The sequence below is a fragment of the Nocardiopsis halophila DSM 44494 genome (assembly GCF_000341245.1).
Taxonomy (GTDB): Bacteria; Actinomycetota; Actinomycetes; order Streptosporangiales; family Streptosporangiaceae; genus Nocardiopsis_A; species Nocardiopsis_A halophila.
Map to the genome: position 1 here is coordinate 1 of NZ_ANAD01000022.1, position 47,933 is coordinate 47,933.

The 47,933-nt window shown below is 75.0% G+C and carries 38 protein-coding genes and 5 tRNA genes; 13 read left to right on the top strand and 30 right to left on the bottom strand.

Annotated features, from left to right (window positions below; all coding sequences use genetic code 11):
* A partial coding sequence (locus D450_RS0102525) for a helix-turn-helix domain-containing GNAT family N-acetyltransferase (protein ID WP_017537109.1) occupies positions 1 to 771 on the top strand: 771 nt, incomplete at its 5' end.
* A gap of 162 nt (positions 772 to 933) precedes the next feature.
* Here D450_RS0102525 and D450_RS0102530 read toward each other — a convergent pair.
* From D450_RS0102530 to D450_RS0102555, 6 genes are all read right to left on the bottom strand, one after another.
* Positions 934 to 1,006, bottom strand: a tRNA-Lys gene (locus D450_RS0102530).
* 158 nt (positions 1,007 to 1,164) lie between these two features.
* A complete protein-coding gene (locus tag D450_RS0102535) occupies positions 1,165 to 4,188 on the bottom strand; it encodes an AfsR/SARP family transcriptional regulator (RefSeq protein ID WP_017537110.1) in 3,024 nt (1,007 codons plus the stop codon).
* Between the two features lie 995 nt (positions 4,189 to 5,183).
* A tRNA-Lys gene (locus D450_RS0102540) sits at positions 5,184 to 5,256 on the bottom strand.
* Between the two features lie 156 nt (positions 5,257 to 5,412).
* Positions 5,413 to 5,598, bottom strand: a complete 186-nt coding sequence (locus D450_RS0102545) for a hypothetical protein (protein WP_017537111.1) — start codon at positions 5,596 to 5,598, stop codon at positions 5,413 to 5,415.
* A gap of 70 nt (positions 5,599 to 5,668) precedes the next feature.
* Positions 5,669 to 6,643: an N-acetylglucosamine kinase gene (locus D450_RS0102550; protein ID WP_241483029.1), complete on the bottom strand. Its 975-nt coding sequence runs from the start codon at positions 6,641 to 6,643 to the stop codon at positions 5,669 to 5,671.
* A 404-nt stretch (positions 6,644 to 7,047) separates the two neighbouring features.
* A complete protein-coding gene (locus tag D450_RS0102555; RefSeq protein ID WP_017537113.1) occupies positions 7,048 to 8,757 on the bottom strand; it encodes an AfsR/SARP family transcriptional regulator in 1,710 nt (569 codons plus the stop codon).
* 219 nt (positions 8,758 to 8,976) lie between these two features.
* On the opposite strand from D450_RS0102555, the gene D450_RS0102560 reads away from it, so the two are divergent.
* The gene (locus D450_RS0102560; RefSeq protein ID WP_017537114.1) at positions 8,977 to 9,957 is read left to right on the top strand and encodes a MurR/RpiR family transcriptional regulator; all 981 of its coding nucleotides are present in this window, start codon (positions 8,977 to 8,979) and stop codon (positions 9,955 to 9,957) included.
* A 21-nt stretch (positions 9,958 to 9,978) separates the two neighbouring features.
* Here D450_RS0102560 and D450_RS0102565 read toward each other — a convergent pair whose 3' ends face one another.
* Complete coding sequence (locus D450_RS0102565; RefSeq protein ID WP_017537115.1) at positions 9,979 to 11,559, bottom strand: DUF885 family protein; 1,581 nt, start codon at positions 11,557 to 11,559, stop codon at positions 9,979 to 9,981.
* 59 nt (positions 11,560 to 11,618) lie between these two features.
* Here D450_RS0102565 and D450_RS0102570 point away from each other — a divergent pair, with 59 nt between their 5' ends.
* A complete protein-coding gene (locus D450_RS0102570; RefSeq protein ID WP_017537116.1) occupies positions 11,619 to 12,308 on the top strand; it encodes a SanA/YdcF family protein in 690 nt (229 codons plus the stop codon).
* 12 nt (positions 12,309 to 12,320) lie between these two features.
* On the opposite strand, the gene D450_RS0102575 is transcribed toward D450_RS0102570, so the two are convergent.
* The 3 genes from D450_RS0102575 to D450_RS34105 form a co-directional block, all read right to left on the bottom strand.
* Positions 12,321 to 13,775, bottom strand: coding sequence for a hypothetical protein (locus tag D450_RS0102575; protein WP_017537117.1), 1,455 nt, complete (start codon positions 13,773 to 13,775; stop codon positions 12,321 to 12,323).
* A gap of 9 nt (positions 13,776 to 13,784) precedes the next feature.
* Complete coding sequence (locus tag D450_RS0102580) at positions 13,785 to 14,471, bottom strand: SanA/YdcF family protein (protein WP_017537118.1); 687 nt, start codon at positions 14,469 to 14,471, stop codon at positions 13,785 to 13,787.
* A gap of 988 nt (positions 14,472 to 15,459) precedes the next feature.
* Positions 15,460 to 17,754 carry an NB-ARC domain-containing protein gene (locus D450_RS34105; RefSeq protein WP_026128344.1) on the bottom strand — a complete coding sequence of 765 codons (2,295 nt, stop codon included), beginning with the start codon at positions 17,752 to 17,754 and terminating at the stop codon, positions 15,460 to 15,462.
* A gap of 326 nt (positions 17,755 to 18,080) precedes the next feature.
* Between D450_RS34105 and D450_RS0102595 the strand changes: the two genes are divergently transcribed.
* Positions 18,081 to 19,436 (top strand): YjiH family protein, encoded by a 1,356-nt coding sequence (locus D450_RS0102595; protein WP_017537120.1) that lies wholly within the window; start codon positions 18,081 to 18,083, stop codon positions 19,434 to 19,436.
* 166 nt (positions 19,437 to 19,602) lie between these two features.
* Positions 19,603 to 21,726 carry a UvrD-helicase domain-containing protein gene (locus D450_RS0102600; protein WP_017537121.1) on the top strand — a complete coding sequence of 708 codons (2,124 nt, stop codon included), beginning with the start codon at positions 19,603 to 19,605 and terminating at the stop codon, positions 21,724 to 21,726.
* Positions 21,727 to 22,097: 371 nt separating this feature from the next.
* Here the strand turns inward: D450_RS0102600 and D450_RS0102605 are convergent, their stop codons facing one another.
* The gene (locus tag D450_RS0102605; protein WP_017537122.1) at positions 22,098 to 23,015 is read right to left on the bottom strand and encodes a type IV toxin-antitoxin system AbiEi family antitoxin domain-containing protein; all 918 of its coding nucleotides are present in this window, start codon (positions 23,013 to 23,015) and stop codon (positions 22,098 to 22,100) included.
* 378 nt (positions 23,016 to 23,393) lie between these two features.
* Between D450_RS0102605 and D450_RS0102610 the strand changes: the two genes are divergently transcribed.
* Positions 23,394 to 24,266, top strand: a complete 873-nt coding sequence (locus D450_RS0102610) for an EI24 domain-containing protein (RefSeq protein ID WP_017537123.1) — start codon at positions 23,394 to 23,396, stop codon at positions 24,264 to 24,266.
* Positions 24,267 to 24,551: 285 nt separating this feature from the next.
* Here the strand turns inward: D450_RS0102610 and D450_RS0102615 are convergent, their stop codons facing one another.
* The 4 genes from D450_RS0102615 to D450_RS0102630 all read right to left on the bottom strand — a co-directional run bounded on the left by D450_RS0102615 (position 24,552) and on the right by D450_RS0102630 (position 28,936).
* A complete protein-coding gene (locus D450_RS0102615; protein WP_017537124.1) occupies positions 24,552 to 25,691 on the bottom strand; it encodes a D-alanine--D-alanine ligase family protein in 1,140 nt (379 codons plus the stop codon).
* Positions 25,692 to 25,801: 110 nt separating this feature from the next.
* Positions 25,802 to 27,019, bottom strand: coding sequence for a trans-sulfuration enzyme family protein (locus D450_RS0102620; protein ID WP_017537125.1), 1,218 nt, complete (start codon positions 27,017 to 27,019; stop codon positions 25,802 to 25,804).
* 10 nt (positions 27,020 to 27,029) lie between these two features.
* Positions 27,030 to 28,040, bottom strand: coding sequence for an NAD(P)H-dependent glycerol-3-phosphate dehydrogenase (locus D450_RS0102625; RefSeq protein ID WP_017537126.1), 1,011 nt, complete (start codon positions 28,038 to 28,040; stop codon positions 27,030 to 27,032).
* Between the two features lie 119 nt (positions 28,041 to 28,159).
* Positions 28,160 to 28,936, bottom strand: a complete 777-nt coding sequence (locus D450_RS0102630; protein ID WP_017537127.1) for a lysophospholipid acyltransferase family protein — start codon at positions 28,934 to 28,936, stop codon at positions 28,160 to 28,162.
* A gap of 253 nt (positions 28,937 to 29,189) precedes the next feature.
* Here D450_RS0102630 and cofC point away from each other — a divergent pair, with 253 nt between their 5' ends.
* Complete coding sequence (gene cofC, locus D450_RS0102635; protein ID WP_017537128.1) at positions 29,190 to 29,822, top strand: 2-phospho-L-lactate guanylyltransferase; 633 nt, start codon at positions 29,190 to 29,192, stop codon at positions 29,820 to 29,822.
* A 78-nt stretch (positions 29,823 to 29,900) separates the two neighbouring features.
* On the opposite strand, the gene D450_RS0102640 is transcribed toward cofC, so the two are convergent.
* From D450_RS0102640 to leuC, 4 genes are all read right to left on the bottom strand, one after another.
* The gene (locus tag D450_RS0102640) at positions 29,901 to 30,182 is read right to left on the bottom strand and encodes an HU family DNA-binding protein (RefSeq protein ID WP_017537129.1); all 282 of its coding nucleotides are present in this window, start codon (positions 30,180 to 30,182) and stop codon (positions 29,901 to 29,903) included.
* Positions 30,183 to 30,261: 79 nt separating this feature from the next.
* Positions 30,262 to 30,555, bottom strand: a complete 294-nt coding sequence (locus tag D450_RS35705; protein ID WP_017537130.1) for an SCO5555 family protein — start codon at positions 30,553 to 30,555, stop codon at positions 30,262 to 30,264.
* Positions 30,534 to 31,124 (bottom strand): 3-isopropylmalate dehydratase small subunit, encoded by a 591-nt coding sequence (gene leuD, locus D450_RS0102650; protein WP_017537131.1) that lies wholly within the window; start codon positions 31,122 to 31,124, stop codon positions 30,534 to 30,536. The genes D450_RS35705 and leuD overlap by 22 nt, the downstream gene beginning before the upstream one ends.
* Positions 31,125 to 31,173: 49 nt before the next feature.
* Positions 31,174 to 32,571 (bottom strand): 3-isopropylmalate dehydratase large subunit, encoded by a 1,398-nt coding sequence (gene leuC / locus D450_RS0102655; RefSeq protein ID WP_017557184.1) that lies wholly within the window; start codon positions 32,569 to 32,571, stop codon positions 31,174 to 31,176.
* A gap of 192 nt (positions 32,572 to 32,763) precedes the next feature.
* On the opposite strand from leuC, the gene D450_RS0102660 reads away from it, so the two are divergent.
* The gene (locus tag D450_RS0102660) at positions 32,764 to 33,447 is read left to right on the top strand and encodes an IclR family transcriptional regulator (RefSeq protein ID WP_017537133.1); all 684 of its coding nucleotides are present in this window, start codon (positions 32,764 to 32,766) and stop codon (positions 33,445 to 33,447) included.
* Between the two features lie 105 nt (positions 33,448 to 33,552).
* Positions 33,553 to 34,134 carry a Uma2 family endonuclease gene (locus tag D450_RS0102665; protein ID WP_017537134.1) on the top strand — a complete coding sequence of 194 codons (582 nt, stop codon included), beginning with the start codon at positions 33,553 to 33,555 and terminating at the stop codon, positions 34,132 to 34,134.
* Between the two features lie 9 nt (positions 34,135 to 34,143).
* On the opposite strand, the gene D450_RS0102670 is transcribed toward D450_RS0102665, so the two are convergent.
* Complete coding sequence (locus D450_RS0102670; protein ID WP_017537135.1) at positions 34,144 to 35,325, bottom strand: PQQ-dependent sugar dehydrogenase; 1,182 nt, start codon at positions 35,323 to 35,325, stop codon at positions 34,144 to 34,146.
* Between the two features lie 82 nt (positions 35,326 to 35,407).
* Here D450_RS0102670 and D450_RS0102675 point away from each other — a divergent pair, with 82 nt between their 5' ends.
* The 4 genes from D450_RS0102675 (at position 35,408) to D450_RS0102690 (ending at position 39,948) form a co-directional block, all read left to right on the top strand.
* On the top strand, positions 35,408 to 37,186 hold the full coding sequence (locus D450_RS0102675) for an SDR family oxidoreductase (RefSeq protein ID WP_241483030.1): 1,779 nt from the start codon (positions 35,408 to 35,410) through the stop codon (positions 37,184 to 37,186).
* A 22-nt stretch (positions 37,187 to 37,208) separates the two neighbouring features.
* A complete protein-coding gene (locus D450_RS0102680) occupies positions 37,209 to 38,135 on the top strand; it encodes a metal-dependent hydrolase (protein ID WP_017537137.1) in 927 nt (308 codons plus the stop codon).
* Positions 38,132 to 39,265, top strand: a complete 1,134-nt coding sequence (locus D450_RS0102685) for a PDR/VanB family oxidoreductase (RefSeq protein ID WP_017537138.1) — start codon at positions 38,132 to 38,134, stop codon at positions 39,263 to 39,265. The genes D450_RS0102680 and D450_RS0102685 overlap by 4 nt, the downstream gene beginning before the upstream one ends.
* 71 nt (positions 39,266 to 39,336) lie before the next feature.
* The gene (locus D450_RS0102690; protein WP_017557178.1) at positions 39,337 to 39,948 is read left to right on the top strand and encodes a TetR/AcrR family transcriptional regulator; all 612 of its coding nucleotides are present in this window, start codon (positions 39,337 to 39,339) and stop codon (positions 39,946 to 39,948) included.
* 28 nt (positions 39,949 to 39,976) lie between these two features.
* On the opposite strand, the gene D450_RS0102695 is transcribed toward D450_RS0102690, so the two are convergent.
* From D450_RS0102695 to D450_RS0102740, 10 genes are all read right to left on the bottom strand, one after another.
* On the bottom strand, positions 39,977 to 40,426 hold the full coding sequence (locus tag D450_RS0102695; RefSeq protein ID WP_017537140.1) for a carboxymuconolactone decarboxylase family protein: 450 nt from the start codon (positions 40,424 to 40,426) through the stop codon (positions 39,977 to 39,979).
* 179 nt (positions 40,427 to 40,605) lie between these two features.
* Positions 40,606 to 40,681: transfer RNA gene (locus tag D450_RS0102700), tRNA-Glu, on the bottom strand.
* Positions 40,682 to 40,778: 97 nt separating this feature from the next.
* Positions 40,779 to 40,851, bottom strand: a tRNA-Glu gene (locus D450_RS0102705).
* Between the two features lie 47 nt (positions 40,852 to 40,898).
* Positions 40,899 to 40,973 (bottom strand) — tRNA-Gln (locus D450_RS0102710).
* 152 nt (positions 40,974 to 41,125) lie between these two features.
* Entirely contained in the window at positions 41,126 to 42,592 is a 1,467-nt protein-coding gene (gene gltX, locus D450_RS0102715) for a glutamate--tRNA ligase (protein WP_083932531.1), read from the bottom strand.
* A gap of 97 nt (positions 42,593 to 42,689) precedes the next feature.
* Positions 42,690 to 44,027, bottom strand: a complete 1,338-nt coding sequence (locus D450_RS0102720; protein WP_017537142.1) for an ABC transporter substrate-binding protein — start codon at positions 44,025 to 44,027, stop codon at positions 42,690 to 42,692.
* Positions 44,024 to 45,136, bottom strand: a complete 1,113-nt coding sequence (locus tag D450_RS0102725) for a branched-chain amino acid ABC transporter permease (RefSeq protein ID WP_017537143.1) — start codon at positions 45,134 to 45,136, stop codon at positions 44,024 to 44,026. Before D450_RS0102725 ends, D450_RS0102720 begins: the two co-directional genes overlap by 4 nt.
* 2 nt (positions 45,137 to 45,138) lie before the next feature.
* A complete protein-coding gene (locus tag D450_RS0102730; protein ID WP_017537144.1) occupies positions 45,139 to 45,990 on the bottom strand; it encodes a branched-chain amino acid ABC transporter permease in 852 nt (283 codons plus the stop codon).
* A gap of 11 nt (positions 45,991 to 46,001) precedes the next feature.
* Positions 46,002 to 46,805, bottom strand: coding sequence for an ABC transporter ATP-binding protein (locus tag D450_RS0102735; RefSeq protein WP_017537145.1), 804 nt, complete (start codon positions 46,803 to 46,805; stop codon positions 46,002 to 46,004).
* Positions 46,795 to 47,640, bottom strand: coding sequence for an ABC transporter ATP-binding protein (locus D450_RS0102740; RefSeq protein WP_017537146.1), 846 nt, complete (start codon positions 47,638 to 47,640; stop codon positions 46,795 to 46,797). The genes D450_RS0102735 and D450_RS0102740 overlap by 11 nt, the downstream gene beginning before the upstream one ends.
* Positions 47,641 to 47,933 lie beyond the last annotated feature (293 nt).

Consider the following 47,933-nt stretch of genomic DNA (forward strand, 5'->3'; position numbering starts at 1 on the left):
CGGGTGCGCCTCCTGCACACCGTGGCGGCCTGGCCGGGCGCGGCCGGGGTCGGCGAACTCGCGGCGGCCCTGGGCATCGGGCAGCCCACCGTCTCGCACCACCTGCGCAAGCTCGCCGAGGTCGGGTTCGTCGTCCTGGCCAAGGAGGGCACCTCCACCCGGGTGCACATCAACCCCGCCTGCTGCACCGGCCTGCCGCACGCGGCCGACGCGGTCATGGGACTGCTCGCCTCGCGCCCCTGCTGCCCCACCGACCTGCCCGCCGACGTATCGGTGCGCGCCATGGAGCCGGAGGACACCGAGGACGTCCGGCGGATCTACGCCGAGGGCATCGCCACCGGCGACGCGACCTTCGAGACCGAGGTGCCCTCCGCCGAGGAATTGGGAACGAAGTGGCTCGACGGCCACCGCTGGGTCGCCGAGCGGGACGGCCGGGTGGCCGGCTGGGCCGCCGCCGCGCCGGCCTCACCGCGGGCCGCCTACTCGGGCGTGGCCGAGACGTCGGTCTACGTGGCCGAGGACGCCCGCGGGCAGGGCGTGGGCAAGGCGCTCATCCACCGCCAGGTCACCGGGGCCGACACCGACGAAGGGCTGTGGACCCTGCAGACGTCGGTCTTCCCGGAGAACAAGGCGAGCCTGGCCCTGCACCACTCGGCCGGGTTCCGCACCGTCGGCATCCGCGAACGCATCGCCCGCCTGGACGGGCGCTGGCGCGACACGGTCCTGCTGGAACGCCGCTGCAACAGGGGATGCGCGCCCGAGCCAGCGTGACCGGTGTTCCCCGTTCCTGCACCACCCGCCCCCTTGGACCTGCGCCCAGAGCCGAACTCGTTTGAGCAGGGGGCGGCATCGGAGCGCGCCGGGAGCCCACAACACGACGAAACCCCAGGCCCGAACCCGCGTTAATGCGGTTCTGACCTGGGGTCTCTGCTGTGCGCCATCAGGGACTCGAACCCCAAACCCACTGATTAAGAGTCAGTTGCTCTGCCGATTGAGCTAATGGCGCCCGCCGCGTCCGGCTGCCCTGGGGCTTCCTGTCGGCGACGGGTTCAACTTTACCGGACTCTCCGGGGTGGCCGGACCATCCCCGCTGCCTACTGGGTCACAGTGCCCGTGGGGTCGCCGCCGCCGGTCACAGTGCGTCCTGGTCGCCACGCGTTCCGCTCACAGGGCGTCCTGGGCCGGGCTTTGGAGGGCCTGGGCCTCGGTGCGGGTCCGGTCCGCGGCGGCCGGGCGGCCGTCGGCCTCGTAGGCGCGGGCCAGGGCCTCCAGCGCGCCCGCCAGGAACGAGGACCACCCCCGCGTCCGCCACAGGCGCACCGACTCCTCCAGCGCGGCGACCGCCTCGGCCGTGCAGCCCGCCACCAGATGGGCCTCGCCCGCCACCGAGAGGGAGTCCGCGAGGTGGTGGTTCATCCCGTGGCGCCTGCTCAGCGCGACCGCCGTCTCCGCCGTCGGCAGCGCCTCGGGGTCCTCGAGGGCGGTGTACAGCCGCGCCAGGTACATCAGGGAGAACACCTCGGCGTACCGGTCCCCCATCGCCCGCGCCATGTCCAGCGCGCGCACCAGGTGGTAGCGGCCGGTCTCCACCCGGCCGGACAGCGCCTGGGCCGCCCCGAGGAACTGCATCGCCGTCGCCTCGAACCGCGAGTTCCCCAGCAGCCGGGCCAGCTCCAGCGCCCTCTCCAGGTGCGCGACCGCGTCCTCCAGGCGCCCCTCTTCGTGGGCCGCGACGGCCATCACGTGGTAGGCGCGCGCCCGGCCGCCGAGGTAGTCGGCCTCCTCGGCGATCCGCAGCGCCTCCCGCGCCGATTCGTGCGCCGCGCGCGCCTCGCCCCGCGAGACCAGCCCCCAGGTGGCCATCACCCGGGCGTCGGCGACCCCGCGCGGCTCGCCCAGCTCGGTGAACATCTCCAGCACGCTCTGGGCCTCGGACCGCATCCCCGACATCGCCTCGCCGGGCCCCTGCGGTGTCGCCCACGTCGTCAGGTCGGCCAGCCCGCGCCGCAGCACGGCCTCGCCGAGCCGGTCGCCGGCCGCCCGGCAGGCCGCGATCGCGCTCTCGTGGGTGCGCCGCCAGTCGTCGAACCGCCCCCGGACGTCGAAGTACTTCTCCAGGCACCCCGCCAGGTCCCAGGCGGCCTCGTGCATGCCCAGCGCCCCGGCCTGCTGCACCGCCGCCGCCATGGACTGCCACTCGGCGTCGAACCACAGCATGGGCTCGGCCAGCGCCTCGGAGGCCTCCGCCGCCGGGAGCGGCCACCGGACCGCCTGCCCGTGCAGGGTGGCGTAACAGGGCCCCGGGATGTACTCGGTGGCCTGCTCGGCCAACCACAGCCACCCGCCGAAGGCCCGCCTGAGCGCCGCCCTCCGCTCCTCTTCGGGCTCGTCGGACTCGCCCAGCTCGCGCGCGTACAACCGGATCAGGTCGTGCATCCGGTAGCGCAGGCCGCCGCAGGGGGTCTCGGTGATGGTGAGCAGCCGGGCGTCGACGAGCTGTTCGATGTACTCCTGCGCCTGGTCGGTGGACACGTCCATCAGCGCGGCCACCGCCCATTCGGGGAAGTCCGGGACCTCCAGGGCCCCCAGCAGCCGGAAGGCGCGCTTGGCCCCCTCCCCCAGCGCGCGGTGGCTCAGCGCGAAGCTCGCCCGCACGGCCCTGTCCCCCGAGGCGAGCTCGTCGAGGCGGCGGCGCTCGTCCTCCAGCAGGCGCACCATGCGCGCCAGCCGCCACTGGGGGCGCCCGGCCAGCCGTGCCCCGGCGATGCGCACCGCGAGCGGTGCGTGGCCGCACAGCCGCACGATCCGCTCGGCGGCGGCGGGCTCGCGCTCGACCCGCTCCTTCCCGGCGATCCTGCCCAGCAGCTCGACCGCGTGCTCGGGGGTGAACACCTCCAGGTCCACCAGGAGCGCGCCCTCCAGGCCGGTCAGCCGGGGCCGGCCGGTGACGAGGACGGTCGCCCCGGGGGCGCCCGGCAGGAGCGGCCGCACCTGGGCCTCGCTCGCGGCCCCGTCGAGCACCAGCAGCACCCTGCGCCCCGCCACCATGCTGCGGAACAGGGCGGACCGCGCGTCGAGGGAGTCGGGCACGCCCGCCCCGTCGACGCCCAGGGCGTGCAGCAGGAAGGAGAGGGCCTGCGCCGGGGCCAGCGGCTCGGCCTCGGCACCGCGCAGGTCCACGTAGAGCCGCCCGTCGGGGTGCTCGTCGGCGAGCGCGTGCGCGGCGTGCAGGGCCAGGGCCGTCTTTCCGACGCCGCCCATCCCGGAGACCGCGACCACCGGGACCGGGCCGCCCCCGGCCAGGTGGGCGTGGATCCGCTCCAGCGCGCGCTCGCGGCCGGTGAAGTCGGGCAGGTCGGCCGGGAGCTGCGCGGGCACCGGAAGCGGGACGGAGGCGACGGGCGTGGCGGAAGTGCCGGGCCGCGGCGCCCCCTCGGCCTCCGGGGCGGCCAGCGCCGGGTCGTCGCGCAGCACGGCCTGCTCCAGGTCGCGCAGCTCGCGGCCGGGCTCGGTGCCCAGTTCCTCGACCAGCAGCCCGCGCCCGGTGCGGTAGACCTCCAGCGCATCGGCCGACCGCCCCGACCGGTGCAGCGCCAGCATGAGCCGGGCGCGCAGGCGCTCGCGGAACGGGTGCTCGTTGACCAGGGCGGTGAGCTCGGCGACGACCTCGGCGTGGCGGCCCCGGTCGAGCTCGGCGTCCATCAGCTCCTCGGTGCAGGTCCAGCGCAGCTCGTTGAGGCGCGCGGCCTCGTCGCGCACCACGGGCAGGGAGTCGAGGCCGGAGAAGGCGGGGCCCTTCCACAGGCCCAGCGCCTCGCGGAGGAGGGCGGCGGCCCGTGCGGGGTCGCCCTGCTCGCGCGCGCGGCGCCCCTGGCCGACCAGGCCGTCGAAGCGCTCGGCGTCGGTGTCGCCCTCCGAGCGCTCGATGCTGTAGCCGCCGGGCCCGCGCGCGACCGAGGCCGTCCCGCCCAGCGCCTGCCGGAGGTGGTGCACGTAGACCTGGAGGCTCTTCTGGGCGGAGCGCGGCGGGTCGTCCTCCCACAGGATGTCGATGAGCCGTTCGTCGGCCACCGGCGCTCCCCGGGCGCACAGCAGCGCCGAGGCGACCCCGGCGAGCTTGGGCGACAGGCGCACCTCACGCCCGTCGCCGTCGCGGACCTGAAGCGGTCCCAGGATGGAGAACCGCATGCGCTCCCTTCCCCGGCGGGCCCCGCGCCCGCCGTCGGCTCCCGCGTCCAGGGTGGCGCGGGAGATCCAACCGTAGTCCAACCGGACCACAGCCGCCGGAGGGAAGGATGGGCCGTGGATCAAGCGGCACCACCGCACGCGAGGCGGCGAGGGTGCGTTCCCCGCCCGACCAGGACGGCAGCCGGCGCCTCGGGCGCCGGCTGGGGAGGGCGGAGAGAGGTCCGGCGGCCGCTCGCGCCGGCAACGGCGAAGAGCGGCCGCCGCCCCTTGCTTCCCGTACAGCCCGTACAGCGGCCATCGACGACGGCGCGGTCATCGCCACGGGGGCGCGGCCCGCGCCGCGCGGCGACGCCCCTTTCCGGACCGCCCGCCGGTCGGTCTGGCAGGGGGCGTTCCCTGCGGTCCGAACACCGGGCCTCAACCTCCCCTTCCCCGGTCCGCCCGGCGGCCGACCGGCGTTCTCAGCGCAGGAGCGGAGCGGGGAACGCGACGGTTGCGCGCCACCTCGTACACCGAGGCCCCTGCCCTGCTTCAACGGGACTCCAGACTGGGGATTTCTCCTACCGGGCCCGACTGCCGCTTACCGCTGTCCCCCGTTGCTTCTCAGCCGACAGCGCCACCCGTACCGCGCTGGAGCTCTTAGGCAATCCCAGGGTTCCGGCGCTTCGCGGCCGATCGATCGGCACCCCCGTTGATCTCGGGAAAGTCGGGGTAATACTCGCCGGAATTACCCCGAGTTTCCCGAGATCAACGGCAAGGAGGGGCGCGCACCGGGGCGGGGGCTCCGACGGCCATAGCTCCGAGTGGTCAAGCCGATTTCGACTCTGCCGACGCCGAACCGGATCTGACCGGCGGAGAGGAGACGGACGGCCGACACCTGCAGGACACTTCGCTGCCGCCCCCGGGCGGGCGACGTGCCCGGGCCGGGAGCCCCCACACGACGAAACCCCAGGCTCGGACCGGGGTGAAAGCCGGTCTGACCTGGGGTTCTTCTGTGCGCCATCCAGGACTCGAACCTGGAACCCACTGATTAAGAGTCAGTTGCTCTGCCAATTGAGCTAATGGCGCGTGCCGGATTCCGCCTGGTCGGCTCCGTCCGACGTCGTTAAGGTTAGCAGCCTCCCGGACCGGGCGCGAACCGGTTGTTCCGGGCGGTTCGGCGTCCCCACCCCGCGCGGTGCGGAGGTGGGGCTCACTGCGCCTCGTGCGGTCCGTCCGCGGCGGTCAGCTCCACGCCACCACCACGCCGACGATGATGGCGATCGCGACGACCGCCCCCACGCCCGCCAGGACGTAGGGGGTGACGGGCCGACGCGGTGCGGCCTGCGGTTCGTTGTTGTCGGAAACGAACTTCTGGAACATGACGGTCGAGCCCGCGGGATCGACGTTCTCTTCGTTCTTCTGGGACATGCGGACGACACTAGCGACTCCCGGGGCCCGCGCGCGCCCTGTGCGGACGTGAATTCGGCCGGTTCTCCCGTCATCCGCCGCCCGAAATGAGGCGGGCGTGCGCTTCGGGGGGCGCACCGGCGGCGCGAAGGGCCAGGCCGGCTGCGCCGAGCACCCCCTCGGCCGCCGTGAGGGGCCCGGTTCCGAACCGCTCGCGGACCCCCGCCCGCACACGATCGGCGATCTGTCCGCCCGCCATCAGCGCCCCGGAGACGACGACCGGCGCCGCTGCGCCGGGGGCCAGGACGGTGTCCAGGGCCGCGAGGAGCCGGGCGGCCGCCTCGTCGCAGATCCGGACCGACCGGGCGTCGCCCTCCGCCGCCGCCCCGGTCACCTCCGGCGCCAGGCCGCCCAGCTCGGCCGGGGGACGCGCGTAGACGGTCCGGATGAACTCCTGGGGGTCCCCCGGGACGATGCCCAAAGCGGCGGCCATGCGGTCGGAAAGGACGGTCGGTCGTCCCCTGCCGTCGATCCCGGCGAGGGCCGCGCGCAGCCCCTCCAGGGCGATCCACACCGCCGACCCTTCGTCCCCCAGCAGCCACCCGTACCCGTCGCACCGGCGCCGGACGCTCCCGTCGGCCACGTAGGCCGCCACCGCCCCCGTACCGGCGATGACGACGGCCCCCTCGGGCTCGTGGGTCCCCGCGGCGAACGCCACCGCGATGTCGTCGGTCACGCGCGGCCGCCCCGGAAGGCCGACGGCCCGCCAGGCCCGCCCCGCCGTCTCCGCCGCGCGCGCGTGGCCGGCCGCCGACGCGCCCGCCACGCCGAAGACCGCGGCGGCCACCTCGTCGGCCCCAGCGCCCAGCACCGCACGCGCCCCGGTGACCGCCTGGCGGAGGGCCTCTTCGAAGGCTGCCGCGGGGTCGGCGCTGGAGAACTGGTTGCCGCCGCCCGCGCGCCCCCGGGCGACCACCCTCCCGCCCAGGTCGGCGACCACGCACCGGGTCGACGTTCCGCCCGCGTCGGTACCGATCACCACACCGCCCACGCCATCGCGTCCCATGAGGGCACCCTAGATCGCCCCACCGCGCACGCCCCTCGGCCGCTTCCGGCCATTCCGGGCGCGTCCGAACCTCGTCGGGCGATTCCCGGCGCTCCTGAACGGTCCTGAACGGTTCGAGCGGTGCGCTTCCGGGGCGCTGACGCCCCTGAAGGCCGGACTGAAAGCGGACCGCCAGTGCGCTGAAAGCGGCCTCGTGCACATTGGAGAGCATCGGGGCGGACACGGCCGGCGCTTCCCCGCGGCCGCGCCCTCTCCGATGGGGAAAGCGGGCCGGACACGGGGAGGGGTCCCGCTCCCGCGAGCCGGAGGACGGACGGCTCGCGGGGGAAGCGGCGCTCCATGGGGAAGGGCGTCGAGCCCGGCGGGGTGCACGGGGACGATCGCCCCGCCGGGCCCTCCCCCGTCTACTCGCGACCGCCGATGAGGAATCGCGGATCGCCGCCGAGCGCGGCGGCCATCCGCACCGCGGGGGCGTCCTCATCGCGGTCCTCCACCCGGGCCGCCAGCTCCGCGGGGGCGGCGCCCGGGTGGGTGGACAGCCACGCCGCCGCCATGCTGAGCGGCAGCGGCAGGCGCCCGGCAGCGCCGACCAGGCGCCGGACCCCCTCGGGGTCGGCCCCGGCACGCTCCACGCCGATACGGGCGGCCAGCAGCGCCACGGCCTCCTCCTCGGAGAGCGCTCCGACCTCCACCGCTTGCACACCGTCCCGGATGATCAGGTCCGCCAGCCAGTACCTGCTGGTGACGATCACCACCCCGGGCGGGGAGCCGGGCAGCAGGGGGCGCACCTGACCGGCGCTGCGGGCGTTGTCCAGCAGCATCAGGACCCGCCGTCCGGCCAGCGCCGAGCGCAGCAGCGCCGCGCGCTCCTCCGGCGCGTCGGGGTAGGGCTCGGGGACGCCCAGTGCGCGCAGGAAGCGCGCCGCGACCTCGCCCGGCCCCGGGCGAGCGTCCTCGTCCCCTTTCAGATCGGCATAGAGCCTCCCGTCGGGGAACCCCTCCACTCCGGCGGCCCATCGCAGTGCCAGGGCGGTGCACCCGGCGCCGTACGGGCCGCTGATCAGCGCGCGGGCCGCGCCGTCGCGCCGCCCGAGCAGACGGTCCAGCCTTCCCAGCTCGGCCTCGCGCCCGACGAAACCGGGGTGCGGCGCGGGGAGTTGCGCCGGAACCGGCCGGGGCCGCCGCGGAAGAGGCGCGCCCTGGCGGCGGGACGCTCCGGCCGGCGCCTTGGCCTGGGTGCCGGCAGCTCCCGTGGTGTCCCCGGTGCCCCCGGTGTTCCCGGTGTCGTCCGTGCCGCCCCTGTTCTCCGTTCCCACGGTGCGCTGGCGCGGCACTGCGGGGCCGGCCTCCGCCTCGGAGAGGTCGCCCCTGAGGATCCCCTCGAACGTCCGTTGCAGCCCGTGCCCCGGGTCCAGACCGAAGCGCTCGACCAGCGCGCGCCGCGCCCGGCCGAAGGCCGCGAGCGCGTCCCCCTGCCGCCCCGACCGGTACAGCGCCACCATGTGCTGGCGCACCAGCTCCTCCCGTTCGGGGAAGCGCGGAACCAGCCGGTTGAAGGCCTGCAGGAGCGCACCGTGCCTCCCCAGGCGCAGCCCCAGGGCGCCCCAGTGCTCTGCGGCCTGAAGAAGTTCGTCCTCCAGGTGCCGGGCGTCGCCCTCATGAATGGCCGCGCTGACCACGTCCTCCAGGACCGGGCCCCGCCACAGCGCCAGCGCGTCGCGCAACTGCTCATAGGCGCGCAGGGCGTCCCCCACCTGCTCGGCCCGGTCGGCGCCCGCGCGCAGCGCCCGCAGGCGCAGTAGGTCCAGCCGGTCGGCCGGCAGCTCCATCCGGTAGCCGCCGTCGACGCCGGTGACCAGGATCCGCGCGCCGGACTCCTCGCCCAGGGCCGCCCGCAGACGGGCCACGTGCACCTGCAGCGAGCCCTTGCGCGCGTCCGGGGCGGCACCGGTCCCCCAGAGGGCGGTGACGATGTCGGCGATCGGGACGGTCCTGCCGCACCGCAGGAGCAGCAGCGCCAAAAGGGCGCGGCGCTTGGTGCCGCGGAGCTCCACGGGCCTGTCCCCGTCCGTGAGGCTCAGCGGTCCGAGGACGCCGAACTCGTACTGTGCCACCTGTTCCTCTGCGGAGGTCCCGCCCCTCCCACCGCTCGCGCCGCTCCGGGCGTTGTGGGATCCGTCTATGCCCTCTACAGTGCCGGGCGGCGACCGCGGCGCGCAATCCGTCCCGCCACCCGTCCTCGTTCACGGCGGTTCCCCGCCGCCTCCCGCCGCGCCGGCGCCGCACCGCCCCCGAGATTGACTCCGACCTGAGACGGCACGAGACTTCCTGCGATGGCGAACTCGGCGAACCCCCCGGACAGCGGCGCGCGCGACGGCGCGCCGGCCCCCGGCACCGTGCTCCGGGTGCGGGCGCTGCTGCCCTCCCTGCCACCGGCCGAGCAGCGGGTGGCCCGGCGCATCATCGACGACCCCGAGGGCGTGGCCGCCTCCTCCATCACCCAGCTGGCCCGGGACTGCTCCACCTCCGAGGCGACCGTGATCCGCTTCTGCCGGACCATCGACCTGTCGGGCTACCGCGAGCTGCGGCTGGCCCTGGCCTCCGAGGCGGGGCAGGCGCGCGGCGCAGGGATGAGCGGGCGCGCGCCGGTGGGCGACATCGACCCCGACGACACCCTGGTCACCGTGGTGCAGAAGATCGCCTACACCGACGCGCGCGCGGTGGAGGAGACCGGGGCCCAGCTGGACGCCGATGTGCTGCAGGCGGTCGTGGCGGCCATGGACGCGGCCCGCAGGATCGACATCTACGGGGTGGGCGCCAGCGCCTTCGTCGGCGCCGACCTGCAGCAGAAGCTGCACCGCATCGGCCTGGCCTCGTTCGCCTGGTCGGACAGCCATGTGATGCTGACCAGCGCCGCGGTGCTGCGCCCGGGCGACGTTGCGGTCGGCGTCTCGCACAGCGGCGCCACCATCGAGACGGTCAACGCCCTGGCCGAGGCGCGCGGGCGCGGGGCGGCCACGGTGGCCGTCACCAACTTCCCGCGCAGCCCCATCTGCTCCTACGCCGACCACGTGCTGACCACGGCCGCCCGGGAGACCACCTTCCGCTCCGGGGCGACCGCCAGTCGGCTCGCCCAGCTCACCGTCGTGGACTGCCTGTTCGTCGGCCTGGCCCAGCTGCGCTACGCCGACAGCCGCTCGGCCCTGGAGACGACCTACGACGCGGTGCGGGGCCTGCGCGTGGGCGAGAAGGGCCGCCGGAACCCCGGCGGCCCCTCCGGCACAACGTCTTCCGGCTCGGACACCTCCGCCTGAGCCGACCCTTGAGCGAGGCGGTCAGCCCCGTTCGAGGGCGGTCCCCATCAGCCCCAGGGGCGGCGCCCCCAGGTCGAGCAGGGCAGCGTGGAAGCGCTGCAGGGTGAAGCCCTCCGCCCACCGCTCGCGGGCGCGCTCGCGCAGCGCCTGGATCTCCAGCTTGCCCCAGGTGTAGCGGCCGTACGTGGGGTCGAAGACCGCCCTCCGCGCCTCGGAGAGGGCGGCGGGGCCGGCCAGCGGCGTGTCGGAGGCGAAGCGGCGCGCCGCGTCCTGGACCGTCATCTCCCCGGTGTGCACACCGATCGCCACGGCCAGGCGGGTGACGCGGATGAGCGCCTCCACCCACACACCGGTCTCGAAGTGCGCCGCGGTGAACCTTTCCCGGCCCTCCGCATCCCCGAGCGCGCGCTCCTCGGCGATGCGTTCCTGCGCATAGGGCCCGAAGCCCTCCTCCACGCACAGCTCCTCGGCGTAGTGCGCCCATCCCTCGATGAACGCGGTGGAGAAGAAACTCCTGCGGACCGGTCCGGGCGCACGCCGCAGGGCGCGGCCGTGCGAGTGGTGGCCGGGGGCGACCTCGTGCACGCAGACCGCGGGCAGGGTGGTGGCGCTGAACATCTCCAGCCACTCCTCCCGGTCCTGCTCCGGCCACGCCGGGTCGGGCGGGGTGATGTAGTAGTGCGAGTCCCCGTCGTCCTCGGCCGGGCCCGGCCAGGCCATCATCGCCGTCGACCAGCGCCGCGACTCCGGCGCCGCCGAGACCCGCACCCTGCCGTCGTGGTGGGGGGCCAGGCCGCGCTCCCGGGTGAAGTCCACCGCCAGCCGCGTCCAGGTGCGCGCCTCCTCCAGCACGCCCTCAGGGCCGGGGTGGTCGCGCACCAACTCCCGCACGGTCTCCAGCGGGGGCCGGCCGGGGGCGATGCGGGAGACGGAATCGGCCAGGCGCTCCATGAGGCGGTCGCGTTCGGCGTCGGCGCGCTCGGCCAGGCGGCCCAGGTCCACCTCGACCCCGTCGCACGCGCCCATGAGGCGGGCCAGCGCCGGCCCGCCCAGGGTGGCGTCGGGGTCGCCGTCCCGCGCGGCCTCCTCCAGGTGGGCGACGAGGGCGGCGTGCGCGTCGAGCGCGGGCCGGCGCACCCCCTCGGGGGCGTCGGCGGGGACCCCCTCGGCGAGCCCGCGCGCAGCGGGCAGGAGCGCCTCGGCGATCGGGGCGTTCAGCCGGTCGAGGGTCTCCACGGCCCTGTCCGCCGCGTCCGGCCAGGCCTTGAGCTGGTCCAGGCGCGCCCGGCGCCGCTCCTCCTCGGGTGCGTACCCGCGGTCGTATCCGGCCAGGTCGAGCTCGCCGAGGTGGACCAGGGGGTTGGAGCGGTGGACCTCCAGCTCCCCGTAGAGGCAGCGCAGCGCCTCCTCGGCCACCCGGGCATGGGCCTCGTCGTGCGGGTCCTCCAGCGCCTCTCCTCCGAGCCGGGCCAGGCCCGCACGCACCCCCTCCCCGGACATGTCGCCGGTCGTCCCGTCGTACTCGTGGCGCCCCGCCCCCTCGCGCATCTCAGGGGTCTGGAGGTCGGCGATCGCACGCAGCCGTGCCGGAAGTTCGTCCATGGGGCGCGAGCCTACTCCGGGCGGGGAACCCGCGCCCGGGCCCGGGCGTCGCACCGGGCATGGGTCGATTCCGCGGGCCGGGCCCGCTCCTCGGAAACCGGCGCCGGGCCTGGGCGGCCGCGGCCGCCGCCCTCTGCGCCGTGCTGCTCCCCCTGCCCTTCACGTGGTTCCACCTGTCCTCCTCCGGACTGCGCGCCGCCGCCGACGAGGTCCCCGAACGACCGGTCGCCCTGGTGCTCGGGGCCGGGCTCGACGAAGACGGCAGGCCCCGGACGATGCTGTCGCGGCGCCTGGACATCGCGGCCGAGCTGTACCACTCGTCGAAGGTGGACGCGGTCCTGGTGAGCGGCGACAACAGTCGCGAGGAGTACAACGAGACCGACGCGATGGCCGACTACCTGGCGGCCGTAGGCGTGCCGCGGGACAAGGTCGCCGCGGACTACGCCGGGTTCAGCACCTGGGACTCGTGCGCGCGGGCGCACCGGGTGTTCGGGGTCGAGGCGGCCACCGTGGTGACCCAGGAGTTCCACCTGCCGCGCGCGCTGGGGCTGTGCCGGGCGGCCGGCATCGACGCCGTGGGCGTGGGCGACCCCAGCGGGGACCGGAAGCCCTCCGACACGGCCTACGGCTACGTTCGGGAGCTCCCGGCCGGCTACAAGGCGGCCGCCCAGGCCCTCTTCCGTCCCGACCCGGTCTTCCCGGGGCCGCCCGAGACGGACGTGGAGGAGGCGCTGGCCGCGCCCCGTTGAGGCGGCGGCCCGTCAGCCCCCGAAGAGGCGGCCCAGCAGGCTCTTGGGGCGCTCCTCGGCGGCCTGTCCGGACGCGGCCTCAGGGGCGGCGTCTCCGTCCCGGGCCTCCGGGGCGTCCTCCTCGTCGTCGTCCACGCCGACGTAGTCGCGGAAGGCGTCCCGGTCAGCCGGCAGGGACCAGGCCTGGACCGTGTCCCCGAGGCCCTGCTCCTCCCAGTCCGCCTCCGGCAGCTCGGCCACGGACCACAGCACCCGCAGCAGCCGGTCGGGCTCGCCTCCCCCGTCATCGGTGAGCGCCTTCTCCATGGCCTCGGCGGCGTCGGCCGGCCCGCTGCGCGGGCCCAGCACCGACTCCAGGGCGTCGCCGACGACCGCCGCGACGGACGGCCCGGCCTTGGCCAGGGCCTCGGGCAGGATCCGCGCCCGCAGCTCCGCTGCGGCGTCGCCGCAGCGGCCCAGCGCCAGATAGGCCAGCACCACCGGCTCGACCACGCCGGGGTGCGGCCAGGCGTCGTCGAAGAGTGCGGTGAAGCCCACCCGGGTCCCGCCCAGCTCGCCGAGCTTGTCCAGCGCCTGGACCGGGGCCCGCTCGCCGTGGATCAGGGCCAGCGCGCACGCGGCGGCGAACGCCCGGTAGAGGTTGCCGGCCTCCATCTCCTCCACCAGGGCCACGGTGGCGGTGGCGTCGGAGGGGTCGCCCAGCATCCCCAGGGCGAACAGCTCCGCGGCCAGCGGGCGGCGCCACTCCTCCTGCATGCGCACCCCGGTCCCGGACTGGCGGGCCTCCCGCCGGGCCTGGTCGACCATGCGGGTGCGGATCCGGGAGACCGTTCCCTCGGCTGCCTCGGGCAGGAAGGCCAGGATGGACACCGCCCACTCGGCGGTCGAGTTCATCCCCCGGCGGTTCTCCCGGCCCTCCAGGAGCCCGGTGAGCGCCTCGGCCCGCTCGGCGACCGCCGCGCGGGTGTCCAGCTCGGCCTTGAGCAGCCCGGCCCCGCCTTCCAGGCCCAGCACCCCGAAACGCGCGGACATGCGCCGGTAGGCCTGCTCGTCGGGGGCCTCGGCGCTCCACTGGCGGTACTGCTCGCGCGCCTCCTCAGGGGCGGCGGCCACCGCCCAGGCGACCTCGTCGCGCCACAGGTCGGTGTCCCAGAAGCGGGGGACGACCGCCAGCGGCACGGGAACCACGAGCTCGAACAGCAGGCTCAGCGCCTCACCCGGCGCGGCCGTGTCCGGGTGGCAGGCGATGTCGGCGAGGAAGCCCGCCGCCTCAGGGGCGGCGAGGTACCCGGGCCCGGGGTGGCGCAGGATGTCGTAGAGCGCGGTGACCGCGTCCATGGAGTCCGTACCGCCCCCGGCGATGGTCTGCAGCAGGCCGGGGATCTCGTCCCCCCGCTGCGGCGCCAGCCGCACCCAGTCGACGTCGTGCACTCCCTGAAGCGGCGCCCGGCCGGTGTTCGCGTCCATGGGAGCCGATTATCCCCGTCCGCCGACCTCCGGCGCGACCCGGTGCCCCTCCGCGGCCAGGAGCGCGTCCCGCACGTCGTCCCGCGGCGAGCAGGTGCGGAACGGGGCGGGGCGGGACAGGGCGTCGCTCAGCGCGCGGGCGTTGGCACCGATCTCGCGCACATGGCCCAGCGCGGTGGCGCGCGGGCGCGCCCGCCAACTGTCGTCTCCCACGCCCACGGCGTCGATACCGGCCGCCGCGGCCAGCGCGAGCGCGCGCGGCAGGTGGAACCCCTGGGTGACCACGGTGGCGGAGTTGATCCCGTAGACGTCACGGGCACGCACGAAGCTGTCCCAGGTGCGGAAGCCGTAGGGGTCGGCGGCGATGCAGGCCGCGGGAACGCCCGCGGCCACCAGGTAGGCGCTCATCCCGTCGGTCTCGCACCCGGACGCCTCGCGGTTGTCGCCTGAGACCAGGACGGCGCGCACCCGACCCGTCCGGTGCAGCAGCGCGGCCAGGTCGAGCCGCCGCGCCAGCAGCAGGGAGGGCCCATGCGGCTTCATCCCCGCCCCGAGCACCAGGGCCACCGGCCGGACGGGCACGTCCTCGGGGCCGAACCGGCGCCCCAGCGCCGACGCGTGCGCCCAGGCGGTGGGCCCAAGGGCCGCTGCCGCCGCGCTCCCGGCGGCCAGTGCCGCCCGCTTCGCTGCTCCCACATGGCGACCCTACCGGGGCCGGGCTCAGTGGATGGGCCACAGCCGCGCGATCTCGGGATACTTGGCGGCGATCCGGTCGCGGAACTCCACGGCCTCGGCCCGCAGCTCCCGCCACCCGTGCTCGTCCGCCCGTCGCACCGCCGCCTCCAGTTCGTCGGCCACCCGCCGCAGCTCGGCGCCGTCCACCCACATGATGCGGGCGCACAGGATGAGCACGGCGGTCTCCCCCGCGCTGTTGCCCCGCTCGCGGTAGAGCCGCAGCGCCTGCCGGGCGTGCCGGTGGGCGTCATGCAGCGCGCCGGCCAGCGGCTGGGGGGCGGGGCGCNCGTGGTAGAGGTCCTCGGCGGCGATGTGGTGGGTGCGCGCCTCCCAGCGGAGGTCGCCCGGCTCCCCCGAGCGCTGGCCCGCCTGGCTGAGCGCGCCGAACCCGGCGGCCGCGGCCGCGAAGGCGCGCTCGGCGTCGGGGAACGCACCGGCGCGCACGAGCACCCGCCCCAGGGTCAGGCGCGCGCGCTGCACGCCCCACTCGTCGCCCATGCGCTCCATGAGCACGATCGACTCGCGCACCAGGGCCATGCGCCCGCGCGCGGACCAGGCCCGCCGCAGCCGCCGCGCGGTGCGGCGCAGCACCGCCGGGTCGGCCTCCGCGCGCGCGGCGCGGACCGCGTTCTCGTCGCCGAGCAGTTCGGCGAGCCGGGCGGTGATCCGGTCGCGGCGGCCCCGCGCGTCCTGGACCGCGCCGCCGAGCACCGCTGCGGCGCCGTCGCCGCGCACATCACGCTGGGCCCCGGCGTCGAACCGCGCCCGCCTGCCGACCCGGGCCACCTCCTTGAGCAGCGACTCGACCGTGCGCCACTGAGCGCGCAGCGCCTTCTCGTCCAGGCCGCCCAGGACGCGCAGGCACTGGGCGGCGTACCAGAGCCGCTGTTCGGCGCGGAAGCGCGCGCACAGCTCGCTGAGCTCGTACCAGGCCCGCAGCTGGTGGCCTTCATCGGCGTGGACCTCGGAGAGCATGACCCGGGCCAGGTCGCTCTGGCCGGTGTCGCCCTCCTCGGCGAAGAGGTCGCACGCCCACCGCAGCAGGTCCGAGGCGGGGCCCAGGCTGCCGATGTCGGCGTTGAGCTCGGCGAGGTTGTACAGCGTCCGCGCGCGCCACCAGCGCTCCCCGTGCCGGGCCATCACCGCCTCGGCGCGCTCCAGCTCCTCCTTGGCGCCGTCCAGCTCGCCCCAGCGCTGGAGGCAGACCCCGCGCGCGCGGCGGGCGCGGGCCAGCCAGCGCTCGTCCACACCCTTCTGCTCGAAGGCGTAGAGCGCGCGCTCGGCGTAGACGACGCCGGGCCTGTACTGCCCGCGCGCGCCGGACAGCTCCGAGGCGTCCAGCAGGGCCATGCCCAGGGCGTGCAGGTCGCCGTGCCCGTAGGCCAGCGCGAGCTGGGCCTCGACCGCCTGGTCCCACTCCTCCCAGTGGGCGCGCAGGGCCTGGCACATCACCGCGAAGGCGCGCGCCAGCCGCCAGCCGAGCCGGGCGTGGCCGGCGTCGGCGGCCCGCCCCNCGCTCCCGGTCCAGCCAGGCCGGCGGGTGCTCCGGGCCGGCCAGCCCCAGGCCCCCGTCGTCCCCGGGGCCGGGGTCGGCGCCGGCGATCGGCGGCCGGGGGAAGCCCGCGTCGACCCGGTGCTGGTCGGCGGCGGCGCGCTCGACCATCCAGGTGTAGGCGGCCACCAGCCTCCGCCCGGCCTCCCGGGCCGCCTCGGGCGACCACTCCCGGCGCGCCTCCTCGGGGTCCACGCCCAGTTCGGCCGGGCCGAGCGTGCGCATGGTGTCGTGCACCAGCTGGTGCATCCGGTACCGGTGCACCCCGTCGTCGGCGCGCCCGATCGGCTCGATCAGGGACAGCCCCACCAGCTCGGCCAGGACCTCGGCGGCTCGGGCCCGGTCGGCGTCCAGCAGCGCGGCGGCACCGTAGTCGGCGACCTCCCGCATGCCCGTGGCGGCCATGCGGTGCAGCAGGCGGGCGGCCTCGGTGCCGCAGAGCCGGAACACCCCCAGGAAGGAGGCCGGGAACCCGGTCGGACCCAGCAGCGGGGTGCCATCGGTGCTGCGCAGCTTGTCCAGCAGCTCCTCGGTGTCCTCGCCGCTGTGCGAGGCCAGGCGGGTGCCGCACATCTTCAGGGCCAGCGGCAGGCCGTGGCAGTGGGAGGCGATGGTGCGGCGCAGCGCGCGCTCGTGCTCGCGCTCCCGGGCGTCCGAGGGCAGGGGGACCTGGCGGTCGAGGAGTTCGGCGCCCTCGTCCTGGGTCAGCCCTTCCAGGTGCTCTTCGACATAGGAGAACCCGACGTCGTGGAAGGGGCGGCGGGAGGTGACGACCACGGCGCTGTAAGGGCTGTTCGGCAGCAGCGCCGCGACCTGTGCAGGGTCCTGGGCGTTCTCCAGCACCAGGAGCAGGCGCCGCCCGGCGGTGCGGCTGCGCCAGGCCTCCTCCAGGTGGCGGCGGGGGCCGCGGGGGCTGTCGCCGGAGGCGCCGAGCAGCTCCTCCAACAGGTCCGGGACCGTGCGCGGGCGCGAGGAGGCGGCGGCCGCGGCGAACTCGGCCGCCCGCTCGGCCGCCGGGTCCCCCTCGTCGGGCCCGGACCGCCCGGGCAGCCGGCGCAGGCGCCGCGGGAGCACGTCGCGCAGGCGCATGCGGGCCGCCGCGCCGCCGGGCGGCTCCTCGCCCTCCTCCTCGTCGGGGCTGGTGCCGGTGGTCAGGTCCACCCACCGGGAGCCGTCGGGGAAGCGGTCCTGCACGTCCCGGGCGATCCGGTTGGCCAGCTGGCTCTTTCCGGTCCCGGGGGCGCCGGTGACCACCACGACCAGCGGCGGGGTGTGCCGGCCGGGGAGCAGCCACGGGCGCAGGCGCGCGGCCAGGCCGCGCCGGCCGGGCCGGGGGAAGCCCCGGAACAGGCGCCGGAGCCGCCGCCGCTGCTCGCCGTAGCCGGTGAAGTGGGGCTCGGGGTGCAGCAGGTTGTCGCCGCGCCCCTCCCGCCAGAAGGGCTGTGCGCCCCGCCCCGCCGAGGTGCGCCGCACGTCCCGCACGATGAAGGGGAGCTGGGCCAGGGCGCCGATGACCACCAGGCCCCAGATCGCCTCGTTGGGCAGCCAGTCGAGCAGGTCGGGGGCGTTCTGCAGGACCGTGGCCGCGATGGACAGGCAGCCCCACGCCGCCCATCCGGCGGCGTGCGCGCTCAGGCGGCGCCGGGAGACCGGCCCGGCGGCGGGCGGCTGGGGGGTGGGCCGCTCGGTCATCTGCTCCTCATTCCCGGCCTCGGGGGCAACGCCCTGATGCTCTCAGACCGCCTGCTGCGCACCGGGTCCCGCATCCGCCCCGGGGCGCCGGACGCTCGCGGGGGTCACCGTTTCGGATGCGCCGGGCCGCGACCGGGTTCGCGCACGGCCCGCTCCGACCCGCCGCGCCACATCCTGTCTGGTATTTGGGACACCCGTGACCGCATCAGAGCAGGTCAGCGGAGGTGTGTCCGCCCGGCGGCGGCGGAGGGGGCCCAGAGGGCCGGGGCGGCGCGTGTGACCTGGCGAACAATGGGCCGCGTCACACCCGTCGCGGAGGTCTCCCCATGTCAGACGCCCCCCGGTCCGCGGCCCCGGCCGCGGCGCCTCCCCGCACCGCCGCCGTCCGGTTCGCCGCGGCCACCCTCACCGGGCTGTTCTTCTTCCTGCTGCCGCTGCGCGTGGGCGGCGCCTGGACCATCCCCTTCGACCTGCTGGTGAGCGCGATCCGGGACGGCGCGCCGACCCTGGTGCGCTTCACGGTGCTGGCCCTGATCACCATCTCGGCCCTGCTCACCCTGGGCGCGGCGGCGCAGCGCGCACTGGGGCGCACCTGGCCGGTCGACCTGTCCCCCTTCGCCACCGGGTGGGTCTTCACCGCCATCCGCCTCGCCGGGGCGGCCGTGGCGGTGATGGTCGTCTCCGGCACGGGGCCGGCCGCCCTGCTCGACGAAGGCGTGGGGCCGATGATCTTCGACAGCGTCGTGGTGGCGGTCGCGGTGATCGTGCCCATCGGGGCGGTCTTCGTGACGCTTCTGGTCTCCTACGGCGGCCTGGAGTTCATCGGCACGCTCGCCCGCCCGGTGATGCGCCCGCTGTTCCGGGTGCCGGGGCGCGGCGCCCTGGACGCCCTGGCCTCGTTCGTGGGCTCCTACTCCATCGGGCTGTACGTGACCAACCGGATGTACCTGGAGGGGCGCTACAGCGCGCGGGAGTCGGCGACCATCGCCACCTGCTTCAGCAGTGTCAGCCTGGGCTTCTTCGCCGTGGTGGCCGCCACCCTGGACCTGATGCCCTACTTCCCGCTGATCGTGGGCTCGGTGCTGGGGCTGTCGGTGGTCCTGGCGGCGGTCCTGGTGCGCATCCCGCCGCTGTCGCGCAAACCCGACACCTACGCGGCCGAGCCCCGGCCCGAGCCCGAGCCCGAAGGCCCCCTGGTGCGCACGGCGGTGCGGCGGGCCGTGGAGCGCGCGGGCGCCTCCCGCGGGGTGGCCCGCGAGTGCGCGACCGGGTTCGCCGAAGGGGTGCGCCTGGCACTGGTGATCCTGCCGACGATCCTGGCGGTGGGCACCGCCGCGGTCCTGGCCGCCCAGCACACCCCCGTCTTCGACTGGCTCGGCCGTCCCCTGGAGCCGGTGATCGCCCTGCTGGGCATCCCCGACGCCGACGTCGTGGCCCCGGCTTCCCTGGTGGGGCTCAGCGAGATGTTCCTGCCCGCGCTGTTCGCGACCGGGGCGGCCGTGGAGGCCAAGTTCTTCGTGGCGGTGCTGTCGCTGACCCAGCTGCTGTTCTTCTCGGCGACCATCCCGCTGCTGCTGGAGCTGGACGTGCCCGTCCGGCTGCGCGACTGCCTGGCCCTGTTCGTCCTGCGCACGACCCTGTCGATCCCGCTGATCGCGCTGATCGTGCACCTGGTGTTCTGAGGGGACCACCATCCGGTCGGCCCGCGGACGGCCGGCGGACGGCCGGCGGACGGCCGCCCGGTCTTGGCCGCTTCGGGCCACTCGGGCGGTTTGTCCGAGGCCTCCGCGAGAATCGGGCATGTAAGGCGAGACGCAAGTGGCTTGCGCGCCGGATGTGAGGAGGCCCATGCCCCAGCTGGCCATCGATGCGACGTGTCTGCCCCAGTACGACAAGCTCGACCGGCCCACGCGCGAACGGCTGCGCGCCGCCACCCGCATGTTCAGAGAGCTCCCCCTGGACGCCCTGCTCGCCCACCCCGACCTGCGCATCCGCTCGCTCCCCGCCGGACAGGACCCCCGCATCCGCACCTTCCGGATCAGCGACTCCTGGACCGGGGTGATGCTCGCCCCCGAGTCCGGCGAGACGTTCCTGCTGGTCCACCTGCTGCCCCGGGACACCGCCGAGGGCTGGGCCCGGGACCAGCGGCACGACGTCAACGGCGTCATGGGCACCCTGGAGCGGCGGGACGCGACCGCGCTGGAGAAGACCGTCCCCGAGGAGCCCGCCCCCGAGGAGCCGGCCGGCCCCTTCGACGCCGTCTCCGACGGCGACCTGGAGCGGCTGGGCGTGGACCCCGAGATCCGCCGCTTCGTCCGCAGCCTCGGCTCGGCCCGGGAACTGGCGGCCTGGCGCCCCGCGCTGCCCCAGGACCAGTTCGAGGTGCTGTCCGCCCTGGCCGAGGGGCACCCGGTGCGCCGGGTGCAGGAGGAGGTGGTGGCCCCGCGCCGCCCGCGTGTGGGGGCGGTCGCCACCGACGACTACGACGCCGCCATCCGCAACACCCGTGAGCGGGTCATCGTGGTCGGCGACGACCAGGAGATCGAGGACGTGCTCGCCGGGGAGTTCAACGCCTGGCGCGTCTTCCTCCACCCCAAGCAGCGCGACCTGGCCTACCGGCCGCGCTTCGGGGGCCCGGCCAAGGTCACCGGCGGTCCCGGCACCGGCAAGACCGTCGTCGCCCTGCACCGGGTCAAGCACCTGGCCGAACACCTGCCGCTGGACGGGCGCATCCTGCTCACCAGCTTCACCAACGCCCTGGTGGACTCGCTCAAGGGCAACCTGGCGCTGCTGCTGGATCCGCCGCTGCTGGACGACGTGGACGTGGTGACCATCGACAAGCTCGCCCTGGACGTGGTCCGCCGGGCCCACCCGGACATGCGGCTGCGCACCGACACCCGGGGCGTGTTCGCCAACATCGCCCGCCAGCACGGGCTGGCCTACCCGCCGGACTTCCTGTACTCGGAGTACCGGCACGTGGTGATGGCCCAGCAGATCACCACCCTGGAGGGCTACCTCGACCCCGATGCGCGGCGCGGCCGCAGCACGCCCCTGGCCGCCGACCAGCGGCGCGCGGTCTGGCACGCCATCAGCGAGGCCCGCGCGCTGATGCGCACCGGGCGCGCGCTGCCGGCCGAGGAGATGCACGCCGAGGCCGCCCGCCTCCTGGCCGAGCGGCCGGAGGCGCCCTACACCAGCGTCGTGGTCGACGAGGCGCAGGACCTGCACCCGATGCAGTGGCGCACGCTGCGGGCCGCCGCCGCGGAGGGGCCGGACGACCTGTTCATCGCGGGGGACAACCGCCAGCGCATCTACGACAACACGGTCTCCTTCAAGCGGCTGGGCATCAACGTGGTGGGCCGCTCCTACCCGCTGCGCGTCAACTACCGCACCACCCGGCAGATCCTGGACTGGGCGGGCGGCATCGTCGCCGGGCGCACCACCGAGGAGCTGGGCGGCTCGGCCCCCGAGCCGGAGGGGGCCGACCGGTGCGTGCTCAGCGGCCCCGAGCCCCGGCGGCACGGCGCCGCCGACGAGCCCGCCGAGCTGGACGCCCTGGCCGAGCAGGTGCGCGGCTGGCTGGCCGAGGGCATCGCCCCGGCGGACGTGTGCGTGACCGCCCGCACCAACCGGCAGCGCGACGCGGTCGCCGCCCATCTGCGGGCCCGCTCGCTGCCGGCGGCGGCGTTCAACCCGCGCGAGCAGGCGGTCACCGACGCGGCCGGGTCGGTGCGGGTGGCCACCATGCACGGGGTCAAGGGCCTGGAGTTCCGGGCGGTGGCGGTCACCGGAGCCACCGCGGCGGCACTGCCGCTGCTGGACCACGTGACCCCGGCCGAACAGGACGAGAACCAGCACCGGGCGGACCTGGAGGCGCAGCGGTCGCTGCTGTACGTGGCCTGCACACGGGCCCGCGAACGCCTCTACGTCTCCTGGCACGGCACCCCCAGCCCGTTCCTGCCCGAGACATGAGCACCGGGGGACCTCGCCGGTCCGGTCCGGTCCGCACTGGTCCGGTCCGCGCCGCACCGGTCGTGTCCACTGGAGCGGCGCCTTCGCCCGAGGCCCGGGCCGATACGGTGCGCCGACGGTCACCGTAGAAGCCGGCGGCGCGGGCGGCTCCCACTCACCCGCCGCGGCCGGGTGCAGGGTCGCCGGGGTGCCGGGGAAGGGCGGCGACGAAGAGGCGCGGTGGTTCCCCGGTGCTGCCGGTCGGCCGCCCGGCCTCTCTCGGTCCGGGAACAGCGGCAACGACGGCACAACCGGTGGGCCCTCGCCGGGGGGTTCGTGCGTCTCCGTGCGTCCACCCGATGCACCGGCCGGGCGCCCGGTCCGACGCGGGATCAGGGGGCCTGGGAGCGGGCTTCGCGGACCATTTCGGCGATCTGGTCGGGGTGGCGCAGGTCGCTCCACGTGAAGCGGAGCAGCACCAGGCGGCCCGGGGCCGTCGCCATGCGGTTGTGCCGTCTGCGGTCGGCGAAGAGCGCGTCCGGCAGCGAGTGCGGCCCGGCGCCGTCGGCCTCGGCCGCCACACCCCACTCCGGCCAGGCCAGGTCGGCGCGGCCGGCCAGCTCCCCCTCCGCGGTGAACACCGGGTACTGCAGCTCCTGCGGGGCCAGGCCGCGGTCGGCCAGCACCAGCCGCAGCCGGGTCTCGAAGGTGCTCTCGGCCCGCCCGTCGGCCTGCCCCCACCACGGGCGGCTGCGCGGCGCGCCGAGCCTGCCCGCGTTGGCGGCGGCCAGCTCCTCCAGCTCGCCCGGGTCGACCAGCCCCAGGTTGAGCGCCGAGTCCAGCACGCTGACGGCGGTGAAGCGGTCGGTCACCAGCACCGTGTCCCGGAGGGTGCGGGCCGGGGTGGTCAGGCGCAGGCCCCGGCGCACCGTGGTCTCGCCCGGCGGCACGTCCCAGCCGTACCGGCGCACGCCCGCCGAGGCCCCGCCGCCCCGCCCCGGTGCGCTGACGTGCACGTGCTCGTACCCGGGACCGGGCAGGGGCCCCTGGACGCCCCAGAGCCGGGCGGCGGTGGGCCCGACCGCCACCGCCCGGGGCCCCAGCGACAGCTGCACGGCCTTGACCCGGGCGGCCAGCGGCAGCGGCCCCGGCTCCACCCGGTAGACGTTGGGCCGGACCCGGGCCCAGCGCCGGGACCGCACGAGCCGGTCGATCGCCCGGTCCGCCAGCCCGCAGCCGCGGGCCTGGTCGCGGGAGACGACCCCGTGCTGGGAAGCGGCCAGGGAGGTGAGGGCTGCGAAATCGTCCATGCCCCTCATGGGACAGCGGCGGCGCACCCGCCCGCCAGTGGGCCGCCTCCGCCTGTGGACGGTTTCCTCCCCCTCACCGGGATCCTCCGTGCCCTCGGGCACAGGCCTGGGCTCCGGTGATCCGGGGGCTCCCCGAGCGGGCGACCGCGGCGCAGGGCCCAGGCGGGCCGGCGACCGCCGGATTCACAGCGGCTCGGGCCCGTTCCCTCCCCGGACCAAGGGCCGCGGCTTCCTTGAGGGGAGCAAGGTGATCCGCTCCGCAGACGGCCCGACGGGTGCCGTCGTCCCTGGCGGGCGGCCATGGCGGAGCGATGCCGGGCGGCCCCGCCCGGCATCGCGGGATCCGGCGGCCGCCGCCACTCGGTAGGCTCACCGACCATGATCTCCGCCGTTCGCGACGTCTTCTCCGGGGCAGGGCTCCTGCTTCGCGGGGCCGGCATGGTTCTGAGCCGGCCCAAGCTGTTCTTCCTGGGCGCCATCCCCCCGCTGTTCACCTCGCTGCTGTTCCTCGGCGCGCTCATCGCGCTGCTGCTCAACATCGGCGACCTGGCCGCCTGGGCCACCCCCTTCGCCGACGACTGGTCCGAGGGCTGGCGGACGACCGTCCAGGTCACCGCGGGGGTGCTGATGGTGGGCGGCGCCGTGCTGGTCATGGTGGTCGGCTTCACCGGCCTGACCCTGGCCCTGGGCGCGCCCCTGTACGACCTGATCGCCGAGGACGTGGAGGAGCGCCTGGGCGGCGCTCCGGAGGTCGACGAGTCGCTGGCCGGGTCCATCGCGCGGTCGGTCCGCCAGTCGCTGGTCCTGGTGCTGGTCTCGGCGCTGTTCGCCGTGCCGATGCTGATCGCCGGGTTCGTCCCGGTCGTCGGGCAGACGGTGGTGCCGGTGGTCTCGGCCCTGGTCGGCGGGTTCCTGCTCGGCATGGAGCTGGTGGGCGCCGCCTTCGACCGGCGCGGGATGCGCCGCCTGGGCGACCGCCGCCGCGCGCTGTGGTCCCGCAAGGCGCTGTCCCTGGGCTTCGCGGTGCCCGCCTACCTGCTGCTGGCTGTGCCGTTCGTGGCCGTGCTGGTGTTCCCCGCCGCGACCGCCGGCGGCACCCTGCTGGCCCGCCGGGTCCTCCCCGCCGTGCCGCCGGGCGCCCCGCAGGTCCCGCCCGGCCCGGCCGCGCCCGCCGCACCGCCGGTTCCTCCCGGACCCCCGCACGGCCACCCGCCGGCGCCGCCCCAGGGGTTCACGCCGCCGGGCCGCTAGAGACGGGGCCGGAGAGTCCGGTGCGCGGCCGGTGGTGGCCGTAGCGGCCCGAAAGGGCCGGTCCACCGGCGTGCCGCTCGACCCCGGATATGCCCGGTCGAAGGCAGGGGCGTACCGGGGTGGGCCTTCTGAGGGAACCGGCGTTGACCTCGCAGTCCACAGTCGCAGTCCGCTCCGGAGCCGGAAGGCCCCCTTGCTTGTGCGACCGCCGCTTCAAACGCGCGGGCCGATACCACCGCCCTGGCGGATGGCGTCCGCTGGAGTGGCGCGGCCGCGGAACGCGCCTCAGCGCAGGCCGGCCGGGCGGTCCAGGGCCGTGGTGATGAGGCGGTCCACCAGCGCCGCGTAGTCCACGCCGGTGGCCGCCCACATCTGCGGGAACGCCGAGCTGGGGGTGAACCCCGGCATCGTGTTGAGCTCGTTGACGTAGACCTCGCCGTCGTCGCCGTAGAAGAAGTCCACCCGCGCCAGCCCTTCGCACCCCATGGCCTCGAAGGTGCGCACGGCCAGGGCGCGGATGCGCTCGATGACCTCCTCCGGCAGGTCCGCCGGGATGGTCAGGCTGCTGCTGGAGAGGTACTTGGCCTCGAAGTCGTAGAAGTCGAACCCGTCGGCCACGTGGATCTCGGCCGGCAGGGACGCCTCGGGAGCGGCCCCGCCGACGCCCTGCAGGACGCCGCACTCGACCTCGCGCCCGGACAGGGCCGCCTCCACGATCACCTTGGGGTCGTGCTCGCGCGCGGTCTCGATGGCGGCCACGACCGCGTCGGTGTCGGAGCCGTCCGGCACCTTGGTGATACCGACGCTGCTCCCGGCGCGCGCGGGCTTGACGAACAGCACCTCGCCCAGCTTGGCGATGTCGTCCAGCACCCGCTTGCGCTCGGTCCGCCACTCGCGGTCGGTCACCGGCACGTAGGCCCCGGTGGCGATGCCGTGCCCGGTGAGCATGGCCTTCATGAAGACCTTGTCCATCGAGGCGGCGCTGGCGAACACGCCCGCGCCCACGTAGCGCGCGCCCATCATCTCGAACAGGCCCTGGATGGTGCCGTCCTCGCCGTAGGGGCCGTGCAGCAGCGGCAGCACCACGTCGACCTCCCCCAGGCGCCGCGGGACCGCGTCGGGCTCCAGCACCGCCAGGCCGGACCCGGAGTCGAACGGCAGCGCCAGGGCCTGCCCGCCGCCCGCGCCCTCCACGGTCGGCAGGCGGTCGCCGTCGATCGCCAGGCGGTCGGGGTCACCGGAGGCCAGAACCCACTCGCCGGTACGGGTGATGCCCACCGGCACCACTTCATAGCGGTCGGTGTCGATCACCGACAGGACGCTGCCCGCCGTGACGCAGCTGATCTCGTGCTCGGAACTGCGCCCGCCGAAGACCACGGCGACGCGGACCCTGCCCTGCTCGGTCGTTCTGCGCTGCTCGGCCATACTGCCCGACCCAATCTCGCCTCGTAGAGATCCGGGCGCCGCGGCGGCGCTCCGGTACTGTCCGATCGGCCCCGTCCCCCGGTGACCGCATACCCGCCCAGGCCCGTCCGTCACGCCCCGCCGCAGGCGTCGAGCGCCGCGAGTGCGTCACGGACCAGGTCCCGCGGGTCCTCCAGGCCGATGGAGAAGCGTACCGCGCTCGCCGCGATGCCCGCCCTCTCCAGCTCGGCGTCGCTCAGCTGGCGGTGCGTGGTGGAGGCGGCGTGCCCGGCCAGGGTGTGCGTTCCTCCCAGCGAGGCGGCCACGTCGGCCAGCTCCAGCGCGTCGGCGAAGGCCATGCCCTCCTTGCGGCCGCCGTGCAGGGCGACGTTCACCACCGCGCCGCAGCGGCCTGCGTCGAAGAGCGCGCGGGCGAGCCCGTGACCGGGGTGCCCGGGGAGCGAGGGGTGGTCGACCCGGGCGACCGCGGGGTGGGCGGCCACCGCGGCGGCGAACTCGGCGGCGGTGGCGCACTGGCGTTCCATGCGCAGCGGCAGCGTCTCCAGCCCCCGGTGGAGCAGGTAGGCCTCGTCGGGCGCCAGGGTGGGGCCCAGGTCGATGCGGGCCGCGCGCACCCGGGCGATCGGCCCGGCGAACCCGACGGCGGCGCCGCCGGTGGCGTCGCTGTGCCCGCCGATGTACTTGGTGGCCGAGTGCAGGACCAGGTCGGCGCCGTGCTCCAAGGGGCGGCACACCGCCGGAGAGGCGAAGGTGGAGTCCACCACCAGCAGGGCGCCGCCGTCGTGGGCCGCGCGCGCGAGGGCCGGCAGGTCGGCCACGAGCATGCCGGGGTTGGACAGGGTCTCGGTGAACACCAGCGCCGTCTCCGGTCGCATCGCGGCGCGCACCTGGTCGATGTCGCCGGCGTCCACGAAGTCGGTCTCCACCCCGAAGCGGCGCAGCAGCCCGTCGAGGAGCGAGTAGGTGTTGCCGTACAGCGCGCGCGAGGCGACCACGTGCGACCCGGCCGAGGTGAGCGCCAGTAGCGCCGTGCTGATCGCCGCCATGCCCGAGGCGAAGGCCTGCCCGTGCACCGGCCGGTCGGCGCCGGCGCCCTCCATGGCCGCCAGGGCGGTGGCGAAGGCGTCGGCGGTGGGGTTGTCGATGCGGGCGTAGGAGTAGCCGCCGCGGGCCCCGTCCAGCACGTCGGCGTAGTCCTGGGAGGCCTCGAAGGCGTAGGTGGTGCTGCGGTGCACCGGCGGGCGCATGGGCCGCTCGCCCTGGGGCCCGTCCCCGATGGGCAGCCGCACCGCCCGCGTCGCCTCGCCGTACTCTCCGGACTCGCTCATGGTCGCCTCCTCAGACTCCGTACCGCTCGGGCTTGGCGGTGCGCGCCATGAAGGCCTGCAGCGCCTCGGCCGGGGACAGCTCGTGGTGGATCATGCCGACCACCGCCTCGGTGATGGGCATGTCGATCCCGTTGGTGCGCGCGAGCGCCAGGATCGACTCGCAGGACTTGACCCCCTCCGCGGTCTGCCGGGTCCGCTCGACGGCCTGCTCGACGGTCAGCCCCTTGCCCAGCTGCTCGCCGAAGGTGCGGTTGCGCGACAGCGGCGAGGAGCAGGTGGCCACCAGGTCCCCCATGCCGGCCAGCCCGGCCAGGGTGTGCTCGTCGGCGCCCAGCGCGACGGCGAGCCGCACGGTCTCGGCCAGCCCCCGGGTGATCAGCGCCGCCTTGGCGTTGTCGCCGAAGCCCATGCCCACGGCCACCCCCACGGCCAGGGCGATCACGTTCTTGACCGCGCCGCCCAGCTCGGCGCCGACCAGGTCGGTGCTGCTGTAGGGGCGGAAGTAGGCGGACTTGCACAGGTGCTGGAAGCGCACCGCGGTGGGCTCGTGCGGGCAGGCCACCACGGCGGTGGCCGGCTGCCGCTCGGCGATCTCGCGGGCCAGGTTGGGGCCGGTGACCACGGCCACCTGCTCGGCGGGCAGCCCCAGCTCGGCGGTGATCACCTCGCTGGCCCGCAGCGAGGTGCCCAGCTCCACGCCCTTGATCAGGCTGACGACGACGGTCCCGGGGGCGATGTGCGGCGCCCAGTCGCGCAGGTTGGCCCGCAGCGACTGGGAGGGCACCGCGACCACGGCGAACTCGGCGCCGCTGAGGGCCTTGGCCGCGTCGGTGGTGGCCGAAAGGGCGGGGTTGAGCTCGATCCCCGGCAGGTAGTCGGGGTTGGCGTGCCGGGTGGTGATCGCCTCGGCGACCTCGGCGCGGCGTCCGTGGACCTCCACCTGGGCCGCGCCGGCGTCGGCCAGCACGTTGGCGAAGGCGGTCCCCCACGAACCGCCGCCCATGACCGCGACCTTCGTCATGCGGCCCCTTTCTGAAGCTCCTGGTCCTGCAGCATCGTGCAGACTCGTGCGGCATCGTGCGGCATCGTGCGAAGGGCGCCCCGGTCCTCCGGGGCGCCCCGAGCGGGCGGGCGTCCGGGTCAGGCGCCCTCGCCCGTGCCCTCTGCGGTCCCTTCCTCGGCCCCCTCCTGCAGGGGCGTCCGCCGCGCCTGCTTGGGGTCGTAGGGCACAGCCGGGGGCTCCTCGCCGCGGATGCCGGCCTGGAGGTCGGTGATGGCGCGCATGATGTCGGTGGTGGCCTCCTTGAGCAGGGTCGCCGTCAGGGGCTTGCCCTCATAGGCCGACAGGTCGACCGGCGGGCCGGCCACCATCTGCACCTTCTTGCGCGGGAACGGGCGCAGCTTGGTGGTGCCGTAGGGCAGCAGGTGCTGTTCGCCCCAGTGCGCCAGCGGGACCACGGGGACGCCGGTGGACAGCGCCAGGCGCGCCACGCCCGTCTTGGCCACCATGGGCCACAGGTCGGGGTCGCGGGTGCAGGTGCCCTCCGGGTAGAAGATGACCGAGCTGCCGTCGCGCACCAGGGCGTTCTCGGCCTCCTGGAGCGCCTTGACGGCGTCGGTGCTGCCCCGCTTGACGGGGATCTGGCCGGTGCTCTTGGCCACCGAGCGCACCACGGGGATGCGCATCACGGCCTCCTTCATGGTGAAGGTGGGCCACCGGCGCCCGCCCACGTAGAGGAAGTGCGCGATGGTGAGCGGGTCGGACATCGACAGGTGGTTGGCGGCGATGATGACGCCGCCCTCGCGGGGGACGTTCTCCTGCCCGCGCCACTCGGGCCGGGTCACCGCCCGCAGGATCGGGCGCACGATGGAGGCCACGACGACCTTCACCCACCGCGACTCGCGTTGCTGGGCCACTGCTTCCTCCGGATTCGCCCCTGGTCATCGGCGCGCGCCGCACGGCCCCAGGGGGGAGAACGGGCCGCGCGCGGTCGATCCAGTCTAGGAGGCCCGACGATCCGCCCATGTCACGGGCGCCCGTCGGCGAACGTCCGGCGCCGGGGGCGAGCCGGGCGTCCGCGGACGGACCGCGTCCTGTTTACCCTTTTTCTGAGTCCGTCCCGGGTCGCGCCGTTCCGGGGTCCCATCGAGCCGAGGGGGAAGTGCGCCGGTGACGCTGCTGTGGTCGGTGCTGGTCCCGGTCAAGGCCCTGGAGGACGCGAAGACGCGCCTGGCAGGGCCGGACGCCGCCGCGCGCGCAGAGCTGGCGCTGGCCTTCGCCTGCGACACGGTGATGGCCGCGGCGGCCTGCTCCCGCGTCGGGCGGGTGTTCGCGGTGACCGACGACGCCCGCGCGCACGAGGCGCTGGGCGCCCTGGGCGCGCACATCGTCGACGGGGAGCCCGGCGGCGGCTTGAACCCCGCTCTGGGCCACGGGGCCGAGCGGGCCCGCCGCGCGCTGCCCGAAGCCGGGGTGTGCGCCCTCTCGGCCGACCTGCCCGCCCTGCGCCCCGACGAGCTGGACCGGGTGCTCGCCGACGCCGGGCTGCACGCTCGGTCCTTCGCCGCCGACGCCCAGGGTGTGGGCACCACGCTGTACGCCGCCGCACCGGGCTCGGTGTTCCTTCCGGCGTTCGAGGGGCGCTCCCGCCTCCGGCACCGTTCGCTGGGGACGGTGGAGATCCTCCGCACGGACGTGCCGGGGCTGCGGCGGGACGTGGACACCCGCGAGGACCTGGCCCAGGCGCGCGCGCTGGGCGTGGGCCCGCACACGGCCAAGGTGCTGGGGCGGCTGGGCCTGTGATGGCGCGCCGCTCAGGGGTGCGCACACGACGGCGCCGCCCGGCCCCGTAGGGCCGGGCGGCGCCGCACCGCCCAGGGGTTACTTCTTCTTGCCGTTGACCAGGTCCTTGAAGTCGGCCCCGGCCCGGAACTTCGGGACGAAGCTGGCGGGGACGTTGATGGTCTCCCCGGTGGCGGGGTTACGGGCGGTCCGGGCGGCGCGCTCGGCCTTCTCGAACACGCCGAATCCGGTGATGGCCACCTTGTCGCCTTCGGCGACGGTCTTCTGGATGGTCTCCAACACGGCGTTCACGGCCTCGGTTGCGGTCTTCTTGTCCCCCAGCCGGTCGGAGATCGCGTCGATCAGGTCACGCTTGTTCATTGGTTCCTCCGGTTCCCCCTTGCTCGCACGAAATTAGGGGACCGGAGGGCCCCGGCACAAACACAAACACCGAAAGTTCTCAGCGTGTCGGGGGGTCGTCCACCTGCGAAGAGATCTCCTCCAGCATCCGGTCGAGCCGCTCGGAACCACGCACGGGATCCCTTTTGACCGCTTCTGTGACCGTCAAAAGCCTACGAATAACCGGAATCCGGACACCCTCGGGGAGGGCCTCCGCGCGCCGGTGGGCCTCCCGCAGGCGCCGCGCCAAGTCCAGGTAAAATTCCGCGCCGGGCGGGGCGTCCGGGGCGCCGGAGCCCGCCTCCGACGCCCCCTCCGGACCCCCGCCGGGCCCTACTGCGCCACCGGAAGCCACGGCGACCGCCGCTCCTCGAACGCCCCGATGTCGTCGGTGTGGCGCAGGGTCAGGGCGATGTCGTCCAGCCCCTCCATCAGCCGCCAGCGCGTGTAGTCGTCGATCTCGAAGGGCTCGGCCACCCCGGGGGCGCGCACCTCGCGCTCGACCAGGTCCACGGTGATCGGGGTGGACGGGTCGGCCTCGACCATGTCCCACAGCCGCTCGATCACCTCCTGGGGCAGCACCACCGTGAGCAGCCCGCCCTTGAGCGAGTTGCCGCGGAAGATGTCGGCGAAGCGCGGGGACAGCACCGCCTTGAAGCCGTAGTCCTGCAGCGCCCAGACCGCGTGCTCGCGCGAGGACCCGGTGCCGAAGTCGGGGCCGGCGATGAGCACGTCCGCGCCGGAGAACTCCTCCTTGTTCAGGACGAACTCCGGGTCGGCGGCGCGCCAGGCGGCGAACAGGCCGTCCTCGAAGCCGGTACGGGCGACCCGCTTGAGGTAGACCGCCGGGATGATCTGGTCGGTGTCCACGTTGCCCGCGCGCAGGGGGGCGCCCCGGCCGGTGTGGACGGTGAACTTCTCCATGCTCTGAGCCTTTCGGGTTCCGTCGTCTCCGTCGTCGTCGGGGCGGCGGCTACAGGTCGGCGGGCGAGGACAGGGTGCCGCGCACGGCGGTGGCGGCGGCCACCAGCGGCGAGACCAGGTGGGTGCGGCCGCCCTTGCCCTGGCGCCCCTCGAAGTTGCGGTTCGAGGTGGAGGCGCTGCGCTCCCCCGGCTTGAGCTGGTCGGGGTTCATCCCCAGGCACATGGAGCAGCCCGCCTCGCGCCACTCGGCCCCGGCCTCGGTGAACACCTCGCCCAGACCCTCGGCGTTGGCCTGCTCCTTGACCCGCATGGACCCGGGGACCACCAGCATCCGCACCCCGTCGGCGACCTTGCGGCCCCGGATGACCTCGGCGGCGGCGCGCAGGTCCTCGATCCGCCCGTTGGTGCACGACCCCAGGAAGACCGTGTCCACGGCGATGTCGCGCATCCGGGTGCCGGCCTCCAGGTCCATGTAGGCCAGGGCCTTCTCCGCGGCGGCGCGCGCGCTGGGGTCCTCGAAGTCGGACGGCGCGGGGACCGCGGCGTCCAGCGACACTCCCTGGCCGGGGTTGGTGCCCCAGGTGACGAACGGCCCGATGTCCTCGGCGCGCAGCACCACCTCGTGGTCGAACTCGGCCTCGTCGTCGGTGCGCAGGCTCTTCCAGTGGGCGACGGCGGCGTCCCACTGCTCGCCCTGCGGGGCGTGCGGGCGGCCCTGGATGTAGTCGAAGGTGGTCTCGTCGGGGGCGATCATCCCCGCGCGCGCTCCGGCCTCGATCGACATGTTGCACACGGTCATCCGGGCCTCCATCGACAGCGACCGGATGGCCGAGCCGCGGTACTCGATGACGTGGCCCTGCCCGCCGCCGGTGCCGATCTCGGCGATCACCGCCAGGATGATGTCCTTGGCGGTCACCCCCGGCCTGAGCTCGCCCTCCACCGTGACGGCCATGGTCTTGAACGGCGTCATCGGCAGCGTCTGGGTGGCGAGCACGTGCTCGACCTGGCTGGTGCCGATGCCGAACGCCAGGGCGCCGAAGGCGCCGTGGGTGCTGGTGTGGCTGTCGCCGCAGACGATGGTCATCCCCGGCTGGGTCAGGCCCATCTGCGGTCCCACCACGTGGACGATGCCCTGGTCGATGTCGCCCATCGGGAACAGCCGCACACCGAACTCCGAGGCGTTCTTGCGCAGCGTCTCGATCTGGGTGCGCGAGACCTTGTCGGCGATGGGCCCGAGGACGTTCTCGGTGGGGACGTTGTGGTCCTCGGTGGCCACGGTCAGGTCGGGGCGGCGCACGCCCCGGCCGGCCAGGCGCAGGCCCTCGAAGGCCTGCGGGCTGGTCACCTCGTGCACCAGGTGGAGGTCGATGTAGAGCAGGTCGGGTTCGCCCTCGGCACGCCGGACGACGTGCTCCTCCCAGACCTTCTCGGCCATCGTGCGAGCCATGTGCGACGCCTCCTCGCGTCTCGGCGGTGCGGGTCAACGGTTCCACGGGCCCGACACCCGCCGCCCCGCGGGCCGGCCGCGACGCGGACACGCGTCGGCCCGAGTGGATTTGCATTCCACATATCGAGACGGCAATATCAAGCCATGGACAACTCTAGCCCATCGAGCGGCGTCGGCGTCCTGGACAAGACGATGTCGGTCCTCGACGCCCTGGAATCGGGGCCGGCCTCGCTGGCCCAGCTCGTGCGCATCACCGGCCTGGCCCGGCCCACGGCCCACCGGCTGGCGGTGGCCCTGGAGCGGCACCGGATGGTGACCCGCGACAGCCAGGGCCGGTTCGTGCTCGGGCCGCGCCTGGGCGAGCTGTCCATCGCCACCGGTGAGGACCGGCTGCTCGCGGTCTCCACGCCGGTGCTGTCCCAGCTGCGCGACCTCACCGGGGAGAGCGCCCAGCTCTACCGGCGCCAGGGCGACGTGCGGGTGTGCGTGGCCGCCGCCGAGCGCGCCAGCGGCCTGCGCGACACGGTGCCGGTCGGCAGCGAGCTGCCGATGAACGCCGGGTCGGCCGCCCAGGTCCTGCTGGCCTGGGAGGACGCCGACCGCATCCGCCGCAGCCTGCGCGGGGCGCACTTCACCGCGCAGAGCCTGACCCAGGTGCGCCGCAGGCGGTGGGCCCAGAGCGTGGGCGAGCGCGAGCAGGGCGTGGCGTCGGTGTCGGCCCCGATCCACGGCCCCGGGGGCCGGGTGATCGCCGCGGTGTCGGTCTCCGGCCCGATCGAGCGCCTGACGCGCTCCCCCGGCCGCCTGCACGCCCCGGCGGTGACGGCGGCCGCCGAGAAGATCACCGAGGCGCTGCACCACACCGAGGGGGTGTGAGGGGCGGGCCGCACGGCGTTCCCTGGGATCCGTCGAAACGCCGGACTAACCTGGAGGACGACCGCTAGGCTCCTGGACGACGGGACGACAGAGGAGGCCAGGCCGATGGCCGAACCACTCCCGGAGACTCCGTTCCGCGAAGCTCCGCACGACCTGAACGAGGTCGCCGATCACCTGGAACCGCCCGAGGGGTACCGGGTGGAGATCATCGACGGGAGCCTGCTCTTGTCCCCCACCCCGGTCTCCGCGCATGCGGCCATCGCCACGGACCTCACTCTGGCCCTGGCACCGGTCCTCCCCCGCGGGTGCAAGCCCGTGCAGAACGTCACGCTGCTGATCATGCCCAGCGGAGAGCGGTACGTTCCGGACCTGGTCCTCCTGCCCAACGGCCTCATCACCAAGGACCAGTGGAAGTTCCCTTCCTACGAGGCGCTTCTGAGCATCGAGATCACATCCCCGGGCAACGCCGAGACCGACAGGGTGAAGAAGACCCGCGGGTACGCCCGCGGAGAGGTCCCCGCCTATCTTCTGGTCGACATGGAGTCGGAAGAACTCACCCTCTTCCTGGAACCCGAAGGGGGCGTCTACCAGAAGCAGGTCCATCCGGACTCCGAGGGAGTCCTCCACCTGCCCGGACCGTTCACCGGCCCGATCGACACCTCAGACCTCTTCGCCTTCCCCAGCTAAGGCCCAGGGTCACCCCTCCAGGGGGATCCGCAGGATGCGGTCGTCCTCGGGGCCCGGATCGCCTCGGCCGTCGCGGTTGCTCGTGGCCGCCCAGACCGCCTCCCCGCCGGGTTCGGTGACCACGTCGCGGATGCGTCCGTACTCGCCGACGAACAGCGCCTCCGGCTCCTCCACGGGGTCCTGCGGGTCCCCGGTCAGGGGCAGCCGCCACAGCCGTTCGCCGCGCAGGGCGGCCGCCCACAGCGAGCCGCCCGCCACGGCGGCACCGCTCGGAGAGGCCTCGGCCGGCCGCCAGGTGACCAGCGGGTCGACGCGGTCCTCCCCGCCGCCCTCTCCCTCGACCTCGGGCCAGCCGTGGTCGCCGCCGGGCCGTACGGCGTTGATCTCGTCCCAGGTGTCCTGGCCGAACTCCGTGGCCAGCAGCGTCTCGCCGTGCCAGGCCAGCCCCTGCACGTTGCGGTGGCCGTAGCTGTAGACCAGGTTGTCGAAGGGGTTGCCCGGCGCGGGGTCGCCCTCGGGGGTCATCCGCAGGATCTTCCCGCCGAGGGAGCCGGTGTCCTGGGACCGGCCCTCCTGCCCCGCGTCCCCCGTGCCCGCGTACAGCATCCCGTCCGGGCCGAACTCGATCCGGCCCCCGTTGTGGAAGCCGGAGGCCGGGATGCCGTCGGCGACCACCTCCTGCTCGCCGAGGCCCTCCCCCGGCGCGTAGTCCATGCGCACGATCCGGTTCTCGTCCTCGGCGGTGTAGTAGGCGTACAGGTCCCCGCCGGACTCAGCGGCATCCGGCGACACGGCCAGGCCCAGCAGCCCGCCCTCGCCTCCGGGCGCCACCCCCTCCACGGTGCCGACCTCTTCGGCCTCCCGCCCGGCGCCGCCGTCCCCATCGTCGCCGCCGTCGCCGCCTCCCGGCGGCAGGCGCAGCAGGCGCGCCGAGTCGCGCTCGGACACCAGCGCCGAGCCGTCCGGCCAGAACACCACCGACCAGGGCACCTCCAGGCCGCCGACGACGGTCTCCGGCTCGCCGGGCGGGACCGTCCGCCCGGCCGTTGCCGACGCGTCCGCCGGCGGTTCGGATCCGGTGCCGTACCGGTCCCCGCCGGGCTCCCCCGCCCCGCCGTCCGCGCAGGCCGGCGCCGCGGCGAGGAGGAGGGCCGCGGCGGCCCACCGCCGCGGCCGCGCTCGCGATCGCATGCCCCCTTCCTGCCCGGCGGGCGCGGCGGGAAATCCCGGTCCCCCTCTGGCCGCTTATTGACACCTTGTTTAACATGACGCCATGTCTCGCACTGATGTGACCGGCACCACCGCAACGGCGTTCCGGGTCCCCACCGCGGACGGGCTCGCGCTCGCGGCGCGCGCCTACGGCGACCCCGCTGCACCCACCGTGCTGTGCGTCCACGGCTACCCCGACGACTCCTCGGTCTGGGACGGCGTCGTGGCCCGCCTGGCCGCGGACCACCACGTCGTCGTCTACGACGTCCGCGGGGCCGGCGCCTCGCCCGCCCCGCGCGAGCGCTCCGGCTACGCCCTGGACCGGCTCGCCGACGACACGGCCCGGGTCGCCCGGGCCGCCGGCGGCGGCCGCCCCGTGCACCTGCTGGCCCACGACTGGGGCTCCCTCGCCGCCTGGCACACCGTCACCGACGAGCGCCACGCCCCCTTGTTCGCCTCCTACACCTCCGTCTCCGGCCCGTGCCTGGACCACGCGGCGCACTGGATGCGCTCCCGGCTGCGCCCCAGCCCGCGCGCGCTTGCGGACCTGGCCGACGAGGCGCTGCGCTCGTCCTACATCGGCTTCTTCCACCTGCCCTGGGTTCCCGAGCTGGCCTGGCTCAGCGGCGTCGGAGGCGCGGCCCTGCGCGCGCTGGAGCGCTTCGGCCCGTCCGACGGTCGGCCGCCCCGGGACCGCAGGCTGCTGCGCAACCACCTGAACGGCCTGGAGCTGTACCGGGTGAACATGCGCGACCGGCTCCTGCGCCCCCGGCGGCGGCACACCGGCGTGCCGGTCCAGGTCCTCGCCCCCACCCACGAACTGTTCATGGCCGAGAGCCTGGTCCTGTCCGCAGGCGAGTGGGCCGAGGACTTCCGGTTCCACCGGGTGGCCGGCGGGCACTGGATCCCCCGCACGCGCCCAGGGGTCGTGGCCGGGCGCGTGCGCGAGCTGGTCAGGGGCGTGGAGGAGGGCACGGTGCCCGAGCCCGGGGACCGGTCCGCGGCACGTCCGCTCGGCGGACAGCTGGCCGTGGTCACCGGCGCCGGCAGCGGCATCGGCCGCGCCACCGCGCTGGAACTGGCCCGCCGCGGGGCCCGCGTGGTCTGCGCCGACATCGACGCCGCCACCGCCGAGCACACCGCCGAGCTGGCCTCGCGCGAGGGGCCGCGCGCCACCGCCCACCGCGTCGACGTGGCCGACGGCGATGCGGTCGCCGCCTTCGCCAAGCGCGTGCGCGCCGAGCACGGGGTCCCCGACACCGTGGTCAACAACGCCGGGATCGGCGTCGGAGGCCCCTTCCTGGAGACCGCCGACGACGACTGGCGCCGCGCCATCGACGTCAACCTGTGGGGCGTGATCAACGGCTGCCGCGCCTTCGCCCCGATGATGGTCGAGGAGGGCGTGGGCGGGCGCCTCCTCAACACGGCCTCCGCCGCCGCCTACCTTCCCTCGCGCGCCTACCCGGCCTACGCCTCCACCAAGGCCGCCGTGCTCATGCTCAGCCGCTGCCTGCGGGGCGAACTGGCCGGGCACGGCATCCGGGTGACCGCCGTGTGCCCCGGGCTGGTCAGCACCGGCATCATCTCGGCCACCCGCTTCGCCGGTGAGGGGGCCGGCGCAGGCGACGGGCCCGACACCGGCTCATCGACGCGCGACCGGCTCAACCGCCTGTACCGCCGGCGCGGGTTCACCCCCGAGCGCGCGGCGCGCGAGATCGCCGACGCCCTCCAGCGCGGCCCCGAACTGCTCCCCGTCACCGCCGAGGCCCGCGCCGGGCTGGCGCTGTCACGGGTCTCCCCGGCCGCCCTGCGGGCCGCCGCGCGCCTGTCACCGCTCTCCTGACCCCTATGCGCTGAGGACCGCCATGACCTCCGACACCGGACGCTCCCCCGCTCCCGCCCTGCCCGAGGACGAGCCCGAGCACATCGTGCTGCACGCGCGCGACGTCCACTTCGACTGGTCCCGCCTGGACCTGCACTGGATCCCGGGCGACCCGTTCGCCACTCACGTCATCAACGTCCTGCACCTCCTGCTGCCCGAGGGCGAACGGTGGTTCGTCGAGGTCTTCAAAGAGGCCCTGCCCTATATCCGCGACGACCGGCTGCGCGAGGACGTGCTCGGCTTCATCGGCCAGGAGGCCGTGCACGCCGAGGCCCACGCCGGGGTCCTGGACCACATGGACGCCCACGGACTGGATCCGGGCCCCTATGTCTCGCAGATCGCCTGGATGTTCCGGCGGCTGCTGGGCGACCGCGGCCTGACCGGTGCCCGGGCCGAGTCCTGGCTGATGACCCGGCTGGCCCTGGTCTCCGGGATCGAGCACATGACCGCCGTGCTGGGGCAGTGGGTGCTGGACGCCGAGGCCCTGGACCGGGCCGGGGCCGACCCGGTCATGCTGGACCTGCTGCGCTGGCACGGCGCCGAAGAGGTCGAGCACCGATCGGTCGCCTTCGACCTGTTCATGCACGTGGACGGGGACTACCGGCGCCGCGCGCTGGCGATGGTCGTCTCCACCGCCGCCCTGACCGCCCTGTGGGTGCGCGGGGTGCGCTTCCTGATCGCCAACGACCCGGTGACCAAAGGACGCCTGAAGCCGCGGTGGCGGGACATCCTGCGCAGCGGGCGCCAGGGCGTCACGCCGAGCCTGTGGCGCCTGGCCAGGTCCGTCCCCGAGTACTTCAAGCCGCGCTTCCATCCCTCGCAGGTCGGTTCGACCGCCAAGGCCGTGTCCTACCTGGCGGTCTCCCCGGCCGCGCGGGCGGCCGAGCGGCAGGGGACGGAGGACGCGTGAAGCACGGCGACCGGAGGTACGCGGACCCGCCCTTCCCCCGCGACCTGCACGGCCGGGACCGCCCCGACCCCTTCTTCCGCGCCCTGGACCGGCTCGCCGACGGCCTGCAGCCCCTGCTGTCGGCCCTCGGCGGCGCCAAGCACCCCGCCGGCGCCGAGCACTCCGACGGCGCCGGGGCGGTGCCCATGCGCGTCGCGGCGGTCGGCAGGCCCGCCGAGGAGGTGGCCGCCCTGCGCCTGGAGCCCCTGGACGGCCGCCCGGTGCGGCCCTGGCAGCCCGGATGGCACCTGGACCTGGTGCTGCCCTCGGGGACGGTCCGGCAGTACTCCCTGTGCGGGGACCCGGCCGACCGCGCGGGCTACCGCATCGCCGTGCGGCGCATCCCCGGCGGCGCCGGCTCCGGCGAGGTGCACGCGCTGGAGCCGGGGGCCCAGGTGGCGGTGCGCGGCCCCCGCAACGCCTTCCCGTTCGCCCGCGCCGAGCGCTACGTGTTCATCGCGGGCGGGATCGGCATCACCCCGATCCTGCCGATGGCCAAGGCCGCGGCGCGGCGGGGGGGGGCCCCCCCCCCCGGGGGGGGGGGGNNAGCGCCCTACCGCCTGGTGGTGGCCGGGCGCTCCCGCGCCGCCCTGCCCTTCCTCGACGAGCTGCCCCGGGCCCCCTCGGGCTCCGTCGAGGTGCGCACCGACGACGCCGGCGGCGTCCCGGGCGGCGCGGAGCTGCTGGGCGCCCCGCCCGCCGGCGCGTCGGTCTACTGCTGCGGTCCGCCCCCGCTGATCGAGGCGGTGCGCGCCGCGCTCCCGGACGCGCCGCCCCTGCCCTTCCACTGGGAGCGGTTCTCCCCGCCGCCGGTGCGCGGCGGCGCGCCCTTCGAGGTGGAGCTGGCGCGCAGCGGACGGGTGGTGGCCGTGCCCGCCGACCGCACCGCCCTGGACGCCGTGCGGGCGGTGGTCCCCGGCGCCGCATTCTCCTGCCGCCAGGGCTTCTGCGGAACCTGCCGGGTGCCGCTGCTGGAGGGCCGGGCCGACCACCGTGACCGGCCGACCGGCGGCGCCCCGGGCGACCGGGGGACGGTCGCGCTGTGCGTGTCCCGCGCCGCCGGCGGCGGGCGCCTGGTCATCGACCTGTGACCGGGGCCGGTACGGTCGGGACCATGGCCAGCAGCGAGCGCACGGGAGCCGGGGCGCGGCGCCCCCGGCGGATGGCTCCGCACCGGAGGCGCGAGGACCTGATCCGCACCGCCCTGGAGCTGTTCGCGCTCCGCTCCCCCGACCGGGTGACGCCCGAGGACGTGGCCGAGGCCGCGGACGTGTCGCGGGCCCTGGTCTACCGCTACTTCCCGAACATGGCCGAGCTGCGCGAGGCGGCGCTGCGCACCGCCGTGGACGAGCTGGCCCCGCGCCTGGCGCCCCCGCCCGACCTTCCGGTGACCGAGCAGCTGCGCACGGCGCTGCGGGCGTTCATCGCCTTCGCCGACGCCTACGCCCCGGCCTACACCGCGCTGCTGCGCGGCGGCTCGATCGTGGCCACCGAGAGCACCGAGTCGGTCATCGACGAGGTCCGCCGGCAGGTGCTGGACCTGCTGCTGGAGCGCTCGGGGGCGGGCGAGCCCGCCCCCCGCGAGCTGCTGGCCATGCGGTGCTGGATCTCGACGGTGGAGTCGGCGGTGCTGATCTGGCTCCAGGAGCGCCCGATGGGCGCCGAGGAGCTGGCCGACTGGCTGCTCGACCAGCTGCTGGCGATGACCGGCGCCGCCGGGGCCGGCGAGGTGGAGACCCGGGCCGCCGGGGCCCGGGTCGGCGACCGCCCCTGACCGGCGGGGCGCAGGGACGGGCCGCGGGTCAGGAGGACCGGCGCACCGGCGGGTGCAGGTGGGTGGTGACCCCGACCCGGTTGAGCAGGTTCATGTGCGCCGCGGCCAGGATCAGCGCGGCGGTCTCCCGCTCGGAGTAGTGCTCGGCCACGGCCGCGTAGGCCTCGTCGGAGACCCCGTGCTCGCCCAGGCGGGTGATCTGGTCGACCAGCTCCAGCGCCGCCCGCTCGGCGTCGGTGAAGTGGGCCGGGGCCTCGTGCCACACGGCGAGCAGGAAGAGCCGCTGCTGGGACTCCCCCTGGCTCAGGGCGTCCTGGGTGTGCTTGTCGACGCAGAACGCGCAGCCGTTCAGGTAGGACACGCGCAGCTTGACCAGCTCGCTCAGGGTGTCGCCGAGGACCTTCTGGAGCTCGGGGCCGGCCTCCAGGATCTTGCCGTAGATCTCGGGGATCTGGTCGCGGACGGTGACGCGCTTCATGGGGCGCCTGCCTTTCGTCGTCGATCGCTCGATCACGGTTCGTCGACGGCTAGGACACGGCGGTACCGAGGCCCGTGACACCACGGGAGGGTGATCCGCGCCACCTTCGCCTGAAGCACCTCTGAGTAGCACCTCTGACATACGAAAAGCCCGGACTCGCGATGAGTCCGGGCCTCTCCTGGTACCCCCGAGCGGATTCGAACCGCCGTTACCGCCTTGAGAGGGCGGCGTCCTAGGCCACTAGACGACGGGGGCCTAACGGGCCTCATCCTACCGGACCGGTGGGTCCGGCCGGACCTGCCCTGCGCCAGTAAAAAGGCTCCCATACAGATGGGAGCCTCTCCCTGTTGCGTACCCCCGAGCGGATTCGAACCGCCGTTACCGCCTTGAGAGGGCGGCGTCCTAGGCCACTAGACGACGGGGGCCCAAGAGAACCGATGAGTCGGTCCCGCGACCTCCGCGAGGAGGCCGTTGGCTGGGGTACCAGGACTCGAACCTAGACTAACTGAACCAGAATCAGTCGTGCTGCCGATTACACCATACCCCAGTGTTTTCCCCGGGGGGCTTCCCTTTCGGGCCTGTCCCCCGCGGCGACGTGCTTAACTTTAGCGGACTTCGGGAGTACTCGCGAACCGGAATCCGGGGGCGGCCGGTGTGCGCCCGGCCACCCCGGTCCTTCGGTGCGCCTCCGTCCGGCGTCTACTGGGCGGGGGCGTCGGCGTCGGCCTGCTCCTGCGCCTGCTGGGCGCGCAGGCGCTCCAGCGCGGCCTCCAGGCGCGCGCGCACCCGCTCGCGCCCCAGCAGCTCCAGGGACTCGAACAGCGGCAGGCCGACCGTGCGCCCGGTCACCGCCACCCGCACCGGGGCCTGGGCCTTGCCCAGCTTCAGCCCCTGGGCCTGGCCGACCTCCTCCAGGGCGGTCTTGAGCGCCTCGGCCTCCCAGGCCTGCCCGGGATCGGAGAAGCGCTCCAGGGCCGCCGAGAGCATCTCCTCGCCCACCCCGGGCTTCATCGCCTTGTTCCAGGACTTCTCGTCGAAGACGGGCTCGTCCAGGAACAGGAAGTCCATGTTGGGCACGATCTCGCCGAGCACCGCCACGCGGCTCTGGGCCAGCGGCGCGATCGCGCGGAAGGCCTCCTCGTCGAAGTTCTCCTCCGGCCAGGGCACCTTGTCAGCGGCCAGGTAGGGCCGGCAGCGCTCGACGAAGTCCTCCACGCTGAGGGCGCGGATGTACTCGCCGTTGAAGGCCCGCAGCTTCTTCTCGTCGAAGAACGCGCTGGAGCTGTTCACCTCGGAGATCTTGAACAGCGGCTGCATCCGGTCCCAGGGCATGATCTCCCGGTCCTCGCCCGGCGACCAGCCCAGCAGCATCAGGTAGTTGACCATCGCCTCGGGCAGGTAGCCCTCCTCCTGGTAGGACTCCAGGGCGACCTTGTCGCGGCGCTTGGACAGCTTCTGGCGCTTCTCGTTGACGATGACCGGCAGGTGCGCCCAGACCGGCGGCGTCTGCCCCAGCGCCTCCCACAGCAGCTGCTGCTTGGGGGTGTTGGACAGGTGCTCCTCGCCGCGGATCACCTGGTTGACGCCCATCTCGACGTCGTCCACCACGTTGGCCAGCACGAACAGCGGGGACCCGTCGGCGCGCGCGATGACGAAGTCCTCGATGTTGTCGTGCTCGAACTCCACGCGGCCGCGGACCTTGTCGTCGACGACGGTGGGCCCGCCCTCGGGCACCCGGAAGCGCAGCGCGCGCCCGGGCCCGGGCTCCAGGCCGCGGTCGCGGCAGAACCCGTCGTAGCCCAGGTGCGGGTTGCCCCGGCGCTCGGCGACCTGCTCGCGGGTGCAGTCGCAGTAGTAGGCCTTGGCCTCCTTGTGGAGGCGCTCGGCGGTCTCCCGGTGCTTGTCGGCGTAGTCCGACTGGAAGTAGGGCCCCTCGAAGTGGGGGTCGTCGCTGGAGATGCCGAGCCAGGACAGGGCGCTGGTGATGCCCTCGGTCCACTCGGGCTTGTTGCGGGCGGCGTCGGTGTCCTCGATGCGGAGCACGAACCGGCCCTCGGGCTGCTGCTGTGCCAGCGCCCAGTTGAACAGTGCGGAACGGGCGCCGCCGACGTGGAACATGCCGGTCGGGGACGGCGCGAAGCGAACGCGAATCGAAGTCTCACTCACCCGACCCAGCCTATCGGCGCTGGGAGCGGCCCCCGGGAGCGCCGACGGCCCGCGCCCCCGGAGGGGCGCGGGCCGGTGCCGGTGGCGGCGGTACGGGTCAGCCCTGGGACAGCGGGCCGATGTCCTCGGGCAGCGGGCGGTCGACCTCGACGTCCTCGACGTCGCCCTCGGCGTTGTCGGTCACCGCGGGGTCGCGGACCATCTCCAGGCCCTCACCGGCCTCGTAGCGGGTGATGAACCCGCCGGAGAAGCCCCCGCGGTCGTCCTCCGTGGAGGCGAAGGGAACCAGGCCCGGGCCGCTCCCCTCCTGCGACTCCAGCGCCTCGATCAAGGACGCGCGGGTGGGGTCCTCCCCGGCGGCCTCCAGCGCCTGGACGAACAGCACGGCCTGCACCATGCCGTAGACGGTGGTGTTGCTCATCGGGGCGTCCTCGCCGTACTCGTCGTAGACGCCGCGGAAGAACTCCACCCAGGGGTCGCCGTCGTCCATCTCGACCGGGGGCAGGTAGCCCAGGGTCATCAGCCCGTCGAGGAAGTCGTCCGGGTCGCCCCCGGAGCCGGCCTGCTCGGCGAAGGAGGACAGCAGCCCGCGCAGGGTGACCGTGTCCCCGCCGATGCTGCTGGTGACGAACTGCGGCTCGTAGCCGATCCGCGCCGACTCCAGCAGCGCCAGGGCGACGTAGTTGGGGATGCAGGCGCAGACCACGACCTCGGCGCCCTCCTGCTCCAGGTTGGCGATCTGCGCGGACACGTCCTCGGCGCCGGACTCGTAGTGCTCCACGGCCACGGCCTGGTCCTGCAGGTACATGTCCAGGCCGCGCTGGGAGTCCACACCGACGTCGTCGTTCTGCATCAGGTAGCCGACGTCGGCGTCGGCGAACTCCTCGGAGATGTGCTCACCGAGGATCTTCGACTCCTTGGTGTAGTCGACCTGGTAGCCGTAGGTCAGCGGGTACTTCTCCGGGTCGTTCCACATCAGCGCCCCGGACGAGGGGAACAGGTCGGGAACGCCCTCGGTGTTGAGGAAGTCGACCACCTTGGAGTGGGTGGGGGTGCCCAGGCCGCCGACCATCGCGAAGATCTCGTCGTTGTGCACCAGCTCCCGGGTGACCTCGACCGTGCGGGTGGGGTCGTAGGCGTCGTCCTCGGCCAGGTACTCGATGCTGCGCCCGTGCACCCCGCCGTTGGCGTTGACGAAGTCGTACACGGCCTGGGCGCCGACCGAGATCTGGCTGTAGCCGGGGGCGGCCGGTCCGGTCAGCGGCATGTGGGCGCCGATGGTGACCGTGTCGTCGGTGACGCCGGTCGACACATCGAGGTCGGCCGCGGCCCCCTCGCCGGTCTGGCCCGCGCCGGTGCACCCGGCCGCGAGCAGTGCCAGGGCCAGGGACGCGGCGGCCAAGGGCCGGGCGGCACGGATGGGATCGGTTCTCATCGTGAATCTCCCGTCTTCAAGGGGGTGCTGCGATGGCGGCCGAGGGCGGAAAGCGCGCCGTGCACGCCGCGCGGCCAAGCGAGGACGACGGTGATCAGGACCGCGCCGAAGAACACCACGGGCAGGTTGTTGCGCACGTCGGTGCTCAGGTCCAGGGCGTGGGCCAGCTCGGTGCCGGCGACCTCCACGTAGACGATGGCCAGGGCCGCCCAGAAGGCGCCCCACAGGCTTCCCAGGCCGCCGAGGACGAGCGCGGCGAGCAGGACCAGCGACAGCGACAGCCCGTAGGTGGAGGGGGTGGCGGTGCCCAGCACGTAGGCCTGGCAGGCCCCGGCCAGGGAGCCGGCCCCGGCGCTGATGACGAAGGCGGTGACGCGCGCGCGGCCCACCGGGACGCCCGACAGGGACGCGGCGGCCGCGTCGTCGCGGAGGGCCCGCAGGTGGCGCCCGAGGCGTCCGGCGCTCGCGGTCGCCAGCACCACCAGGCCGATGAGGGCGACGGTCCACACCACGATCGCCCGCCACTGGGTGTCGTCGACCGCGCCGGCCAGGAAGGGCGGCGCGCCGATGGTGGCGAAGGCCAGGCCGTTGGCGCCGCCCAGCAGGTCGGGGAAGCGCAGGGCGATCGCGGGCAGGCCGACCGCCAGCATGAGCGTGGCCCCGGCCAGGTAGGGGCCGTGCAGCCGGGCGGTGGCCGCCCCGACCACCAGGCCGGCCAGGCAGCCGGCGGCGCACGCGGCGGCCATCCCGGCGGCCAGGGGCATCGCGGGGACGTTCACCACCAGCAGGGCCATGGCGTAGGAGCCGACGAACATGAAGGCTCCGTGGCCCAGGGAGACCTGGCCGCTGGTGCCGACCAGGAACTGGAGCCCGGCGACGGCCAGCAGGTGCAGGCCGACGTTGGCCACCCGCAGGTCGGTGACGGGGCCGGTGGCCGCGGTGAGCGCGGCGACGGCGGCCAGCGCCGCCACCGCCCACAGGCCGTGGCGCACCAGCGGGTGGCGCAGGGCGGCGCGCCGCCCTGGGCGGGGCGCGGTCGCGGCGGGCGCGGAGTCCGCGGCGGCGGGGTCGGCGTCGGAGGCCGGGGCGCGGTGGGTGGACGGGGCCATGGTCAGACCTTTCGGGCGGCGGCCCGGGAGAACAGGCCGTCCGGTTTGAGGGCGAGCACGGTCAGCAGCACCGCCAGCGCGGCGAGCGCGGTCAGCTCCGGGCCCGCGTAGCCGGTGACGTAGGACAGCAGCACACCGACGGCCAGGCCCCCGGCCACGGCGCCGAAGGGGTTCTCCAGGCCGCCCGCCACGGCGGCGGCGATGGCGAAGACGAAGATCAGGTCGAAGGCGTTGGGGGCCAGGAAGGGGGGCGCGGCGAGCATGCCCGCCAGGGCGCCGATCGCCGAGGCGAGCGCCCAGGCGGAGGCCAGCACCACGCCCACCCGCACCCCGGACAGCCGGGCGGCCTCGGGCCGGATCGCGGCGGCGCGCATGCGCAGCCCGGCGGGGGTGAAGCGGTAGAGCGCGAAGAGGCCGAACGCCACGAGCAGGACCGAGACCAGGGCGAAGGCGTCGGCCGGGGAGAACCGGCCGCGGTAGTCCAGCGGGTAGGCGAAGGACAGCGGTTCGTTGCCCCAGACCATGCCCACGGCTCCCTGCAGGACCATGAGCAGGCCCAGGGTGGCGATGATGGGGCTGAGCGGGGAGGCGTTGCGCAGCGGGCGCACCAGGAACCGCTCGGTGCCCGCGCCCAGCAGGGCGCCGGTGGCCAGCGCCGCGGCGAAACCGGCCCAGTAGGAGCCGGTGGCCGCGGTCACGGCGTAGGCCACGTAGGCCGAGACGAGCGCGAAGGCGGGCTGGGCGAAGTTGAGCACCCGGGTGGCCTGGTAGATCAGGACCAGGGACAGGGCCAGGGCGGCGTAGACCGCCCCGGTGGCCAGCCCGTTGAGGGTGAGGTTGGCGAAGTGCTCCATGGTCGGCTCCCTCACAGACCCAGGTAGGCGGCGCGGACGCGGGGGTCGCCGAGCAGGTCGGCCGAGGCGCCCTCGGCGGCCACGGCCCCCTGGTCCAGGACGTGGGCGCGGTCGCTGGCGCGCAGGGCGGTGCGGGCGTTCTGCTCGACGAGGACGACCGTCAGGCCGGTCCGGGCCCGCAGGTCCTGGAGCAGCTGCATGATGCGCCGCGTGATGAGCGGGGCCAGCCCCAGCGAGGGCTCGTCCAGCAGCAGCACGCGCGGGTCGGCCATCAGCGCCCTGCCGATGGCGAGCATCTGCCGCTCGCCCCCGGAGAGGGAGGAGGCCTGGCGGGTGCGGCGCTCGCGCAGGGGCTCGAAGAGGTCGTAGACCTCGCCGAGGGCGGCGTTGCGGGCGGCGCGCCCGCGCCGGACCAGGCCGCCCAGGCGCAGGTTCTCCTCGACGGTGAGCTCGGTGAGCACCCCGCCGCCCTCGGGCACGTGCAGCAGTCCGCGGCGGACGAGCTCCTCGGCGGGGGCGCCGGTGACGTCCTCGCCGAAGAGCAGGACGCGGCCGCCGCGGGGCGGGTGCAGGCCGGAGGCGGCACGCAGGAAGGTGGTCTTGCCGGCGCCGTTGGCGCCCAGGACGGCGTGCACGGCGCCGCGGGCGACCTCCAGGTCGACGGTGTCCAGGGCGCGGACGGCGCCGTAGTGGACGGTCAGCCCCTCGGTGCGCAGCGCGGAGGCGGTGGGGTCGGCGGTGCGGTCAGCGGTGGCGCGGTCCGGGGCGGTGCTCCCCGGTGCAGTGCGGTCAGCGGCGGTGCGGTCAGCGGCCATCGTCGGCCTCCTCGCCGGTGGGGTGCGCCTCCGGGGCGGGGCCGGCGGCCGGGTCGTCGGAGTCGCCCTCCGCGGGGCCGAGGTAGGCGCGCTCGACGGCGGGGTCGGCGCGGACCTCGTCGGGGGTGCCGTCGGCGATCACGCGCCCGAAGTCGAGCACGACCACCCGGTCGCACACCCGCATGACCAGGTCCATGTGGTGCTCGACGAGCAGGACCGAGCCGTAGGCGCGCATCGCGCGCACCCGTTCGGCCAGCTCGGACATCTCGTCGGCGGACAGCCCGGAGGCCGGCTCGTCGAGCAGCAGCAGTTCCGGGCCGCACACGCACGCGCGGGCCAGCGCGACCCGCTTCTGCACCCCGTAGGGCAGGGTGCCGGGCAGGGCGTGGGCGGCGTGGGCGACGCCGAACTCGCGCAGCGCGGACTCGGCGCGCTCGCGGACCCGCCGCTCGTCGCGCGGGGCGCGGCCCAAGCCGGTGAGCATCCCGGGCAGGCGGCCGGTGGCCAGCGGGTCGGCTCCCACCATGACGTTCTCCAGCACGGTCATGCCGGAGAACAGGCCGAGCCCCTGGAGCATGCGGGAGATCCCCAGGCGCGGCAGGTGGTGGGGCCGGTGGCGGCGGAGCGGCCGTCCGTGCCGGCTCAGCGTGCCCGAGCGGGGGCGGACGACGCCGGAGACCGCGTTGAACACGGTGGTCTTGCCGGCCCCGTTGGGGCCGATCAGTCCGACGACGCTGCGGTGGGGCACGTCGAAGGTGACGCGGTCGAGCGCGGTGAGGCCGCCGAAGGCGACCGTGAGCTGCTCGACCGCCAGAACGGGGGGTGCGGTCGCCATGGGCTCCTCGTGTGCTGGTCCGGTCCGCGCGGGGCGTCCGACCGGCCGGGGTGTGAACCAACCGGTCTGTCGGGTATCGGGGGCGCGGTGCGCCTCACCGGCGGGAACGTCCCGCGGCTGCCCCTCGAACGCTAGCCCGAGCGGAGACGCCACCGGAAGATCCCCGAGCCGGGACCGGTGGTTTCCCTGATGGGGGTGACCGTGTGCAGTGGCGGCCGCTCGGACCGTAGGAGGGCTCCCGGCCCCGCCGCCCCTTTGTCGTTGATCTCGGGGAAGTCGGCCTTAAGAGGGCC

Excerpts from the sequence above, each read along its gene's own strand:
- D450_RS0102535 (WP_017537110.1), bottom strand. The coding sequence starts at position 4,188 with ATGCGGTTCTCCATCCTGGGACCGCTTCAGGTCCGCGACGGCGACGGG.
- D450_RS0102545 (WP_017537111.1), bottom strand. The coding sequence starts at position 5,598 with ATGTCCCAGAAGAACGAAGAGAACGTCGATCCCGCGGGCTCGACCGTC.
- D450_RS0102550 (WP_241483029.1), bottom strand. The coding sequence starts at position 6,643 with ATGGGACGCGATGGCGTGGGCGGTGTGGTGATCGGTACCGACGCGGGC.
- D450_RS0102560 (WP_017537114.1), top strand. The coding sequence starts at position 8,977 with ATGGCGAACTCGGCGAACCCCCCGGACAGCGGCGCGCGCGACGGCGCG.
- D450_RS0102565 (WP_017537115.1), bottom strand. The coding sequence starts at position 11,559 with ATGGACGAACTTCCGGCACGGCTGCGTGCGATCGCCGACCTCCAGACC.
- D450_RS0102570 (WP_017537116.1), top strand. The coding sequence starts at position 11,619 with ATGGGTCGATTCCGCGGGCCGGGCCCGCTCCTCGGAAACCGGCGCCGG.
- D450_RS0102575 (WP_017537117.1), bottom strand. The coding sequence starts at position 13,775 with ATGGACGCGAACACCGGCCGGGCGCCGCTTCAGGGAGTGCACGACGTC.
- D450_RS0102595 (WP_017537120.1), top strand. The coding sequence starts at position 18,081 with ATGTCAGACGCCCCCCGGTCCGCGGCCCCGGCCGCGGCGCCTCCCCGC.
- D450_RS0102600 (WP_017537121.1), top strand. The coding sequence starts at position 19,603 with ATGCCCCAGCTGGCCATCGATGCGACGTGTCTGCCCCAGTACGACAAG.
- D450_RS0102605 (WP_017537122.1), bottom strand. The coding sequence starts at position 23,015 with ATGGACGATTTCGCAGCCCTCACCTCCCTGGCCGCTTCCCAGCACGGG.
- D450_RS0102610 (WP_017537123.1), top strand. The coding sequence starts at position 23,394 with ATGATCTCCGCCGTTCGCGACGTCTTCTCCGGGGCAGGGCTCCTGCTT.
- D450_RS0102615 (WP_017537124.1), bottom strand. The coding sequence starts at position 25,691 with ATGGCCGAGCAGCGCAGAACGACCGAGCAGGGCAGGGTCCGCGTCGCC.
- D450_RS0102620 (WP_017537125.1), bottom strand. The coding sequence starts at position 27,019 with ATGAGCGAGTCCGGAGAGTACGGCGAGGCGACGCGGGCGGTGCGGCTG.
- D450_RS0102625 (WP_017537126.1), bottom strand. The coding sequence starts at position 28,040 with ATGACGAAGGTCGCGGTCATGGGCGGCGGTTCGTGGGGGACCGCCTTC.
- D450_RS0102640 (WP_017537129.1), bottom strand. The coding sequence starts at position 30,182 with ATGAACAAGCGTGACCTGATCGACGCGATCTCCGACCGGCTGGGGGAC.
- leuD (WP_017537131.1), bottom strand. The coding sequence starts at position 31,124 with ATGGAGAAGTTCACCGTCCACACCGGCCGGGGCGCCCCCCTGCGCGCG.
- leuC (WP_017557184.1), bottom strand. The coding sequence starts at position 32,571 with ATGGCTCGCACGATGGCCGAGAAGGTCTGGGAGGAGCACGTCGTCCGG.
- D450_RS0102660 (WP_017537133.1), top strand. The coding sequence starts at position 32,764 with ATGTCGGTCCTCGACGCCCTGGAATCGGGGCCGGCCTCGCTGGCCCAG.
- D450_RS0102665 (WP_017537134.1), top strand. The coding sequence starts at position 33,553 with ATGGCCGAACCACTCCCGGAGACTCCGTTCCGCGAAGCTCCGCACGAC.
- D450_RS0102670 (WP_017537135.1), bottom strand. The coding sequence starts at position 35,325 with ATGCGATCGCGAGCGCGGCCGCGGCGGTGGGCCGCCGCGGCCCTCCTC.
- D450_RS0102675 (WP_241483030.1), top strand. The coding sequence starts at position 35,408 with ATGTCTCGCACTGATGTGACCGGCACCACCGCAACGGCGTTCCGGGTC.
- D450_RS0102680 (WP_017537137.1), top strand. The coding sequence starts at position 37,209 with ATGACCTCCGACACCGGACGCTCCCCCGCTCCCGCCCTGCCCGAGGAC.
- D450_RS0102690 (WP_017557178.1), top strand. The coding sequence starts at position 39,337 with ATGGCTCCGCACCGGAGGCGCGAGGACCTGATCCGCACCGCCCTGGAG.
- D450_RS0102695 (WP_017537140.1), bottom strand. The coding sequence starts at position 40,426 with ATGAAGCGCGTCACCGTCCGCGACCAGATCCCCGAGATCTACGGCAAG.
- D450_RS0102720 (WP_017537142.1), bottom strand. The coding sequence starts at position 44,027 with ATGAGAACCGATCCCATCCGTGCCGCCCGGCCCTTGGCCGCCGCGTCC.
- D450_RS0102725 (WP_017537143.1), bottom strand. The coding sequence starts at position 45,136 with ATGGCCCCGTCCACCCACCGCGCCCCGGCCTCCGACGCCGACCCCGCC.
- D450_RS0102730 (WP_017537144.1), bottom strand. The coding sequence starts at position 45,990 with ATGGAGCACTTCGCCAACCTCACCCTCAACGGGCTGGCCACCGGGGCG.
- D450_RS0102735 (WP_017537145.1), bottom strand. The coding sequence starts at position 46,805 with ATGGCCGCTGACCGCACCGCCGCTGACCGCACTGCACCGGGGAGCACC.
- D450_RS0102740 (WP_017537146.1), bottom strand. The coding sequence starts at position 47,640 with ATGGCGACCGCACCCCCCGTTCTGGCGGTCGAGCAGCTCACGGTCGCC.